The organism is Pseudomonas sp. So3.2b (genome assembly GCF_019464415.1).
GTDB classification, from domain to species: Bacteria; Pseudomonadota; Gammaproteobacteria; order Pseudomonadales; family Pseudomonadaceae; genus Aquipseudomonas; species Aquipseudomonas shahriarae.
This window is the reverse complement of sequence record NZ_CP080494.1, coordinates 1,167,501-1,224,268: the sequence shown is the minus strand read 5'-3', so window position 1 is coordinate 1,224,268 and position 56,768 is coordinate 1,167,501. Positions and strand designations below refer to the sequence as shown.

The following is a 56,768-nucleotide window of genomic DNA, read 5'->3' as shown; positions in this document are numbered from 1 at the left end:
CCCCTCGGGGGAGCGCTCGGATTACCAGACAATCTCCCTGGAGCGATGACGGTCATGCCATTACCCGACGCTGGTTCGCATGACCAGGAGTTTCTGCAGAACCTGGTGAGCGGCCGTGTCGCTTACCACTCGCTGCACCCGGGCATTGGCCTGTGCCGTTTGAATCCCGGCTCGCAACCCGGCCTGGCCTTGCAGATTGCGCCTGAGGCGTTGCAGGTCGGCCAGTTGGAACGGGTGCTGGAGCGGCGCTTTGAACACGCAACGGCGTTCGATGGGTGCTTTGTGTTCCTCGATGCCAAGGGCAGCCTGGTGATCTGGCATGCACTGCCCTCCTGCGGCCACTCGCCCGCTGACACCCTCAGCCGCATGCTTTCCCTGGCCCGGCTCGAAGCGCTGGATGTACACCGCGCGCCCTAGCGGCGCGCAAGCTCCGGCAACTCCAGGGTCTGGCGCTTGGCTTCATCATCCAGTTCACGCAAGGTGCGATAGATCAGCGCCACTGCCTGCAGGGTCTCCCGGGGAATCGGCGCGCCCAGCTTGCGCTCATACAGCATGCGCGCCAACCACACACACTGGATCACCGGCACATCGGCGGACTTGGCCCGTTCAATCAACTTACGGGCCAGGGCATCCGTGCCTTTGTCCACCAGCATCGGCAGCGGGGTTTTGCCGGGGCGGTAGTACAACGCCACGGCATAGTGCGTGGGGTTGACCACCAGCATGTCGGACTCTTCCAGCTTGGGTAACTTGATCTTGGGTTCTTCCTGGGCGAGCTGGTAAGCCAGGGAACGCCGCTGCCCCTTGACGTGGGGGTCGCCCTCCATGTCCTTGTACTCCTTGACCACCTCCACCTGGGTCATGCGCATGCGCTTGGCAAAGAAGTGCTTCTGCATGGCCAGGTCGATCAGCGCGAGCACCAGCAGCAGCCCCAGGCAGGCATGCAGCAAGTGGCGGAACAAGGTGATCAGCGCCACGATATAGCTTTGCAGATCGCTGGTGGCCAGGTTGATCAACACCTGCAAAGAGGGGGTGATAACCACATACAGAATCAGCGAGAGCAGCAATGCCTTGCCTAGCCCCATCAACAGGTTGATCACCGACTGGGCGGAAAACATCTGCTTGAGCTGGTTCAGCGGATTGAGGCGATTGAAATCCGGCTTCAGGCTTTCCGGGGCAAACAGGAAGCCGAACTGCATCCAACTGCTGATCAGTTTCGTCGCGATCGCCACCGCGCACATCAACAGACCAAACGAGAAAAAAACGACCAGGCCATCGAGCAACACTTCTTCCAGGGCGCGAACAAACGGTTGGTCCAAGCGCGAAAACGGCAACACCATCAACTGCTGGAAGCGCTGCATGCTGGTTTCGGCGGTGAGCAACGCGATCTCGCTGATCGCGGTGAGCACCAGCAACTTGGGCACGTCCTGGCTTTGTGCAACCTGGCCTTTCTTGCGTTGGTCCTTGAGCTTCTTGGGCGTTGCCGCGTGTTTTTTCTCGCCGGAATCGCTCATTGGTTCACGCCCCGGAACATCAGGCCAAGGGCATGCTTAAGGTCGCCCAGCAGCCCCATGCGCCCTACAATCAGATCTTGCAGCAATGGAAAATACAGCAGTAAAAAGGCCAGTCCCGCCAGGCTCTTTGCCGGCATTGCCAGGGTACTGACCTGCAACTGCGGGCTGTACAACCCGAGTAAGGCGAAACCGAACTCCAGTAACAGCAGCACCGCGATAAAAGGCGCAGCGTAAAGCATCATGTGTGTGAAGGTTTCGCCAAGCATCCCAACGAACACGCTGAAACCGTTGACGGCCACCACCGGCAGCCAATCCGTGGCGGGCCAGATCAGGTAGCTATCCCAGATAACCTGGGTCAATACGCCCAGCCCAAGGGTGGCAATCAACAGGAAAATCACCACCTGCTTGAATAAATGCCCCACGGGCGTGGCGTCCGGGCCGAGCGAGGGGTTCAGTTGCCCGCCCGCCAGGGCCCCACGCTGGTTATCCAGCAGCGCGCCTACCGACTCGAACATCCAGAATGGCATGGACAACAAGACACCCAGCAAAACCCCCAGGCCCACCTCCTTGAGCAATAGCCCACCGAGCATCAGCACCGAGTATTCGTTGCCCGCCAGCGCAGCATGGATCATCGGCGCCGGCATAAACGCCATGACCATCACAATGGTATGCCGGGGCATACCGCGTATATGTTGAAAACAGAAGGCCGGCACCAGGAACGCGCAAGGGTAGATGCGTGCCATGGCGATCACCAGGCTGGCCAGGAAGTCGAGATAAGGCAGCACCGGTCGTACCTCAGTTCAAGGCCGAACGGGCGATCATGTCGAACATCAGGTTGATCAGTTGGATCAACTCCACGCCAATCCAGCGCCCCGTCAGGATCAGGGTAATGCCAACCGCCACCAGCTTGATGCCAAAGGGCAGCGTCTGGTCCTGTATCTGCATCAGGGCCTGTACCAGAGATGTCATCACGCCGACGATCACTGCCACGATCAACGGAGGTGCCGATAGCACCACCACCAGCAACATGCCCTGTTTGAAGAGTAGGATCGGTTCCATAGGCCACTCAGAGATAAGAAAAGAACAAGCTGTCGAGCAGGCGCGACCACCCGGACACCAGCACGAACAACAACAACTTGAGGGGTAAGGAAATGGTCATGGGTGAGACCATCTGCATGCCCAGCGCCAGTAACAGGTTGGAAACAATCAGATCGATGACGATAAAGGGCACATAGATCAGGAAGCCGATCTCGAACCCTGCCTGCAACTGCGAAAGCACAAAAGCCGGGATCAGCAGCAACAGGTCATCGCGATGGGCGTTTTGCGCCATCTCCGGCGGCCACATGCGCGCGGTGTTTTCCACCAAATGGGTCAGGACGTCCGGGTCGGTGTTGCGGCTCATAAAGGTGCGCAGCGGCTTTATCGCCTCTAGCCCCGTTTCTTGCAGGCGCTGCACGCTGCTCATGTCCACGGGGAATTGCTTGGCATTCTGTGCCATTTCATATCCCACGGGCGCCATGACAAACAGGGTTGCCGCCAGCGCTATGCCGTTCAACGCCATGCTGGGCGGCACCTGCTGCACGCCAATCGCGTTGCGGGTGATCATCAGCACAATGACGATTTTCAGAAAGGCCGTGCAGACAATCAACAACATAGGCATCAACGACAATGCCGCGAGAAACAACGCCAGGACAATGGGGTCGATCCCCTGAAAAGTCATCGCGCGAAAATCACACGGGACAACTGCAAGCCGAGGCGTCCATCCACCTCCACCAACTGGCCCTGACCAATCGGTCGATCGCCGTAGTAAAGCCCTGCCATGCCCGGGGCGTAGCCCGCGATGCTCAACACCGCGCCGGGGGCCAGATTGCGCAGCTCCCCGAGGGTCAGGTTCAGGGTCCCACAGCGCACATTCAAGGCCATGCTCAACTCATCGAAAGGCTCATGGCCAAAAACATCTACCACGGGTTCATCAAGATCATGCTCGTCATACCCTGAGTAATGTTGTGCTGAAAGATCCTCGTCCACAGACGTCTCCTCGATAGATATAAGTGTCAGGCACACAGACCCCGATTCATCATCAAGGCGCCCATGCACGCGATGCCTTCCCATCCGCAACCGACCATTGCCGTGCACATCGAAAAAGGCCTGTTCCAGCATCACCACATCACCGACACGCAGGCTGCGAACCTGGGTCAGGGGTAGCTGCAAGCGCCCCAGCGTCACGGCAATCGCCAGTTGAAACGAGGCCGGTAATGGCTGGGCCGTCGGCTGCCATTGCCCCGCCTCGCACAGCGCCAACAGACTTTCAGGGGTCAGCAACAGATACCCCACCACCCTGGAGGGCCCCAGCGTCACCGTAAGCCGGCAACCGAAATTCAGTTTTCCAGGAGGCGTGCGAAGGCGCAGGTAACCGAACAGCGCTCGCACCTGAGGGCTCAAGTGGTGCTGGAACAGCTCCCAGAACCAGGAATCCGGATCATTGCCAGCCTCTGCCAGCGTCACCGGGCACTCCCCCAGCAGGCTGAACATCGGCCCCGGCTCGCTGAAGGCCAGCAGGCCGCAAGCACTGTCGAAATACAGGGGGGCAGCGCTTCTGGGCGCGCGCCCGGGTTCCAGCAGCAACTCTCCCTGCTGGTCCTGGACCGTAAACCCCATGCGCAAGCCGCGCCCCAAACGAAGCCTCGCCGCCACCGTGCCGCTTTTGACCGATGGAATGAGCAAGGTCGGCAGGATCATGCCGTCCCCACATGCACCAGATGCACATTGACCGGCTGGCCCAACCCTTCGGCCAAACGCTCCTCGCAGCACTGGCGCACGCCCCCCAGCCAACGGGCGGTCAGCTCCTGTTCTGCCGCCAACTCTATGCTCCAGGCCCCCTGTTCACGACGCACACTGGCATTGATCCGGCCCAGGCGCGGCAGATACAGCAACGCCTGCAGGGGCCACTGCACTCCCCCACGGATCTGGGGGAGCAACTGGCCGGTCATGGCTTCAATCATCAAGATATCGGCGGACGCCGCAGCACCCGTGGCCGATGGGCCGTAACCGGCGCTCTCGTCGGTGTCGCCAAGCAGATGAGTAAACAACTGCCCCAGCTCCCTGGCCAAGCCGCCCACCATCACCGGCTCCCTGTCGTCCCGAGGCTCACGCAGACGCGGGCGTTCGGGTTTGCTTGCTGGAACTTGCGTCATATTTCTTCCTGTATTGCTTCCTGAGCCAACAAAACGGACAACTCCTGAAGTTTCTCGACCTCTTTAAGGCATTGGCTCACCTGTTGCTGCGCACTGGCGACCTGCACCACCTGCTCCTCACGCCGGCCATGCAGCTCATGCAACTGCCCTTCTTCGCGCCGGGTTCCGGCGGACAAAGTGCGCTCCTGGGTCCCCCAGGACTTGAGCTGGGACAGCGAGAGCACCTGCCCCTGGTGCTTCTCCAACAGCTCTGCGGTTTTCTGGATTTCCTCCAGGCGGGTCTGCTCAAGGGCTTGCTGGGCCTGCTGGATTTGCGCCAACAAGGCCTGCTGGTGCCGCTTGGCCTCACGCAACGCGCGCTCGGCGCGGTCGGCGCGATGCCTGCGCAGACGCCGCAAGGTGTCGAGTTCAGAAAGGGACATGGGTGGTCAGGCTCATCAATTGATCGAGGGTCATCGGCATCGGTGCCGGCTCGCGCAAGTCCTGGCGCAGGAAGCCATCCACCGCCTGGCGGCTGTCCACGGCCAGGTCCGTCAGGGCATCGTTGCCGGGCTGGTATTCCCCCAGCTTGAGCATCAGCTCGATCTGTTGGTACGCCGATAACAAGCGACGCAGTGCCGTCCCGGCCTGGATATGCGCGGGCTCGGCGACGTTGCTCAAAATCCGTGACAGGCTGGCCAGCACATCCACCGCCGGGTAGTGGCCGCGCTCGGCCAATTTGCGCGACAAGACGATATGGCCATCGAGCAGCGAGCGCACTTCATCGGCCACCGGATCGCTCATGGAGTCCTGCTCGATCAGCACCGTATAGATCGCCGTGATCACCCCCTCGCGGGTCAGCCCTGCGCGCTCTACCAGACGCGGCAGCAAGCTGTACACCGACGGCGGCAGGCCGCCACGCCCCAGCGGTTCGCCGGCGGCCAGGCCGATTTCGCGCTGGGCCCGGGCAAAACGGGTCAGGGAGTCGATCAGCAACAGGACCCGCTTGCCCTTGCGTCGGTAGCCTTCGGCCAGTGCCGTGGCGGTGAAGGCAGCCCGGGCGCGCTCCATGCTTGAACGGTCGGACGTCGCACACACCAGCACCGCCTTGGCCCGCAGTTGCTCATCCAGTTCATGATCGAGAAACTCGCGCAACTCGCGGCCCCGCTCGCCAATCAGGCCGAACACAATCACATCACAGTCGACGTTTCGGGCGATCTCCGCGAGCAAGGTGGTCTTGCCACAGCCGGCCCCCGCAAACAGGCCAACGCGCTGGCCTTCACCCAGGGTCAGCAGGCCGTCGATCGAACGCACCCCGGTGGACAATGCGCGGTGGATCCGCGGCCGCTCGGTGGGCAACGGCGCCTCGCACAACACCAGGCTGGTATCGTGGGCGTGCGCCTCGACAAAGGCGCTGGCCCCCTCCCCCGTAATCGGGCGGCCAAAGCCGTCCAACACCTGGCCCAACAGGTCATCGCCGACCCGCACCCGATGCGCAACCCCCAACTGCTCGACACTGGCCCCCACGCGCACGCCTTCCAGGTTGCCCAGGGCACTGAGCACCGCATCCTGCTGATCGAAACCGATAATTTCGGCCAGCATGTAGTCGCCCGTGGACTTTTCCACCTGGCACAAATCGCCAATACGCGCGTCGGGCAAGCGGCATTGCAGCAACATGCCGTTGACCCGCTGAATACGCCCACGTACCGAGACCGGCGCAAAATTGGCCAGGGCCTGTGATCGGTCCTGCTGCCAGGCCTCCAGGCGTGCCTGCAGCTCGCCACTCACCAGCGCACCTCATAGCGCTGCACGCCGTCGAACACCACCTTGCTGTTATCAATCAGGACCAGCCGCAAGCCATCCACTTCATCCCCGACAAACAGCCGGCTGCCTTCATCCAGGACCACATGCCCATTGGGCCCGCCGACGATCTGCAGGATCTTGAAAGGGAACACGGCGCTGCGCTCTTTGACCCGGCTGATCACCGGCACGGAGGTCTCGAACTGCTCGCCAAAACGACTGAGCATGCGCGACACCACTCCCACCTCGTCCAGGGAAACGTCACCGTCCAGAGCCACCTGGCCATTGATCACCTGCAGGCGGATCCGATTACCCAGCTCACGCTCGTTGAGCATTTTCAGCAGTTGCTGGCGGACTTCGTAGGGTGAGTCCAGCTCGTTTTTTTGACTTTTCACCGGCATCAACGACGCCTGCGCCTCGTGGTCGCCCGTGGTGGCCAGGCCCACCGCCGTAATGATGACGGCAATCACCAGCACCAGGCTGAGCATGCGCTTCTGTTGCGGCCCGGAAATCGAGGACAACGTTAATGCCGGCACCGCCTGGCCGACCGGCCTGGGCGCAGGCGCATCGGCAGCAGGCATCGCTGCTTGCGGCCAAGGCTGGTCGGCCAGGGTGACACACAGGCGAACATTGCCAATCGTAAAAGGACTACCCAGTGCCAGGTCGGCAATCTGCGCCAGAAGCCGACCGTCGCCGGCCCGCACCAGCCCTTCTTCGGCCTGCACCGACCAGCGCTGCTCGATACAACGCAACAGCACATGCCGCTCGGCAATACCTTCGTCATACAGCGAAAGATCAGCATCCGGGTGGGCCCCAATCAGCCATTGCCCGCCAAACAGTGGCAGCGCAGCCCCCTGGTGCAGACCATCAAGCACGCGCAATTCAAACATCATCTAGCCTCATCACCGCTGGAACGACATTGGCCCGCGCAAGACTCACCAACGCCCTCATGCCACCTCCTCGCGCATCAGATCGTCCCGGGCCAGATCAAAACGCCCCAGCACCTTGACCTTGGATGAAGCACTCAGCTCGGCGAACGACAGGACCGGCACATGGTTGAACTCTTCCAACAGCAGGGTGCGCAAGGGGCTGCGCAAGTCCTGCGCCACCAGCAGCACGCTCTTGCTCTTGGGGCGCACGGCAAAGGCTTGCTTGAGCAGGCTGACCAGCGCCGCACTGCTTTCGTGATCCAGGGAAAAGAACACCCCCGTCTGGGTCTGGCGCAGGGCATCGCGCAATACGTTTTCGGTGTGGGGTGACAGCAGCCAGGCATGCAGGCCGTCGACTTCGCTGTATTGGTGGAGAATCTGCGACTTGAGGGCTATGCGCGCATAGTCAGCCAGGGCATCCGGCTCACGCTCATGCTGACCGTGTTCGATCAGCGCCTCGACAATCAGCCGCACCGCCCGTAGCGGTACGCCCTCACCGGCCAGGCGCTGCAACACCGATGAAAACCGCGACAGCGGCATGATCCGCTGCAGCTCCTGCACCAACTCCGGCTGGTTGAACTCCAGCCAACTGAGAATCGCTTTGCTCTCCTGAATCCCGAGAAACTGCGGGCCGCTGAGCAACATCGCCCGGGTCATCCGCTCCTGGAGCAAGCTGTACGCCGTCGAGCGCGCCAGGTGTTCGTCCGCCAGCACCGGGTCATCGGGGGGGAACCAGACCCAGTCCTGTTCATCACGCTCCACCAGGCCCCTGCTGCCGCTTTCAGGCTCGGCCGACAGTGCCGCCAGCTCCACGCCGACCCAGTGACCTAGGGTGGCCTTCAATATGGGCACTTCATGCACGCAGAAGCGAAACTCATCGTCGGCCAGCGTAGGCGCAAACTCGACTTCAAACGGCGGCAGCGTCAAGCCGATCTGGGTCACCAGGCTATTGCGGCTCTGGCGCACCCCGTGGATCACTTCAGTGACCAGCGGGCTATCCTGCAGGGCCGGCGGAAACTGCAACAGGTAAGGCCGCGACGGATCGAAACCACGCAAGTCCTCCACCCCGTTCTGCTCCGGCGGGAGGCTATCGGCGACCGGTTCCTGCGCCTGCTGCTCACGCTGACGCTGGCGCGTAAGGTAATAACCCAGGCTGCCGGTCATCAGCGAAATAAGGATAAACACCACCGTGGGCATCCCCGGCAGCGTCGCGAACGCGAGCATGCCCACCGAGGCGATCATCCAGCTCTTGGGCTCACTGGTCATTTGCCGGGCAATCTCGGCGCCCATATTGTTGCTGCCTTTGTTGCGACCGGACGGCGCCACACGGGTGATGATCATGCCGGCCGTCAGCGAGATCAGCAGGGCCGGGATCTGCGCGATCAAGCCGTCACCAATGGTCAGTACCGAGTACAACGCCATGGAGTCGCCGGCGCTCATGCCATGCTGGAACATGCCGGTGGCAAAACCGCCCAGCAAGTTGATCACCACAATGATCAGCCCGGCGATAGCGTCTCCCTTGACGAACTTCATCGCCCCGTCCATGGCCCCGAACAACTGGCTTTCACGGGACAGTTGCTCACGTTTGTCACGGGCCTGGTTGCCATCAATCAGGCCGGCACGCAGGTCACTGTCAATGGACATTTGCTTGCCGGGCATGGCATCGAGGCTGAAACGCGCGGCCACTTCCGCAACCCGTTCCGAGCCCTTGGTGATCACCAGGAAGTTCACCAGGGTCAGGATCATAAAGATCACCAACCCCACCGCCAGGTTGCCGCCCACCACAAAGTTGCCGAACGCCTCGACAATGTCACCGGCGTCCTGCTCCAGCAGGATCAGACGCGTGGTGGCAATCGACAACGCCAGGCGAAACATCGTGGTCAGCAGCAGGATCGACGGAAACGAGGAAAAGGCCAGCGGCCCCGGCAGGTACAACGCCAACACGATCAGCAGGCACGAAATACAGATATTGACCGCAATCAGGATATCCACCAGCCAGGTGGGCAACGGCACGATAAAGATAAACACAATGGCCATGACGACCACCGCGCCCAGCACCTCGGCACGCTGTGCAACCTTCAACAGCACCCCGTTGATTGCCCGCAACGCACTCATGCCTTGAGCCCTGGCCACGTGTGGGTATGTCGCGCGCCTCGCTCCTGCATGGCGTATTCAAGCAGCACCTGCTTGTAGCTGTTCACGGCCTCTTCGCGCCGTCTTGCATCGCACCACCAGGCCAGGGGCAAGGCTTTGAGCTCGGGAAAAAAGGCGCCGAGGGAACTCAACTGGTGAGACAGCTCACTCCCCCCCAGGTCCCTGGCCAGGTGCTTGATTTCGTGGGGCGTAAGACCGTTGGCCGCATACCCCAGCAAGCGCTGCAACAGACCCAGCGGATCCAGATGCAGTTCGGGGTACAACAGCAGGGAGCGCCCGATCAGCTCCTTGCAGCGCGCGAGCACGCCGCTCAGCCGGCTGCAATCGTTCAGGCCCAACAGCAAAGTGCGCAACTGGCCCCGATCGACCGACGAGGTCTGCGCGGCAATATCATCGGCCAGGGCCCGGCGGATCAGCTTCAGCCCCGTCTCGAAGTCACCTTCACCATACAGCCCCAGCAGCGACTGCATCAGGGTCGCCAGCGATTGGGTCGTGACCACGCTGGTGTAATACAGGCTGCGCACCGCCTGGCGCATCTGTGGGTCATCGCTGCCGGCCTGCAGCGCCATCGCCGTGTTCAGGCCCGCCTGGATCTGCGGCTGGTAGTGGTTCTCCAGATCAGTCAGGGAACTGCGTGCCAGGCTAGCCTCCGCAGTACGCCCCTCAGCATCCGCCTGGAGCGCCACGTGCTTGAGCACCACATAGGCCCGCGCCGGGTCGTTGCCGGTGATCTGCATGATTTTGCCGACGCCGGCGCGGAGCAGCAATTGCCCCCTGACATTACGGGCAATGGTCGCCATTTTCGCCTGGGCCGGGTGACCCAGTTGCTCATAGAGCTGGACCAACTGCTCGGCCGGAGGCGTACGCAAGCCCAGTTGACGCTCGCTCAGGGACGTGGCGTTGCGTGCGACCTCCTGGCTGAACATCTCACTGAAATCGTCAGCGATGGGGGCGTTTATCTGCGACGACGGCCCACTCTCGAACCGTGCAGATGCCGGTTGATTCAACTGCGGGTGATTTTGCACATCAAGGTTGGGATCGACTTTCATGGGAGTGCCAGGACAAGAGATTCGTATCCTTGTGTGGCTACAGCACCCGATACAGTTCCATCTTCGCCGTCATTTCCCAGGGCAATGAAAATACCTGCACAAACTCATGATGCTTTGTGCAAGGCCTTGCATGAAAAACACCTAAAACAAGATATTTCCTTATATTTATCAACCAGATAGAGACTTTCCGCGCTTGGCACAAGCGGTGCTAACAGGGTTCTCGTCGAAACCATTTCGACTGCTTCTACCCTGAGGAAAAATCATGGATATCCCTATCAGTGTTTTAGTTAATTTACCCCGTGACCCTAGCCAATCCATCCAAGATCTGTCCGACGACCACCACAAGCGCCTGCGCCGGTTCATTCATAAACGCGTACTGAACCCAGAGGATGCGGACGACATCCTGCAACTGACGTATCTGGAGGCCTGGCGCAACCGCCATCACTTCAGCGCGCAGGCGTCACTGAGCACCTGGATGTGCGGGATCGCGCTGAACTTGATCCGCAATCACTTCCGCCGCCTCTATGCCAAGCCGGTGCATTGCGAGTTCGACGAAGCGCTCTCCCATGGGCAGAACGAAGAACAGGATCTGGCGCGCCAATTTGAGATCAGCCGCCGCCTGGAAAATACTCTGAGTGCCATCCAGCACCTGCCCCTGGAAATGCGCAATACCTTGTATGCCTCATTGGAAACCGACGGCAGCTACCAGGACACCGCCGACGCCCTGGCGATCCCGATTGGTACCGTCCGCTCCCGACTGTCCCGGGCGCGGGAACAGCTCAAACGCGCGACAAAGTCTCACCCCTACCAGTAGGAAAGGTGTTGCCCAGGGATAGGGCAAACCTTACGGCTTTACGCTTTTTTCGTGCGAGGCAACAGAATCGCCAGCACCCCGAGCAAAGGCAGGAACGAGCACAACGTGTACACGTACTCGATGCCATGAATATCCGCCAGATACCCCAGCAACGCCGCGCCAATTCCGCCAAACCCAAACATCAGGCCAAAGAACACCCCGGCGATCATCCCTACGTTGCCCGGTACCAATTCCTGCGCGTACACCACAATCGCCGAGAACGCCGAGGCCAGGATAAAACCGATCACCACACTGAGCACGCTGGTCCAGAACAGGTCGACATGGGGCAACAGCAAGGTGAACGGCGCCACACCGAGGATCGAGAACCAGATCACCGCCTTACGGCCGATCTTGTCGCCAATCGGCCCGCCAAAGAACGTACCCGCCGCCACCGCGCCGAGGAACAGGAACAGATGCAACTGGGAACTGGCCACCGACAGGTCGAACTTCTCGATCAGGTAAAAGGTGAAGTAACTGGTGAAGCTGGCCATGTAGAAGTACTTGGAGAACACCAACAGCCCCAGCACCACCAGCGCGCCGAGCACACGGTTTTTCGACAGGCCATGGGTGGCGGCCTGGCCTTGCTTGAGCTTGAACAGGTTCAAATGGTTGCGGTACCAGCGGCTGATCGCATACAGCACGCCCAGGGCAAACACCGCGAACAAGCCGAACCAGGCGACATTGCCCTGGCCGAACGGAATGATGATCGCCGCCGCCAGCAACGGGCCAAACGCCGAACCCACGTTACCGCCCACCTGGAAGGTCGACTGCGCCAGGCCATAACGCCCACCCGAGGCCAGGCGCGCCACGCGGGACGCCTCCGGGTGGAAGGTCGAGGAGCCAATACCGATCAACGCCGCCGCCAGCAGAATCAGCGGGAAACTGCCGACCTGGGACATCATCAAAATCCCCACCAGCGTACAGATCATCCCGCAGGGCAACAGGAACGGCTTGGGATGACGGTCGGTGTAATACCCCACCCATGGCTGCAGCAGCGAGGCCGTGAGCAGGAACGTCAGGGTAATCAGGCCGACCTGGGTAAAGGTCAGGCCATAGCTTTGCTTGAGCATCGGGTAGATCGACGGCAACACCGCCTGAATCAAGTCATTGATCAAGTGCGCCAGCGCCACGGCGCCGATGATACGCATGACCAACGGGCTGGATTGCGCCGCGGCCGGCGCCGTAGCCACTGAAGGCTGGGAATTGGTAAGGGCCATGAGAAACGTTTCCGTACAGCAGATGGATGCACAGGTGCAGGTGTGACAATGTGCCACTTAATGGGGCAGGAAGGCTATCCCGTTAGCAGGCTAACGAGTAGGTGAATCGTTGCAGCGAACACCAGCCAGGCGCCGAACGCGCCACAAATCAAATGTGTGCGGGCTTGTGTGGGAGCCGGGCTTGCCCGCGATGCAGGCAACTCGGTGTATCAGATGCCATCGCAGGCAAGCCCCACACTCAGATGTTCGCGGCCTGGTGAAGTGCACAAATCCCCAGCCACTGGTCGCCTCACCCGGTGTTTTTCCTTAAACAGTTGATAGCGTAGATAAATTTTCAAAAAAAGCGCTTGACGCATTCCCGTTCTACGCGAATAATGCGCGCCACTTGGCTACATAGCTCAGTTGGTTAGAGCATAGCATTCATAATGCTGGGGTCCGGGGTTCAAGTCCCTGTGTAGCCACCAAGTACCGATCCATAGATGTCTACAGCAGTCTATGAATCACCTCAAGAAGCCCGCCTCGTGCGGGCTTTCTTGTTTCTGGCTGTCTACCTCTACCCCATCCTTCCCCTCTGTGTAGGCCCAAACGCATGCTTCAATAGCACATGGCGGAGGCTCGGGCGCAGACCATCATCGATGAAGGCATCCCATCAGAAAAGACGCTTCGCGAACTGCTTATTCTTTGCTGGCACTCGTCCCGGGTAGCGGACTCATTCTTTCTATCTCACGCCAACTGCACCCGTTTTCTCGTCCAACTGGCGCAGATCGCAATTGACGAGAAAGACTATCAAGGCGACGCACCGCCCGCTGCTGCTTACTACCTTGAGAAGCTGCCACCTCCAGTGTTGAAGGGCGTCGCGGATATCCTGCTACGTGGTTTTCCCGTCGAGGAGTGCGGCCACAACAATTCACTCGCTGTCGCAATTGCACTCTCCGGGATCGAAGGTGGCAGGGCAAAAGTTCAGGGCGCATACGAGAATGATTTCCTCAACACCGACAGCTACGAAAAGGTCATGGCAATCTATGCCGAGCACTCGCAGCCCTGACCCTACGCTCAAGTTCGCTCAGTAAAGCGTAAGCTGGAGATGCGAATGGCCGAGGCTCATGCCAGGGTCGCTCAGGAGCTTGATACTGCGCGACGCGTCGGGACCACAGAAGTGTGGCGATGCGCCCTCAAAAGGGAGAGCCCAATGCAGCGGGCAATTGTTGATCAATGGGTTATCCAGTGATGCCCCGGATGAAGCTTCAGCAAATGCCGCCTCAGCCACGCCACCTCCTCATCGGGCAGCGTCGGCAAGGTCTTGTGAAAATCCTCCTCATCCTTTGGCCGCACGTGCAGGGCTTTGAACAAGAGGATCGCCGCAGGCCTTAAATATGGAATGCCTTCACTGCTCAGATACAACATTTCGGTACGGGGAAACCGGATAGACCCATCCCGTTTGTATACCCATACTTCAGGGCTTCCTGATTCAATCATCATGTCCACCCGCCAGGCTTGAGCAACAGGGTCGAAACACCACACCTGCTGAATGTCTAATCCTGGGCTTTGACCCACGGGGAGAAAAGTGAGCACTCCGGCCTTCGCGGTGTACATATCAAGGTCGCCAAGCGCGTGCCGGAACTCCAGAAAATCGTCTCGCAACAGGGTGAACTCTATATCGTCATGCTCCCTCGTTTTTTCGCCGTGCCATAGGTCAAGCGCCCACCCGCCGACAACGCACCAGGGGAGCGAGACGGTCTTCAGGCGAACAGCCAACTCAGCGGGCGTCCATGAACGCCATAGTTCTTGATCCGGCGCCAGAGCCTTGTCCGTCATAACCTGATCTCCGATCGTTCTGAAAATTACTGGCATGCCTAGCGCATTGGGCCACTCACGCATCACATCAATGAAAACCGCTTTCGATAATCACTTGGCCCAACGCCGAGACGCCGCATAAATGCCCTTCTGAACCCGTCCGCATTGGCATAACCGACTGTATCGGCCAAGCGTTTAAGTGAAACATCGGCATCTTCAATCAGCCGTCTGGCCGCATCAATGCGGGCCAATTCGACAAATTCGGCCGGGGTCGAACCGGCTTCAGCCTTGAAGGTACGGGCGAAGTTTCGCTCACTCATACCGGCGCGGGCGGCCAAGGCAGGGACGCTCAAGTCGGCCTTCAGGTGCTCTACCACATATTCCTGCACGTCCCGGATCACGCTGCGTTCGGCGGTTTGCGCTGCCAGTTGCGCGCTGAACTGCGATTGCCCGCCAGGCCGCTTGAAGAACATCACCATCTCACGGGCCACGCTGAGCGCCAATTCTCTGCCGTAATCTTCTTCGACCAGCGCCAACGCCAGGTCCATGCCCGCCGTAACACCCGCCGACGTGTAGATGTTGCCGTCCTTGATAAAGATGCTATCCGGATCGACGTGGGTGTGCGGATACTCCTTGGCAAGTCTTGCGCTGGAATTCCAATGGGTGGTGACACGGCGCCCGTCGAGCAGACCTGCGGCGGCCAGCAAAAAAGCACCGCTACAGACTGAGCCGATACGACGGACGGATTTGGCTTGCCGGCGTAGCCAATCTTGCAACGCAGGGTCATGCGCGATTTCGTTGATATGTGGGCTGCCGGCCACGAGCAAGGTGTCGACCTTGCCCTTATATGTTTCGAAGGTTTCATCAATGCCAAGCTTCAAACCACTTGAGGTTTTGATCAGGCCCTTGCTGGTACCGATGACTTCGACCCGATAGGCACGCGGGTTCCCCAGTTGCTTGGCGGCTTCAGCAAAGATATCGGCGGGCCCGGCGACATCCAGCAGTTGCACACGAGGGAATGCCAGGAGGGTGATACGCATGATGTCTGTCCTTGTCGAATAATTGGCTGAATTCATCGCCTGATGACTATTTCAGCCAATGGTTATTTGGCTGAAAATAGCCACAACAGCAAATTCAGTCAATCAAGAGACTAGCATGAACACTGCATACACCCCCGCCGTCGATACCGCTCGAGCGGTAATCGTCAGCAAAACTTCGATCAAAAACTTGCCTATCAATTTATTCGGCTCAGTGATGGGTTTGGCCGGCCTGGCCCTGGCTTGGCGCTTGAGTGGACAGTATTACGGCGTCGGCGGCAGCTTGGGTGAGGCCATTGGCGCGCTGGCCGGCCTGGTATTCGTGCTGTTGACCCTGGGTTACCTGACCAAATGGGTGAAACATCCAGCAGCAGTCAAGGCCGAGTTCAACCACCCGATTGCCAGCAACTTTTTTGGCACCGTCACCATTGCACTGCTGTTGCTTTCGGCAGTCGCGGGGGCCCACAACGAATGGCTCGGACAGGCTCTCTGGATACTAGGCAGCGCACTGACGGTGCTGCTCGCAGGCTTCGTGGTTTACCGTCTGTTGTCGGGCAATCAGGACCCGTTGAATGCCGTACCTGCCTGGCTGATTCCAGGCGTTGCCACCCTTGATATCGCGGTAACCGGTGCGCATATGCCGATGGCCTGGGCGACTGAGTTCAACCTGTTTGCCCTCGCCGTGGGTGCGGTGCTGGCGCTGGTATTCTTCACCCGAATCTTTTCGCGGCTGGTGCATGAGGCCGCTCCGGCCAAAGGCATGGTGCCTTCGCTGATGATCCTGATTGCCCCCTTTGAAGTAGGTTTTCTGGCCTACACCAACGTGTTCGGCGAGATCGACCGGTTTGCCAGCGTGTTGTTCTACTTCGGCCTGTTCCTGTTCGTGGTGCTGAGCTTCAAAGTGTTCCGTCGGGATGTGCCTTTTGCCCCTTCATGGTGGGCAATCAGCTTCCCCATCGCAGCGCTGAGCAACGCAGCGTTGAAATATGCACATGCCCAGGACAGCACCGTGTTGGTGGTCATCGCCGCTGTGATCCTGCTGTTCCTCACTGTGGCACTGAGCGTGCTGCTGGTGAAAACCCTGACCAGCCTGCTCAGCGGAAAACTGTTGGCCAACTGACCGTTTACCTCCCTTTGGCGAGCCTTAACCGGCTCGCTTTTTTGCCTTTGCGCATCGTCATGCCGGCTCTGAGTGCTAACTCACCTAGCGTACACCGCCAAAGACAATGGCTCCCATCAACCATGCTACTCCCCAAGCGCCAAACCGCGCCGTTGCCAGCCTTGATCGCGAGCAAACCGAACAATGGCCAGGCAAGGGTTATGTGAACCGCAGATTTGCGCCATCAGGCGGGCTCGCCCGCAACGGCTCTATCGCTACCTTTATCACCAAATGATCCGAGGTGAACGTTGAAAGGTAACAAGGCAGCTCCCCTTGTTGATCCCCTGACGACCCATCGGTTGGTACTGCGCACGCCCCATGCATCTCATGCGGCAACAATGCACACTTATTTGCTGGAAAATCGTACCTATCTCCAACCGTGGGAACCGCTGCGAGATGGTGGATTTTTCAACCTTGATGCCGTGACTCAACGGCTGCAGTTGATGGAGCACAAAGCCGCCAGAGGCGAGGCCTTGCACGTGCTGATGCGCGATAGCGATGAGCATCGAGGGTAGGAAGCTGCACCGGATCATGGCCAATGACCGACCGGAGAACCTGCGCAGCGCGCGTCTGTTAACGCACTTAGGATTCGAAACCGAAGGCAAGGCACGCGCCTACCTTCAGATCAATGGCGCCTGATCAATCCTAAAATGGACTGAGCCATCAGCAAGCCCGCGAGCAGCTGTTGCTCGCGGGGCATGGCTACACCTCAAAAGTAAGTCGTAGCCCCGGCAAAAAACGCCCGGCCCGGCACATAGAACGTCGTCGAACCATCCCGCGCATCTTCATCCAGCAAGTTCTGCACGCCGCCATTGAGCGTCAACCACTTGGTCACGGCCAGGTTCGCCGTCAGGTCATAGGTGGTGTAGGACTTGACGAAGTCGTTACCCACACCCCGCTGCTTGCCGACATGCTGCGCCGACAGTTCGGTGTTGAGTGTGTCGGTGGCTTGCCAGTTGATTGCACTGAAAGCCGACAACTTGGGCGCGCTGATCAGGTCTTCGCCGGTGGACAGGTTTTTGCTCTCCAGCATGTAGGTGGCGTTGGTGCGCCAGTCCAGGGAATCGGTCAGTGGTACGCGAACCGAGCCTTCCCAGCCGCGGGTGCGCGCTTCTTCGACGTTTTCCAGCATGGTCCACCAGCGACCCTGGAACTGGCCCAGTGGCGCGTATTCGATCTTGTCTTCGAAGTCGGTGTGGAAGTAGGTCAGGCTGGCCTCCCAACCGTCACGGTCGAAGGACACGCCTATTTCCTTGTTGACGCTGGTCTCTGGCGACAGGTTCGGGTTACCGGCCATCCAGCAACTGCCGCTCACATAACCCAGGGGTTTCAAGGAGCCGCAACCGCGACCGCCGGATTCAGTGGCGGCGCCGGCGCTGCCCTCTTTCAGGCTTGGCGCACGGAAGCCCTTGGACACCCCGCCGCGCACGGTCCAGTCCGGGTGCGGATGGTAGACCAAGTACGCCCGCGGGCTGTTGTGGTTGCCATAGTCTTGACTGTGGTCGAAACGGTTGCCCAGGGTCAGGGCCAGGTTGTCGAGCAGGTACAACTCATCTTCGATAAACGCGGCCGAGTAGTCACCCTTGAGCGACGAACCGGAAACCGCAGCGCCCTGGTAGTCCACAGGCACCGTGCCCAGGGTATCGCTGTTGGTCAGTTCTTCACGCTTCCACTGCCCGCCCACGGTCATGCGCTGGCTGAGCAACAACTCAAACGGAATGTTCAGGCTCCCTTCGGCGATTTTCTCTTCGGCGCTGGATTTGCCCCAGTCGATGTCGTTCTTGAATTTGTTCAGGTACAGGTCGACCTTCGAGGTGCCGAAACTCCAGTCCCCGCTGTGGGACACAGAGTAGCTGTCGCGAATCAACCGCCCAGGACCGAAGCCAGCGCCGAGGGTTTCGCCCCAATCGCCAAAGGTCTTTTTGCTCGACCAGGAGCGCTCGACGCCATGCACAGCCTCGAACGACAGACTTTGCTCGTCATTGATTTTCCAGTCGAGCAAGGCGTTGACGCTGTGGTCCTTGGCGCCGCCAGCGCCGTCGCCGTACATGAACTCGCCATCCTTATCCAGGCGCGCCGTGACCTCATCGGCGGCCCGCCGGGTCAGGTTGGCGCCCAGGCGCAGGCCCACGGACTCGGTCAACGGCCCGGACAGGTTGAGGCTGGTCTGGGTGGTCTGGCCACGGTCGGAATCTTCGGGAATCGTGGTGTTGACGTTGGCCGAACCGCTCCAGGTGCTCGAGACCTTGCGCGTGATGATGTTGATCACCCCGCCCATGGCATCCGAGCCGTACAGCGACGACATGGGGCCGCGCACGATCTCGATGCGCTCAATCATGTTCGGGGTGATCCAGTTCAGGTCCTGGCGCGCCAGGTCGCGGCGATAGCTCAAGTCTCCGGAACCGCCGAGGCGTTTGCCGTCCACCAGGATCAAGGTGTACTTGTCGTCCAGGCCACGCAGTTTGATTTTTGATTGCTCGCCCACCGGGCCGAAGCCACCGGTGACCCCGGGTACACGCCGCAGCAGGGTATTGAGGTCGTACACCGGCTGGCGCTCGATTTCTTCGCGGGTAATCACGCTGACGCTGGCCGGTGCGTCGCGCAGGTCCGTGGCGCCGCCGGTGGCGGTGACGAATGAGGTATCGAGTTCGGTGACGGCGTGTTTATCGACCTCGCCAATCTCTTCTGCCTGCAACACGGGGGCGGCGATCAGCACGCCGGCGGTGAGGAAAAGAGAGCTGAAAAGGCAGGGAGGGGTTTTCATTGCAAACAGTCCTTGTTGGGCCAATATGCACCATGGCGGAGCATTAAAGGCCAAGGATCGTAATGCAAATCCTTATCATTTAGAAAGACGTTTTTGAAAAATCTCGCAACAACCCCATGCGGTTGAAACAAGTTTGTTGTCTGCGCCACGCCTGGTCATAGGCCAAGATGGCCGAGAACGCCGAAGCCGGAGGGGGGATTTTGACGCTCCTGTCTCCCGCTGTTAGTGTCCGCCCTCCTCCCCGCAGATATCTGCCTGGTGCGTTTTACCCGCCAAGCATCACCCCAGGGACAACAGATCATTCTCAAAATGAACGGAGTTCAGCGCGTGCTTTTCAACCTACGCTTGCAGCGCCTTACCAGCCTCTCGGTGATCATCGCCGCCCTCAGCCTCGGTGCCTGCAACAGCACCAGCACCCCCGACCTGCCGCCCGCCCCGGAGCTGGGTTCGGGTTATCGCACGGACATGACGGTACGCCACGCCGAACGCCATATGGCGGCGGCGGCCAACCCGCTGGCGGCCGAAGCCGGGCGCAAGATCCTGCGCCAGGGAGGCTCGGCGATTGACGCGGCCATCGCCATGCAAGCGGTGCTGACACTGGTGGAGCCGCAGTCCTCGGGGATCGGTGGTGGCGCCTTTATCATGCTGTGGGATGGCAAGCAGGTACGGGCCTATGACGGCCGTGAAACGGCCCCGGCCGGCGCCACGGCCGATATGTTGTTGAAGGCCGACGGCACACCGATGGCGTTTGCCCAGGCGCAGATCGGTGGTCGTTCGGTCGCCACCCCCGGTGTGCTGCGCGCGCTGAAGATGGCCCACGAACACAGCGGCCGTCTGCCCTGGGCGCAGTTGTTTGCGCCGGCGATCCAGCTGTCCGAGCAAGGCTTTGCGATTTCCCCGCGCCTGCACAGCCTGATCGCCGCCGACCGCTACATCAGCCAGTCACCGGACATGGCGGCGTACTTCCTCAACGCCGACGGCAGCCCGAAAGCCACCGGCACCCTGTTGAAAAACCCGGCGCTGGCCAATGTGTTCAAGCGCATCGCCAAGGAAGGACCCGACGCGCTGTACCACGGCCCGATCGCCGAGGAGATTGCACGCAAGGTCCAGGGTCATCAGAACACGGGGCGCCTTGCACTGAACGATCTCAAGCGCTACCGCGCCAAGGAGCGCGCGCCGCTGTGTACCGACTACAAGCGCTGGCAAGTGTGCGGCATGCCACCGCCCTCTTCAGGCGGGGTGGCCATTGCGCAGATCCTCGGCACCTTGCAGGCCCTCGAAGCCCGCGACCCACGCTGGGCCCTGGCGCCGCTCAAGCCGGTAAAGAGCGCGACAGTCGCCGGCCTGGAACCGGTGCCCGAAGCGGTGCATCTGATTGCCGAAGCTGATCGCCTGGCTTACGCCGACCGTGGGCAATACGTCGCCGATACGGACTTCGTCCCGGTGCCGGTCGCGGGCCTGGTCGCCCCCGGCTACCTGGCCAGCCGCGCAGGATTGATCGGCGAACGCAGCATGGGCGTGGCCAAGCCCGGCCAACCGATGGGCGTTCAAGTGGCCTACGCGCCGGATCGCTCGCCGCTGCGCATTTCCACCTCGCAAGTGGTGGCCGTGGATGACCTGGGTGGCGCAGTGTCGATGACCACCACCATCGAAGCCGCGTTCGGTTCCCACGTCATGGTTCAGGGCTTCCTGCTGAACAATCAGATGACTGATTTTTCCTTTATCCCCGAGGAAAACGGCCAGCCGGTGGCCAACCGCATCGAGCCGGGCAAACGCCCCCGGTCGTCCATGGCGCCAACCCTGGTCTTCGACCGCCAAAGTGGCGAGCTGCTGGCCACGGTCGGCTCCCCCGGCGGATCGCAGATCATCGAATACGTGAGTAAATCCCTGGTGGGCATGCTCGACTGGAACCTCGACCCGCAAGCCGCCATCAGCCTGCCCAACTTCGGCAGCCGCAACGGCGCGACCGAGCTGGAGCAAGGGCTGTTCAGCGAGCCGTTGAAGGCGGCGCTCAAGGAGCGAGGGCATACCTTGAGCGAGATCGAGATGACCAGCGGCACCCAGGCCATCGTGCGAGTACGCGATGCCCAGGGTAAGGCGACCTGGAGTGGGGGCGCGGATCCGCGTCGTGAAGGGGAAGCGTTGGGGGATTGACCCAGGGTTGTATCGCCTTTACGGGCCTCATCGCCGGCAAGCCGGCTCCTACAGAGTTAACGGCAGAATACGCCATACCCTGTAGAAGCCGGCTTGCCGGCGATGGCGGTTGAAGCTTAGCGACTGATCTTCAGCCCCTTGCGCATCCCATGCCGCTCCAGCGCCAGTTCGATCAGGCGGCTGACCAGTTCGCTGTAGCTCATCCCCGCCGCCTGCCACAGCTTGGGATACATGCTGATGCGCGTGAACCCTGGCAGTGAGTTGACCTCATTGATCAGTACTTCACCGTCCTCGCAAAGAAACACATCGACCCGCGCCAGCCCGGCGCAGCCCAGCACTTCAAAGGCCTCGACGGCCAGGGCACGAATGCGTTCGCTGGCTTCGACGCTGATGTCCGCCGGCACCAGCACTTGGGCGGCCTGGTCGTCGATGTACTTGCTGTCGTAGGAATAGAAGCCGTCACGCACCACGATCTCACCACAACCGCTGGCGATGGGACGCTCGTTGCCCAGCACCGCGCATTCGATTTCGCGGCCTTTGACGGCAGACTCCACCAACACTTTTTCATCGAAACCCAGGGCCAGTTCAATCGCCGCCAGGTACTCGGCTTCGTCAGCCACCTTGCTCACGCCCACCGAGGAGCCTTGGTTGGCCGGTTTGACGAACAGGGGCAACCCCAGCTTTTGCCGAGCCTGGTCGAAGGTTGTGCGTGCCGCGTTGCCACGGTTAAGGGTGATAAAGGGCGCCACGGCGATACCGGCATCACGCAACAGGCGCTTGCTGATGTCCTTGTCCATGCACACCGCCGACCCCAGCACGTCGGAACCCACAAACGGCAGGTCCGCCATGCGCAGCAAGCCTTGCAGGCAACCGTCTTCGCCGAGGGTGCCGTGGACGATGGGGAAGATCACATCGACATGTTCCAGTAAACCCTGGCCCGAGGTTTCCACCAGTTGCTGGCTGGCCTTGCCCGGCACCACCGCCAGTTCGCGGTTGGACTGGTTGAGGGCGATCAGCGCCGGGTTTTCCTGGTTGAGCAGGAAGTTCGAGGTGTCGTTGAGGTGCCAGTGGCCGGCCTTGTCGATGCCGATCAGTACCGGCTCGAAGCGCGTGCGGTCGAGGGCGTCGACGATGTTGCGTGCCGACTGCAAGGACACTTCATGCTCGGCCGAACGTCCACCAAAAATAATACCTACCCGCAACTTGCTCATAACCTGCCTCACATTTGAAATGTAGGGTTTATTACCACGAGCGGTCAGCAGCCTGCCACCGTTGAAGCCGCGCACAATCGTTCAAGACCCTGGCAGACAGCCGCCCCAGACTCAGTTAACGTAACTCCATCCGACATATTTCGAAAACATCCCATGGGCAAACCCACTGCAAATATCGATTGGCTGCACCGGGCGCCTCATGCCAGCGGCCTGGAGCGGATCGAGGCATATTTCTCCGGGTTCGGCTTCGACCCTCATCGCCACGATACGTACGCCATCGGCCATACCCTGTTCGGTGTGCAGAGCTTTCATTATCGCGGCGGCCAGACCCACAGCCTGCCGGGCACGACCATGGTGATCCACCCCGACGAAGTCCACGATGGCTGGGCCGGCAGCGACGAGGGCTTCAAGTACCGGATGATTTATGTGGAGCCGGCGCAGATCCAGCAGGTTCTCGGCGGCAAGCCGTTGCCGTTTATCCACAACGGGCTGTCCAACGACCCATGGCTACACCGGGCCTGCCAGGCCTTTGTGCAGCAGCTCGACTGCCCGCTGGACCCGCTGCAGGAGCAGGACGCGTTGTTCGACCTGGCCCACGCCCTGAACAACGCGTCGGGCATCAGCGTCAGCCGCAAGACGTTTGATTACCAGGCCGCCGAGCGGGCCCGGGAATTTATCCACAGCGCCCTGGGGCGCAGCATCACCCTGGATGAAATGGCCGCGCACTGCGGGCGGGATCGTTGGGCCTTGTCGCGGGACTTTCGCCTGTTGTTCGGCACCAGCCCCTATCGTTACCTGACCATGCGCCGCCTGGATCTGGTGCGCAACCTGCTGGGCCAGGGCCAGTCACTGGTGGATGCGGCGCTGATCGCCGGGTTCACCGACCAGAGCCACATGACCCGGCAGTTTCGCAGTACCTTTGGCATACCGCCTTCGCGGTGGGTGAAGATGCTAGGCCGATAAGCCAATAGAAACGGTAGGACCAAGCTCGCTCCTACAGAAAATCCAAGCCGCCTGCAGAACAGGTCCGGACCGCAATGACCCCAGCCTCATTGCCACCAGCGCCCCGAGTGTGAGAAGAAAGGATGCGCTACCACCACCGCGAGGTTTTCCACGGATGAACCTGACATTGACGCCCCCCCAGTGGGATGACGTGAACGAGCTGCTGGCGTTCGAGCTGGCCAATCGGGCCTTTTTCGAAAGTTGGATCAATGCCCGGCCCGAGGCTTACTACAACGTGGAAGGGGTACAGCGCGCCATCGAGAGTGCGCTGCTGGAGGCCAGTGAAGACCGCGCCTATCAGTACCTGATCCGCGAAAACGGCGTGCTGGTGGGGCGGATCAACTTTACCCAGGTGCGCCGCCGCTACTATCACTCAGCGTCCCTGGGCTATCGCATGGGGGCCGAGTTCACGGGGCGCGGCCTGGCCCGGCAAGCTGTGGCACTGGGCCTGCAAAAAGCCTTTGGCGAGCACGCCCTCAAGCGCATCGAGGCCACTGTGCGCCCGGAGAACCCGGGTTCGTTGCGGGTGTTGCAGCGCAGCGGTTTTACCCAGTATGGGCATTCACGCAAGGCGTTCCTGCTCGACGGGCAGTGGTTCGACCTATTGCTGTTCGAGGTCCATGCCCCCTGACAAACACAGCTCCTGCCTTTGAGCCGGCCTGCGGCCTAGCTGGATAACTGATTGGCAAACTGGCCAACCGCACTCACTACTTTCTGCGCGCCGTCCTGGATCTCGACGATCACCGTACCGGCCTCGGCCGCCAGGGACAGCCCCTGCTCGGCCTGCAGCCGGCCATCGGTCATCAGCGCCACGGCATCGCGGGCCATGTCCTGGTTCTGGCGCACCACGCCGACGATTTCTTCAGTGGCTTTGCTGGTACGCGAGGCCAACTGCCGCACTTCATCGGCCACCACCGCAAACCCGCGCCCCTGCTCGCCGGCACGGGCCGCTTCGATGGCGGCGTTGAGCGCCAGCAGGTTGGTTTGCTCGGCAATCCCGCTGATGGTCTTGACGATACTGCCAATCACCTGGGACTGAGCATTCAGGGCCTCGATCCCCTCACCCGCCTGTTCCATGTGTTTGGCCAGGTCGCGCATCACCTCCACCGCCTGGGTGACCACGGCGGTACCGCGCTGGGCGCTGCTGTCGGTTTGCAGCGAGGTGCTGTAGGCAATGTTGGCAGCCTCGGCCACCGCGCGTTCCTGATTGATCTGGTCGGTGATCACCGTGGCGAACTTGACCACTTTGTACAGCCGGTTATTGGCATCCAGTACCGGGTTATAGGACGCTTCCAGCCAGACCTCGCGACCATGGGCGTCGACACGCTTGAAGCGCCCGGCCACAAACTCACCGCTGTTCAAACGCTTCCAGAACGCCTGGTACTCGGCGCTGTTGTAATCCTGCGGTTCACAGAACATACGGTGCGGCTTGCCCAGGATCTGCGCCAGGCTGTAACCCATGCCCTGCAGGAAACGCTCGTTGGCAGCCAGCACGTTGCCATTGAGGTCAAACTCGATCACCGCCGTGGAGCGCACCAGGGCGGTGATCAGGTTTTCGTGCTCGCGGGAGGCTTCGATGGTGCGGGTCAGGTCGCTGGAGTACACCGAAAACCGCTTGATGCGCCCATCCGAGCTCCGCACCGGCTGCACGATGGAACGCAACCACGCCTCCTTGCCGTTGCCGCGCAACAGGCGCACGGTGCCGGCATAGTGTTCGCCACGGCTCAGGGCGTTGTTGAAGCGCTGCTGGAATTCATCGCGTTTCACATGCTCGGGCACAAACCCGTGAATGGCATGGCCCAGCAGGTCGCTGGATTTGTAGAGCATTTCGTCGAGGAAGTTCTGGTTGACCGACTCGATCCGGCCCTCGGGGTCCAGGCTCAGGGCCAGCATCTCGCTCTCCAGGCTTTCCTGGACCTGCTGCAGGCTGGACAGTTCTTCGCGAAGAGCGGACAGCTCCTGCTTCAAGCGGGTATTGAACATAGGAACACCAGAGGGCAGAGATGAGTGGTTTATCTAACCATCGGCGCTTCTGGCGTTTTCTGAAGAGGGCTTGAGTGTTCGACTCAACTATTTTTTCAGTCCCTCAACAGCCGTTGTGACGGGGCCGCCTCAGGACCTGGGACTCCAAGGTAACCAACGCCGCGTTTCAGGGGGCTCGCGTGCGGATTGCCAATCCGTCATCCCGTGTGGAGCTGGCAAAATTGTAATGCGCATGCCACCTCGGCGTTATCCGCTGTTTGCAACTATGAGCCGGGCTCCCCTTATCAGGGACAGCTCTCCAATAAGAACGCCCCAGGCGACTAAAAAGCTCATAGCTGCCAACACCGAGGAGCGATACATGCGTACTAACCGCACACTTTCCCTTTCCATCATTGCGGCACTGGCCAGCGCTGCACCGCTGGCGGGCATGGCCGCAGGAGATAAACCCGAGGGTTTTATCGAAGGCAGTACGTTGAACGTGCTGGCACGCAACTTTTACTTCAACCGCGATGACCGCAAAGGCCAGTCCAGCCCGACCGGCAACGGCTACTCAGAGGCGTGGGCCCAGGGCCTGATCGGCAAGTTCGAGTCCGGGTTCACCCAAGGCACTGTAGGGTTTGGCCTGGATGCCTTTGCGATGTATGGCTTGAAGCTCGACTCCGGCACCGGGCGCAGCGGCGGCCGGGGTTCCTTCGACATGTTGCCGGTGGACAGCGACAATCGCCCTGAAGACGACTACAGCAAACTCGGCGGTGCCGTAAAAATGCGCCTGTTGGATACGGTGGTCAAAGTCGGCGATGTCTTTCCACAAACCCCGGTGGTGCATTACGGCGACTCACGCCTGCTGCCGGAAAGCTTTCGCGGCGTGACCCTGGAAAACACCAGCCTGGAAGGCTTGACCCTGCAGGGCGGACGCTTGCACGCCATGAGCCAGCCGAACAGCAGCAGTATGCGTGACGGCTTCGCGACGTTTTATGCCGGCAACCTCAACTCGCCCTGGGTCGGTTACTTCGGTGGCGACTATCAGTTGAACCCGCACCTGAGCCTCAGCCTCTACAGCAGCCGCTTGAAAGACGCCTGGGACCAGTACTATTAACCTGGCAAATAAATAGGGCATATTAGATAATCTGTCTCCATGAAAATAGATGCCCGCAAACTCAGCCCCCAAGAACAACGTGAAAAGCGCTCCACGGCCCTACGCATGCGTGAGCAGGGTTACACCTACAAGGCTATTGGCGAAGCGGTTGGTGTTCACCCCCGCACTATTGCTCACTGGGCGCAGGTCGCAGAACATAAAGGCGAAAAGGCTGCCATTGCCGGCGGCCAGCGTGGTGTGCGCCAGGGTGATCGCCGCAGTTTGAGCTCCAGCCAGGAAGTGCTGATTCGCACCTTGATGACCGATAAGATGCCCGACCAACTCAAGCTCGGCTTTGCGCTCTGGACGCGTGATGCGGTGCGAGAACTGATCCGCCAGCGCTGTGGTTTTCTCATGCCGGTTCGAACGGTTGGTGAATATCTCAAGCGTTGGGGCTACACCCCGCAGCGCCCACTGCATCGGGCTTATCAGCAGAAACCTGAAGTGGTTCAGCACTGGCTGGATAATGAATATCCACGCATCGCACAGCGGGCCAAGGCTGAGAATGGTGAGATTCAGTGGGGCGACGAAACCGGTATGCGCAGTGACAGCCATGCTGGCCGCAGCTACGCCCCTATTGGCGAAACGCCGGTGCGCCTGGTCAGCGGCAGTCGTTTTTCCACCAACATGATTTCCACCGTGACCAATCGGGGCAAACTGCGCTTCATGCTGTATCGGGAAACGCTGACAGCCCCAGTGCTGATTCGCTTCCTGAGCCGCCTGATTCGCGATGCTCAGGGCCGCAAGGTGTTCCTGATTCTCGACAACCTGCGCGTACACCACAGCAAAAAGGTGAGCGCCTGGGTTGGCGACCGCAAAGAGCAAATCGAACTGTTCTTCTTGCCGGCCTACGCCCCGGAGTTGAACCCTGACGAGTATTTGAATTGTGATTTGAAACATCAGGTCCGCACGGGCTTGCCGGCGCGTAATCAGGACGAACTGGAAAGGCGTGTTCGCTCGGTCATGAGACGATTGCAATTACGCCCTCAAAGAATCCGTTCTTATTTCCGGCATCCACGTATCGCCTACGCAGCATGATTTGGTGTATTTGATTGCCGGGTTAATACTTCGGCACCGCCGCCAGCTATCCGCTGACGGAAGAAGTCTCGCTGTTTGGCGGTTTCAACTACTACAACACCCAGGACGAGGGTAAAAAACTGCTGGGCGAACTCAACAACAACATCTGGAGTGCCAAGCTCGGGGTCAAGGTCGGCGCCCATCGCCTGGCCCTGTCGCACCAGCGCAACAACGGCAACAATGACTTCGACTACCTGCGCCAGTCGGACTCGATCTTCCTCGACAACTCGATCCAGTACAGCGATTTCAACTCGCCGAAGGAGCGCTCGTGGGCGCTGCGCTACGACCTGGATATGCAGCCCTTCGGCATTCCCGGCCTGTCGTTCATGACCCGTTATGGCAAAGGCACCGGCGCCGATTACAGCAACGCCAACGCGGTATATATGCGCCGTGATGCCGCGGGCGACCCGCTGACTGACCAGCGCCGCTGGGAGCGCGACATCGAGGCCAAATATGTATTTCAGGGCGGCAGTTTGAAAGACCTGTCCCTGCGCATTCGCCAGGCCACGGTGCGCTCCAGTGCCTTTGAATCAGACCTGGAAGAGTTCCGGCTGATCATGGAGTACCCGCTGGCCATCCTCTGATAGGCCCCAACGGCAAGTGCTTACATTCACTTGCCGTTGACTAGCACTTCTTCACAATTGGCAGTCTGTCAGAACTGTAATATGCGCCTCACGTTCTCGTTAAGTTGCACTTCATATACTGCCCGCATCGACCGGCCGAGTAGCTTTGGGCAACTAACGGCACGGGTCTTTTGCGGAGAAGGTTGATGAAGGTACTGCATAGTTTATTCACCGGTTTGCTCATTGCGGCCTCCACCGCAGCGCTGGCCGACGATGGCGGCGAGCGCTCCCGCCAGTTGCTGGCTGAGTTTCGCCAGCAACAGCAACAGATCCATGGCACCCAAGTGCTAGCCCAGCAAACACCCGCGCCCTCGACCTGAGCGGCGCACTCCGAGCACATTCATCTCTTGAAGCTTTTTTTGTGGAGCTCCTTTGGAAGGAGATGAATTTTTAGCGCCCTCACGGGCGCTTTTTTTTGCCTGCCCAGTGGAGTCAAAGCCCCGCCCCCAGCGACCAATCGTCGCACCTGTGCCCAAACAGCAGGATTGCGCGGGATGCGCCTTGACCCTGAAGTAGCTTCAAGGCTCAGAATTTTCCTACTTTTGGGACTACAGCCCTTATCTCGCGTAGCTCCCGTCGCCTTTCCGCTTACCAGTATGAGGTCAATCTGCATGCGTATCCTTGTGGTTGAGGACGAGCCAAAAACTGCCGACTACTTGCATCAAGGCTTGAGTGAAAGTGGTTATGTCGTCGATTGTGCCGCCAGCGGCATCGACGGCCTGCACCTGGCCGAGCAACACCGCTACGAACTGGTGATCCTTGACGTCAACCTGCCCGGCAAGGACGGCTGGCAGGTGCTGGAACAACTGCGCCGCAACAACACCTTGCGGGTGATGATGCTCACCGCCCGTGGCCGGCTGGCCGACAAGATCAAGGGCCTGGACATGGGCGCCGATGATTACCTGGTCAAACCCTTCGAGTTTCCCGAGTTGCTGGCCAGGGTGCGTTCATTGCTGCGACGCAGCGAGCCGATTGCGCTGCCGGAAGTATTCCGCGTCTCGGACCTGGAGCTGGACCCACGTCGCCACCGAGCGTACCGGGGCACGCGGCGCATCGACCTGACCACCAAGGAGTTCACGCTGTTGCAGGTTTTGATGCGCCAGAGCGGCGAGGTCCTGACGCGCACGCAGATCATTTCCCTGGTGTGGGACATGAACTTCGACTGCGACACCAACGTGGTGGAGGTGTCGATCAGCCGGCTACGGGCCAAGATCGACGACCAGAGCGAGGTCAAGTTGATCCATACCATTCGTGGCGTGGGCTATGTGTTGGAAGCACGCCAATGAGACCTGGCAGTTTATCCATGCGCCTGGGGCTCACCGTCAGCCTGATGGGCGCCGGCCTGGTGCTGTTGCTGGCGACCCTGGCGTACCTGGCCCTCACCCACGAGCTGGAAAACCTCGCGCGCAAGGGCCTGGAAAGCAAGATGGAGCAGATCCAGCACAGCCTGCTGCAGGATCTCAACACCCGCGACATCAGGGCCCGGCCCCATTCGCTGCTGGACCTGGTGATGGGCCACGACAATTTCTACCTGACCATCATCGGCCCGTCGCCCGCCAATACGGTGCTGCTGAGCGTCGGCGCCAAACCCCAGGAACCCTTGCTGCTCGACTTTGCCGCCAGGCCGACCCTGGGCTTTTTCAACTGGACCGATGGGCGCGGCAACCAGATCCTCAGCGCGTCGAGCCTGATGCCCCTGCACACCGGGGAGAAGGTGCGGGTGCTGCTGTCCCTGGACCGCTCCGACGACCAGGCGCTGCTCAGTGCCTATCTGCAATCCACGGTTATCGCCCTGCCGCTGTTGCTGATCCTGATCGGCATGGGCGCCTGGTGGCTGGTGCAGCGCGGGCTGGCACCGTTGCAGCAATTCAGCCGCGTCGCCGGCAAAGTCACCACCCAGGACCTGAGCCATCGCCTGGCCGTCGAGAATCTGCCCCGGGAACTCAGCGAACTGGCGCGGGGCATCAATGTGATGCTCGACCGGCTGGATGCCGGTGTGCAGCAGTTGTCGCAATTCTCCGACGACCTGGCCCACGAACTGCGTGCGCCCCTGACCAACCTGATGGGCAAGGCCCAGGTGACACTGTCCCGCGCCCGGGCGCCCGACGAGTACAAATCGGCGCTGGAGTCCAGCACCGAAGAGCTGGACCGCTTGGCGCGGATCGTCGCCGACATGCTGTTTCTCGCCCAGGTCAGCCATCCGGCGGCGCGGGTGTCGTTTACCACGGTGAACCTGCGGGATGAAGCGCTGCGGGTCATGGACCTGTTTGCCTTGAGCGCCGAAGACAAAGGGTTGCGCCTGAACCTGGCCGGCGACGCCTGGGTCCTGGGGGATCGGCTGATGATCCAGCGGGCCATTTCCAACCTGCTGTCCAATGCGATCCGCCACAGCCCGCACGGCTCTGGCATTGCATTGCAGATCGACAGCCACGACCAGCGCGTCTCACTCACCGTGAGCAACCCTGGCGCAGGCATTGAAGCGCAACACCTGCCCCACCTGTTCGAACGTTTCTACCGCGCCGACAACAGCCGCGCCCGCAGCGAGGGCGGCACCGGGCTGGGCCTGGCGATTGTGCGTTCGATCATCAGCCTGCACCAGGGCCAGGCCGAGGCCACCAGCGTGCTGGGTGGCGTGACCTCGTTCCGACTGATATTCCCCGTCCTGTCTGCCGCCCCAAAAGCCCCGTAGCAACCCTCTTAGTGGTCCGGCCCCCTGCTGAACATGCTTGCCATGGCCAGTTGGGGGGTTGTTGTGGTGAGGGAGCTTGCCCCACTCCCCCAAGGTCACTGGGGCTCCTGCTCCTCATCGCGACGATGGGCCCAGTGGTAGAGCGCAGGCAGTACCAGCAACGTCAGCAGCGTCGAAGAAATAATCCCGCCAATCACCACCGTCGCCAGTGGCCGTTGCACTTCGGCGCCGGTGCCGGTGGCCAGGGCCATGGGGATAAACCCGAGGGACGCGACCAGCGCGGTCATCAACACCGGGCGCAAACGGGTCAGTGCCCCCTCGTTGATCGCCACCGTCAGCGAACGCCCTTCCTCGCGCAGGTTGCGGATAAACGCGATCATCACCAGGCCATTGAGCACTGCCACCCCCGACAGCGCGATAAACCCCACCCCGGCGGAAATCGACAACGGAATATCGCGCAACCACAGCGCCATGATCCCACCGGTCAGGGCGAAGGGAATCCCGGTGAACACCAGCAACCCATCCTTGAGGTTGTTGAACATCATGAACAACAAGCCGAACACCAGCAGCAATGCCACCGGCACCACCACCTGCAGGCGCTCTGACGCCTCCTTGAGTTGCTCGAACTGGCCGCCCCAGGTGGTCCAGTAGCCGGCGGGGATTTTCACCTGTGTCGCCAACGCGTTTTCCGCCTCGGCAACAAAGGAGCCGATATCCCGCCCCCGCACGTTGGCGCTGACGATCACCAGGCGCTTGCCGTTTTCGCGGCTGATCTGGTTCGGGCCCAGCACCAGGTCCAGGCTGGCCACTTGCGACAAGGCGATAAAGCCCAATTGCCCCGTGGTATTGCCGGCCAGCGCCGGGATCGGGATCAACAGCCGCGACAAGCCCTCGATATCGGTACGCAGGGTTTCCGACAAGCGCACGACCATGTCAAAGCGTCGGTCGCCTTCGTACATCGTGCCGGCCTGGCGCCCACCCACGGCCACCGCGATGGTGTCTTGCACATCGCCCACGTTCAGGCCAAAGCGCGCGGCCTTGTCGCGGTCGATGTTGATGGTCAGCACCGGCAGGCCGGAGGTCTGTTCCACTTTCACTTCCGAGGCACCATCGAGCTTCTGCAAGGTTTCGGCAATCTCCCCGGCAGTCTTGTTCAGCACCGCCATATCATCGCCAAACACCTTCACCGCCACATCGCTGCGCACCCCGGAAATCAACTCGTTGAACCGCAGCTGGATCGGTTGCGACAACTCGTACTGGCTGCCCGGCACAATCGCACTGGCGCGCTGGATATCGGCGATCAGGGCTTCGCGGGATTTTTTCGGATCCGGCCACTGGTCCTTGGGTTTGAGCATCAGATAGGCGTCGGAAATATTCGGCGGCATCGGGTCGGAGGCAATTTCTGCGGTGCCGGTACGGGCAAATACCCGCTGGATTTCCGGCACCTGTTCCATCAAGGTTTTTTCCAGTTGCTGTTGCATCTGCACCGACTGCGTGAGGCTGGTGCCCGGCACGCGCAAGGCTTGCTGGGCGAAGTCACCTTCGCTGAGGCTGGGGATAAACTCGCTGCCCATGCGGCTGGCCACGGCGCCGGAGAGCACGATGGTCAACAGTGCCAGGCCAAACGCCCACGTACGGTGCGCCATCACCCAATCCAGCACCGGCGCATAACCCCGGCGCGCGTTGCGCATCACCCAGTTTTCGTCTTCCTTGACCTTGCCGGTGACGAACAGCGCAATCGCCGCGGGGACAAACGTCACCGACAGAATCATCGCGCCCAGCAAGGCCATGACCACGGTGAACGCCATGGGGTGGAACATTTTCCCGGCCACGCCCGTCAAGGCGAAGATCGGCAGGTACACCACCATGATGATCAATTGCCCAAAGATCAGCGCACGGCGCGCTTCCTTGGCGGCGGCGAACACTTCGTGCAGGCGTTCGCTGCGGGTCAGCAGGCGGCCGTGGCGTTGCTGCGCATGGGCCAGGCGGCGGATCGCATTCTCGACGATCACCACCGCACCATCGACGATAATCCCGAAGTCCAGCGCGCCCAGGCTCATCAGATTGGCGCTGACCTTGTTGGTGAACATCCCGGTAAACGTGAACAGCATGGCCAGCGGAATCACCATCGCGGTGATCAACGCCGCGCGGATATTGCCGAGGAACAAGAACAGAACCACGATCACCAGCAGCGCACCTTCGAAGAGGTTTTTCTTCACGGTGGCGATGGCTTTTTCCACCAGGTTGGTGCGGTCGTAAACCGTGACCGCGACCACGCCTTCGGGCAGTGAACGGTTGATCTCTTCGAGCTTTTTCGCCACGGCCTGGGACACGGTGCGGCTGTTTTCGCCGATCAACATAAAGACCGTGCCGAGCACCACTTCACGGCCATTTTCGGTGGCCGCACCGGTACGCAGCTCACGGCCGATATCGACCTGGGCCACATTGCGCACGCGGATCGGCGTGCCGTCCACGGTGTTGATCACGATATTGGCGATGTCGTCGATGGACGCCACCTGCCCCGGCGCGCGAATCAGCAACTGCTCGCCGCTGCGCTCGATATACCCGGCGCCAACGTTGGTGTTGTTGCGCTCCAGCGCCGTCACCAGATCACTCAAGGTCAGGTTGTAGGCCGCCAGGCGCTTGGGGTCCGGGGCGATCTGGTATTCCTTGGCAAAGCCGCCGATGGTATTGATCTCGGCCACGCCGGGCACGTTGCGCAACTGTGGCTTGATGATCCAGTCCTGGATCACCCGCAGGTCCGTCGGGGTGTAGGCCGAGCCGTCTTCCTTGCGCGCGCCGTCTTCAGCCTCCACGGTCCACAGGAATATTTCCCCGAGCCCCGTGGAAATCGGCCCCATCGCCGTTTCAATGCCGTCCGGCAGTTGCTCGCGGGCCACTTGCAGCCGCTCATTCACCAGTTGCCGGGCGAAGAACAGATCAGTTCCGTCCTTGAAGATCACCGTGACCTGGGACAGCCCCGAGCGCGACAGTGAACGAGTCTGCTGCAAGCCCGGCAGGCCGGCCATGGCGGTTTCGATGGGAAAGGTGATGCGCTGCTCGGTTTCCAGCGGCGAAAAACCGGCCGCCGCCGAGTTGATCTGCACCTGGACGTTGGTGATGTCCGGCACCGCGTCGATCGGCAGTTTCTGGTAGCTGGCGATGCCGACACCGGCCATCAGCAACACGGCCAGCAGCACGATGATGCGCTGCTCGATGGCAAATTGAATCAGACGTTCAAACATGGGCAATCACTCGCAGGATCAATGGGCGTGCTCGGCCGAAGCCTTGCCCAGCTCGGACTTGAGGACGAAGCTGCCAACGGCCGCCACCTGGGCGCCGGCCTCCAGGCCCTGGCGCACTTCGACGAAGCCGTTTTCACTGACCCCCAGCTCGACGTGGCGGGTGGCGAAGCCTTCGGCGGTGCGCACAAACAGCGACGGTTTGTCTTCCACGGTCTGGATCGCCTCCACCGGCACGGTGACCGGCGCCGAGTAGGTATCCGTGGCCACCTGCACCGCCACGAACAACCCGGGGCGCCACGAGTCGTCGGGGTTGGGTACGTTGACCCGGACCATTGCGGTGCGGGTCTGCTCGCCCAGCAAGTTGCCGACATAGGCCACGGTGCCCATCACATCGGTGCCCATTTCCGTGGAGCTGACCTTCACCGGCCGGCCCACCTGGACCTTGTTCAAGTCCTTGGGAAACACCCCAAACGTGACCCACACCTGGGACAGGTCCGACAGGGTGAAGGCAGCGCTGGTCTCACTCACCACTTCGCCGACACCCAGGTGTTTTTCCACCACCACCCCGGCAAACGGCGCACGCAACTCATAGCGATTGCCGCCGACCAGAACCGCGCTGCCGCTCAAGGCATTCATCTTTTGCCGCGCATTGTTCAGGGCGATCTCGGCTTCTTGCAGGGTCTGGCGGGCCAGCAGGTAATCCTGTTCGGCAGAGATTTTGTCCTGCCATAACTGGCGCTCACGCTGGAAGGTGGTGCGGGCCAGCTCGACCCGGCGTTCGCTGGCGGCCAACTCACTGCGCTGATCGGAAATCTGCTGGCTGGCGATCACCGCCAATAGCTCGCCCTGCTTGACCTTCTGACCAAGGTTGACCCTGACCGACTCCACCACACCCGCTGCACGGGGCACGATATGCGAGGTGCGGTCTTCATCGAATCGCACCTCGCCCGGCAACGACAGCACGCTGCTGATTTGCCGGGGTTGGGCCTTGGCCAGTTGAATGCCGGCGGCCTGGATCTGCTGCTCATTGAGCACCAGCACACCCTCTTCCTCTTCTTCCTCCGGTGCTTCGACGTGCGCTACCGGTGCCTGAGGCGCCACACTGGTGGCCGGCCAAAACACTATCGCCCCGAGGGCGACGGCCACTGCAACGGCCAAAGCCAGGCCTTGTAGTTTGTTCATGGGGAACTCCTGAAAGATCAAATGCGGGCAAGGTCGCCGTAAATCCGTTCGATGCGCACCCAGGCATCGGTGGCCTGGGCGAGTGCGGCGAGGTATTGGGTGCGGGCGGCGATCAAGGTGCGCTGGGCGTCGAGTACCTCGAGGAAGTTGAACTTGCCCATCTCAAAACCACGGGTGGCGCTGTCCACCGCGCTTTGGGCAGAGGGCAGGATCACTTGGTTGAAAGCGCGCACTTCACTGTTGGCCGTCGCCCACAGGTCCAGGGCCTGGCGGGTTTCGGTGCGCAGGCGCAGCTCGGTGGCGTTGCGCAAATCCCGGGCCTGGTCGGCACGACGGCTGGCGGCCAGTACATTGCCCTGGTTGCGATTGAACAGCGGGATCGGCATCGATACGCCCACCAGATTCACCCGCTCACGGACGCTGGCGTCGTACTGGCTGCCGATGGACACGTCGAGGTCGGGAATCCGCTGGGCCTTTTCCAGGCCCAGGCCGGCTTCCCGTTGCTGGATTTGCAGCTCCGCCAGGCGCAGCTCGGCAGTGCTCTCCAGGCGCGCCAACAGTTGGGTGGCCGAAGGCAACGCCGGGGTGCTCAGGGCCCCTGACTCGACACGCTCAAAGCCGATGTTGGCGCTGCCGGTGATGGCGGCCAGGCGGCGATAGGCATCACTCACACCAAGCTCGGCGCGGCTGCGCTCCAGACGGATTTCCGAGAGCTGTACCTGGGCGCGGGTGGCTTCGACCGGCGACGCCTTGCCCGCCGTGACCCGGCCATTGGCAATCACCAGGCCGCGCTCGGCCAGCGCCATCGAACGCTGGGCCAGCTCCAGGCGCTCCTGGGCCCGCAGCGCACCATAAAAGCCCTCGATGACCTCGGCCCGCAGCAGGTTGCGCCGCTGTTCCAGTTCCTGGGCGGCCGCATCTTGTGCACGCGAGGCCACGTCGATGCGTGCCCCGCGCTTGCCGCCCAACTCCAGGGTCTGGCTCAGCTTGACGGTGGTGGTGCGCGTGCTGCGGCGGGTGTCTTCGGCATCCCAGGAGGCCACCGGGTTGGGGATCAGCCCGGCCTGTTGCCGCCCACCCTGGGCAATCTCGATTTCCCACTGGGCTGCGGCCAGGTCCGGGTTGCCGGCAAACGCACTTTGCAGGGCCGATTCAAGGGTCAGGGTCTGGGCGCTTGCCACTTGGGACAGCGCCAAGACCCCCACTACAGAGCACACAATTGTTCTTAAAAACGTTGGCATAACAAGCGTTCCACACCCATGAGTTGGCGGACAAATCCAAGCAGGGGCAATGTAGCTTTCGCTCCTTATCAGAGGGGTGGCCGGAACATTACAAATCCGTTAGCAAAGGCTCTGTTCCGGGCTTTTGCTTTAATCTGCGCGCAACTATGCAGATCCTTTCTCCTGCCCCGAGGCACGCTCTACATGCGAATCCTGGTTATCGAAGATGAACTGAAAACGGCGGAGTACTTGCTTCAGGGACTGAGCGAAAGTGGCTATGTGGTCGACTGCGCGGCCAGCGGCGCCGACGGTGTGCACCTGGCGCGGCAATACGCCTATGACCTGGTGATCCTGGATGTGAACCTACCGCTGATGGACGGCTGGGAGGTGTTGCAACGCATCCGCCAGAGCAGCAACACACGCATCATGATGCTCACCGCCCAAGGGCGCCTGGCCGACAAAATCAAAGGCCTGGAACTGGGCGCCGACGACTATCTGGTCAAGCCTTTCGAGTTTCCCGAACTGCTGGCCCGGGTCCGCAGCCTGATGCGCCGCAGCATCGAGAGCGCAGTGCCGGACGTGCTGCGGGTGGCCGACCTGGAACTGGACCAGGGTCGCCACCGGGCCTTTCGCGGCAACCAGCGGATCGACCTGACCACCAAGGAGTTTGCCTTGCTGCACCTGCTGATGCGCCAGAGCGGCGTGGTGCTGTCACGCACGCAAATCATCTCGTTTGTGTGGGACATGAACTTCGATTGCGACACCAATGTGGTCGAGGTCTCGATCCGCCGCCTGCGCGCAAAGATCGACGACCCGTTCGAGCGCAAGTTGATCCATACCTTGCGCGGGGTGGGCTACGTGCTGGAAGAGCGCGAATAGCGGTCAGTGCGTGAGGGGTTCCTGATGAAAGCCCGCGCCTTCGATCTGAATGGTGACGTGGGAAATATCGAATTGCTCATGCAGCAATTCCGTCACCTGGGCGAGGACCTGTTGCTCGCTGCCCTGCGCCGGGTCCACCACCAGATGGGTGCTCAGCACGTTCTTGCCGCTGGTCAGGGCCCAGATGTGCAAGTCATGCACCTCCCTGACCCCTGGCACCGCGTGAATGGCCTGCTCTACCGCGTCGATATCAATGCCGTCCGGCACACCTTGCAGCAGCACGTTCATGCTGGCCTTGAGCAGTGTCCAGGTTCGCGGCACCACCCAAAAACCAATCGCGGCGGCCACCACCGAGTCGACCCAGCCCCAACCAGTGAGCATGATCAGCACGGCGGCAATGATCACCCCGATAGAACCGAGCATATCGCTCCAGACCTCCAGGTAGGCGCCCTTGACGTTCAGGCTCTCGCCACTGGCCGCGCTGAGCAGGCGCATGGAAATCAGGTTGACGATCAGGCCGAGCACGGCAATCACCAGCATGCCGGTGGACTGGATTTCGGCCGGTGCCTGCAGGCGCAGGTAAGCCTCATAGAGGATGTAGAACGCCACCCCGAACAGCAGCAATGCGTTGAACGCGGCGGCGAGGATTTCGAAGCGCGCATAGCCAAAGGTGCGCTTGCGGTCCGCAGCGCGCTTGGCCACCTGGATGGCCACCAGGGAAATGGCCAGGGCCAGGGTGTCGGTCATCATATGGGCGGCGTCGGACAACAGCGCCAGGCTGCCGGTGACAAAGGCGCCGATCACTTCGGCAATCATGAAACTGCCAGTCAGGCCCAGGGCCATCCATAACTTGCGTTCATGACCGGCGCGTACGGTGGCGTGGCTGTGTCCTGCGCTCATGGCATGTCCTCGTGGGGGGATGTGCGCTGATCATAGAGCGATAAGGGGAAACCTTTGGTATGGATTTCACAATTGTCATAACGCTGCCAGCGGGGTGTTAACCACATAGGGGAGTTGGCTTGCCTGCGATAGCAGTACACCCTGACCCACCGCCATCGCGGGCAAGCCCTAATGCCAGTCAGTTAAGCGCAGATCCCCTGTGGGAGCGGGCTTGCTCGCGAAAGCAGTGGGTCAGTCAACATCAATGTTGGCTGGGCCGACGCCTTCGCGGCGATGCGGCGATCCGACAAGCCCGCTCCCACATTTGATCTTCACTGCCTTGAGCATTGCGTTCGCTTAACTGATCGGCATTCGGGCAAGCCCGTTCCCACAGGGGGAATGCGGCGGCTTTAAAAAACCGGGCGCCGGCTAAACCGCAATGCGCTGGCCACGCCCACCGCGCCCATCACCACACAGTAGAAAACGCAGATCCACGGGCTGGTGGGCATCAAGGCGATCAGCATCAACGGCGTGGTACTCGCCCACAGCGCGTAGGCAATGTTGTAGGTAAAGGAAATCCCCGACACGCGCACCGGTGCCGGAAACAGGCTGACCATCACCGAGGGCACCGCACCCACCACCCCGCAACTCAACCCCGCAATTGCGTAGGCCGCGCCCAGCCACACGCCGCCGGCAATCAGGCTGGCATATAGCACGGCAATGCCCACCGGCAACAGCAGGCTGTAGACCAGCACCGCGCGCCAGGCGCCGATGCGATCCACCAACAGGCCGGCCAGCACACAACCGATGTTCAGGAAAACGATGCCCAATGCACTCAGGGCGAAGGTGTGGCTGGGGCTCATGCCGAAGGTTTTCTGCATCATGGTCGGCGTGATCACCACCAGCACCACCACCGCTGAGGTGAGCACACAGGTCAGCAACATGGCCGGCAGCAATGCCTGGCGGTGGTCACGCAACACCGTGCGCAGCGGTAGTTCGGCGTCGGCCTGGCGGCGCGCCTGCATGGCCAGGAACACCGGGGTTTCTCTCAGCCAACGCCGAAGCCACACGCCGATCACGCCAAACACACCGCCCAGCAGGAACGGAAAGCGCCAGGCGTAATCGAGGATCTGTTCAGGGGTGAACATCTGCGCCAGCAATGTCGCGGTCAAGGCCCCCAGCAGGTAACCGAAGGTCAGCCCGGCCTGCAGGAACCCCAAGGCATACCCGCGATGGCCGGCGGGCGCGTGCTCGGCGACAAACACCCAGGCGCTGGGCACTTCACCGCCCACTGCCGCGCCCTGCAGGACGCGCAGCGCCAGCAAAATCAGGGGGGCGAAATAGCCGATTTGCGCGTAGGTCGGCATGATCCCGATCAGCAGGCACGGCAAGGCCATCATCAGGATACTCAGGCTGAACACGCGCTTGCGCCCCAGGTGATCGGCAAAGTGCGCCATCAGGATCCCGCCCAGTGGGCGCGCCAGATAGCCGGTGACAAAAATCCCGAAGCTCTGCAGCAGGCGCAGCCATTCGGGCATTTCCGGGGGGAAGAACAGTTGGCTCAGGGTCAGGGCGAAAAATACGAAAATGATGAAGTCGTAGATTTCCAGGGCACCGCCCAGGGCAGCCAGCCCCAGGGTTTTGTAGTCGGAGCGGGAAAAACGCTGCGCCTGTGGATAAGCGGTGGCAGTCATGAAGAGGCTCGGCAGACAAACAAAATGGCGTGCAGGTTATGAGCTGAACCGGATCCTGGCAATCGCCGCCGATATATTCGTTTTACTCATTGATCCATGAAAATAACAACATTCCCAAATAAATAGCCGTGGGCCAAGATGCAGCGATACCTTGCCAACACCCCGACGCTTGCATAATAACTACAAGAGGTACTCCCACATGGCCGACCCTATCGAAGATAGCCGTTATGCCCGCTTTGCCCTGCGCTGCTCCAATTTTGCCGAACGCTGGTTTCCCGACTCCTGGGTGTTTGCCGCCCTGGCGGTGATCATTGTCACCGTGGCGGTTCTGGGCATGGGCGCTGCGCCCACCGACGCTGCCAAGGCCTTTGGTGATGGTTTCTGGAGCCTGATCCCGTTCACCATGCAGATGGCCTTTGTGGTGATTGGCGGCTATGTGGTGGCCAGTTCGCCGCCCGCCGTAAAGCTGATTGATCGCCTGGCACGCATCCCGAAAAACGGCCGCTCGGCCGTGGCGTGGGTGGCGCTGATCTCGATGGTCGCGTCGCTGCTCAACTGGGGCCTGTCCCTGGTGTTCGGCGGGTTGCTGGTGCGGGCCCTGGCCCGGCGCACGGATTTGCGCATGGACTATCGCGCCGCTGGCGCGGCGGCTTACCTGGGCCTGGGCGCCGTGTGGGCGCTGGGGTTGTCGTCATCGGCCGCGCAATTGCAGGCCAACCCGGCCAGCTTGCCGCCGTCGATCCTGGCGATCACCGGGACCATCCCCTTCACCGACACGATCTTTTTGTGGCAATCGGGGGTGCTGTTGCTGGCACTGATCGTGGTGTCGCTGATCATCGCCTACGTCACCGCACCGGGGCCCAACTCGGCCCGTGATGCCAAGGCCTGTGGCGTGGACCCGGCGTTCAACCTGCCCAAGCTACAACCGCCAACCCGCCCGGGGGAATGGCTGGAGCACAGCCCGCTGCTGACCATCCTCCTGGCACTGCTGGCCGCCGGCTGGCTGTTCCACGAGTTTTCGACCAAGCCTGCGATCAGCGCGATCTCGGGGCTCAACACCTATAACTTCCTGTTCCTGATGGTCGGCGCCCTGCTGCACTGGCGCCCGCGCAGTTTCCTCGACGCAGTGGCGCGCGCGGTGCCCACCACCACCGGGGTGTTGATCCAGTTCCCGCTGTACGGCTCCATCGCGGCGTTGATTACCGTGGTCAAGGGCGGCGACGGCCAGACCCTGGCCCACCATATCTCGATCCTCTTCACTTCCATCGCCTCCCACGACACCTACGCGCTGCTGATGGGCGTGTACTCGGCGGTACTGGGGTTCTTTATTCCGTCGGGCGGTGGCAAGTGGATCATCGAGGCGCCCTATGTGATGCAGGTGGCCAATGACCTGCAATACCACCTGGGCTGGGCCGTGCAGATCTACAACGCCGCCGAGGCCCTGCCGAACCTGATCAACCCGTTCTATATGCTGCCATTGCTGGGGGTACTGGGGCTGAAGGCGCGGGACTTGATCGGCTTCTCGTTTGTGCAGCTGCTGGTGCACACGCCGCTGGTGTTGTTCCTGCTGTGGGCGCTGGGGACGACGTTGAAGTACATGCCGCCGGTAATGCCTTAATCATTGGACGCCGCACCCGTCGTTGTGACGGGTGCATCCAGGTCGACATTGAGCGCCGTTGTTCCCTCTGAATATTTCAGGAAGGGAACCACGCGTTAATGACGGGCCACCTAACAGTGTCTTTTAGTAGCACCAGACACTCTTCAACTTAACTAAGAGACCACAACTAATTATTTAGAGTTACAACTGGAGTCATACCGATGAATATCGCACCTACCGCTACTACGCCCACACCTCAAAACAGCGCTGAGGCTGGCAATACCCAAGATGTCAACCCACAGCAAAATCCCGCGTTGAAAAAATTCAGACAATTCAAACCGGCGTTCGGCCAGCCGGCGGGAAGAATAGTATTTGCAGAGTCAAACCCTAACAAAAACCTTTTCAAGCCTGTTGCAGCGTTTAAAGGCTGATTCCTTTATAGAGGCTGTGATCCCCCTCAAGCCCTGGAGCTTCACAGCCTGCATTGAATACTTACAAGTAACGCGACGACCTCAAGCCTAGTTGCACATTCATGGACAACCACAGCAACGCGCAGCACTTCACGTTATAGCGAGGCGGCCAGGCCCTGCAAAAAAACCGCATTTTCCGAGGCATTTTCCCGGTCAGCCGCTACTGTGTGAAGGTGGGCATTCATCCCGCGCAGACGGGCATTAGCTGACAAGGAAACATGCATGTTTAAACTGACCAGGCTGTCCTTCACCTTTGTCGCACTTGCTGTGAGCACGGTCGTACAAGCCGACGTCGAACTTGATCTGGGCACGGCACAACGGGTCACGCAATTGTTCGCCTACCCCAACAATTGCAGCGTGATCTGCTTTCGGCCGCTGACCCTGGAACAGACCGTCGAACACTATCTGACCCAGAGCCTGCAGCGCGATGGCTACAGCCGGGCCAGGGTCAGCGTGAAGACCGAGCAGGGTCAGGTCCGCGCGCGCTTTACCGGGGTTCCCGATGGCTATGGGCAGCCCTTGACCGCGTTGCTGAACACCGCCGACCTGGCTTACGAGGGCGCCAGCCGGCTCAACCGCGATGGCAAGTGGCAATTTAGCTGGTACCTGTTCCTGCCGATGGGCATGGCCCTGGAAAACCGCAAGAGCATCGAGTTGATGCACTTTCCGCCGGATTACTCCCTGACCCACTACCAGGACTATCTGGAATCAGCCACCACCGACCGATGGGCCACGCTACTGAGCGCCAACGGTATACCGGCGACCCAGACCCCGGAATACCAGACCATCATTGATATCGCGCCCATTGCCGCCCCCTCCACGGCGGGCAAGGATCTGGAGGGCGTCTACAGCTACTTCAGCGAGTATCAGACCCGGGTTGTCCGGGAACTGAGCCTGCACCCCACTGGCCCGTTGCCCATGGTCGCCTTCGGTGCGCCCGTGCGCAGTTGGATCCAGCAACACTACGGGCAAACCCTCGGGGTACTGGGCCTGACGCAAATCAGCCCGGTCGAAGACAGTAAAGTTGCAGTGCTGGGGGCCAATCACCCCAGTTACATCTGGTACGCCGCCAACCCGGACAGCTACGACGGCGACGAACAGAAAGCCGACGAGGCCGGCTTGAAAGTCATGGGCCAGGACTTGAGCGCGGCCTGCTGGCAAGCCGGGATGGGGCAAAAACCTGCCAGCGACCCCAATGTGTTGCTCAAGGGCTGCATGAACACCTGGCAGGTGACGCGCAAGGAGCAGACCTGCGAATTGTTCTACACCTCGGTGCGCGAATTGTCCGCCGAGCAGGCCAAGGAAAAATGCACCAGCGCCTCGATCAAGCCCCAGCTCAAGCGCCTGAAAAGCCCTCTGCCAGAAGCGTCTGTCGCGGCGCCGGCGCTGTAGGCTCCTGCCCTTATCGCCAGTGTCTTACGCAAAAAAGCCGATACCCACTGTCAGATTTGACAGTAGATATCGGCTTTTTTTTGCGCAAACCTTGAGCGGTGCCCATTTGCTGCAAGACTGGCAGTCATAGCAACACCAGGAGGTCGATGCAGCCCGACAAGGAATGCTATGAAAACCCAGATCATGGAAGAGGCGCCTGCTGCGGCCAGTGACTGTCTGTACCCCTTCGCAACACTGTTGGCGAAAAAAGGTTACCCCTCGCGTCAAAACTTTGAGGTGGTACACACCCGCAATGGGCGCGGAACCGGGATCAAGGCCAAGGTGGCCTTCGACAGCCGTGTGCGAATCGCCAAAATTTCCGGGCACGCCCTGGGTGAACGGCGCTTGCACACGCTGCAGGTGTCTTCACGCATCCACTTGTACGACCCGTGGTTCAGCGGCCTGCTCCTGCATTCGTGCGATCCGAATGTGTTCCTCGACATCAGCGAGCTGGAGCTATGGTCGATCCAGGCCATCCGCCCTGGCACGCTGCTGACCATGGATTACGCCACCACCGAGGATGTGCTGTACCGGCAGTTCCCGTGCCGTTGCGGCGCGGGGAACTGCCGGGGCTGGATCACCGGCATGAAAGAGCCGCTTAACCAGCAAGGCCAACTGTTTATGGAACAGTGGCGCCAGCGCAAACGCTCTTAAAGGGCCTCCACCGGACGCAGGCGGTACTGCGGCGGCAGTTGCTCGAAGCCGGTGATGGTGGCGTTGAGGCTTTTCCAGCGGCCGTCCTTGATCCCGTAGATGCACCCGTGGATCGACAGGCTCTGCCCGCGATGCCAGGCGTTCTGCACGATGCTGGTGTGACCGACATTGGCGACTTGCTGGATGACATTGAGTTCACACAGGCGATCGACACGTTCTTCTTCGGTAGGCAACTGGGCCAGTACTTCGCGGTTCTCGTAGTACAGGTCGCGGATCGACCGCAACCAACCGTCGATCAGGCCGAACTGGCGGTCCTGCATCGAGGCGCGCACGCCGCCGCAGCCATAGTGGCCAGTGACCAGGATATGTTTGACCTTGAGCACATCCACAGCGTACTGGATCACCGACAGGCAGTTGAGGTCGGTGTGCAGCACCACATTGGCCACGTTACGGTGCACAAACAGGTCGCCGGGTAACATGCCGACGATCTCGTTGGCCGGCACCCGGGCGTCCGAACAGCCGATCCACAGGTATTCCGGGGTCTGCTGGCGGGCGAGCTTGGCGAAGAATTCGGGATCTTCCTGTTTGATCGCATCCGCCCAGCGTTCGTTGTTATCAAGCAGGTCTTGTAGTTCGTTCATCAGGGAAAGCCTCAGGAATGATGCGCAGCTTTGACAGACGACCGCCCGTCCGGGTCACGCCGTCTATAAAGATAGCCGGTCGGTAATGACTTGAATCTTGGGGCGCCCTGCCTGTCCACACACTATAAGCCCCACAGTATGAGGATTGACCATGACTGAATCACGACGTCCGTACGGCGCTACGCAGCCCGAACCGATTGATGACAACGAAGATCGCATGGGCTCGATGCGGGAGCTGGATTTTGACGAGGAGACGCCGACGGCGGAAATCGGCGATGAGATCCCCCGTGCTGAGCGCGAGCAGCTGATGCCCGACGAACGGGTACGCGAGGCTGGGATGACTGGGGCGTCGACGGCGGATCATGAGTCCACGGATGATGATATGAGCCCCGAAACGCTGATTCAGGAAGACGGCGCGCGCGATGCCCTGGAAGAAGGTGAGGACGAACCGGCCGATTGGGACCTGAGCATCGTCGATGAAGATGAGATTGGCGGCGGTAATGGGTTGGATGAGGCAGAGCTGGCGGACATTGATCCGGTCGACGGTAACCGCTGATACAGCGCCAGACTTATGGTGAAGCATGGCGGTGTGGGAGCTGGCAAGCCTGCTCCCACACAAGACTGCTCCCACCCGGGATCGTGTGTGTTAGTCGACCAGGGTGCAGGCCATGACAACTGCGTCTTCGCGGCCACCGACGGCCGGGTAGTAGTCGCGACGACGGCCAATTTCATTGAACCCGTAGCGCTCATACAGGCGGAAAGCCCCGGTATTGCTGTCGCGCACTTCCAGGAAGCACTCCCGTGCATGGGCGGCATACGCCCGCGACATCAGATGCTCCAGCAGGGCCAGGCCCAGGCCACGCCCTTGGTTTTCCGGCTTGACGGTGATGTTCAGCAAATGCGCTTCATCGAGGATGATCTGCACCACGCCGTGGCCCACTTGTTGCTCGCCTTCGAACATCAACCAGATCTGGTACTTGCCCAGCCCATCGAGAAAGATGCCCCGGGTCCAGGGGTGGCTGAACGCCGCGTATTCGATTTTCAGCACGGCGTCGAGGTCAGCCTCGGTCATCGGGCGGAAGGATAAAGCCTCACTCATCGGTTGTTTTCCAGCGCGCCATCAGCCGGCGCATGGCTTGCCAGACATCAGCCTTACGCTGTGGCTCTTCCATTAATAATTCCAGGCCCGGCAAGGCCCAGACCGAGCCCAGGCCTTCGACCTGCAGTTCGCGGTACCAGGCCTCGGCGTCGGCTTCGCCGGCAAACCGCACGGCCGGCAGGCCGATCAGCCACAGGCACACGCAGGGTTCGTCTTCCAGGCGGGCCGAGACAAAACCTTGCACAAAATCACGCGCGGCGTCCGGGCCCTGGTCCATATTGCCGCGCACCAGCAGCGGCCAGCGCACGGGCTCGCCGACGATCTGCGGGCTGTCGGGCAGGCCGGCGGCGCGCAGCATGTCCTTGAGCAGCAGGTAGGCCGGGTCACGCGTCTGGAAGCGCTCGCCGGTCGGCAACTCGACCAGCAACAGGCAACGCCCGGCCCGCAGCAACTGCAGGGCAAAACGCGGTGGCGGCACGACCGGGGCCTTGGCCACCGGGGCCGGGGCATCGTCGGCCACGGCAGCGGGCTTGGGCGCGGTCGAGGGGCGTGGTACTTCGATCTTGACCCGCTCCGACGGCCGCACAGGCACCTCGGCCACGGGTTTGACCAGCGCAACCGGCGCCGCCGCTTCCTCACCCGAGGCGTCGAACGGCTCGAAGGCTTCCAGCGCCTGCAGCAGTTCGGGCCGCGACGGCGCGGCAAAGGGCAATTCGGTGCGCGGCAGCCAGTTGACCACCTGCATGGCAGTCAAGTAAGCGCGACGTCGGGACTCGATAAGCAAGGCTCGGCCACTTGTGGATAACTAAAGAGCGCAGATTCTACCGCCCTTCGACGATGATCGCCCACCGTTGATGACTTTCTCTGCATTGCTGACCGCCCATCGCGAACGCGCCCTGACCGGCTGTGGATAAATCCCGCGCCTGATGCAGTACAATCGCTGCTTTTAATTCGCCAACCAGCCGGCCATTCCGATGATCGAACCCAAGCGCGTCTTGCGCGCCCTCGCCGAACACTGGGCCCTGCTTGAGCCACTGTGCGAACACTTCGACCAAGGCACCCTGAGCCTTGGCGAGTTGCGCGCGCAACTGGCCGCCCAACAACTGGACAGCACGCCACAGGACATCACCAACCTGCTGGACGTGTGGATTCGCCTGGATATCCTGGTGCCTGTCGCCAAGAGCCCGAACCGTTTCGAGCTCAACGCGCAGATCCATGACTTCCTGGCCTATCTTCGCAAGGAGCACCGGCTAGGCCTGTGCCTGGAAATCGAAGCCTACCTGCGCCACCTCGAGCGCCTGGCCGGTTATATCCAGGACGCCTTCGACATCCGCGACGGCCACGACCTGGCCCGCCAACTGCGGCTGCTGGACATGCGCGTGCGCGACGTGCTGAAAAAACTCGCCAATGACGAACAGGCCCTCGCTGCCGTGGCCGACCGGGCCAAGACCAGCGACCGGCAGATCCCGTTGCGCCAGCGTTATGCCGAGGTCCTGGCGACCTGGGACGAGTACGTCGAGCCGATGATCCAACTGGTGAACGCCGACGGTGCCTTCGAGCAAGGCGTGCGCAAGGTAGAGAACGTGCTGTTGCGCATGCTCACCGAGCAGCAACGCCTGGGCCACCTGGTGGACGACGACATGTTGCTGCGCACCCACGCGCGCATCCTCGAAATGCAGACCAGCGCCCAGTTGACCTTGCGCCATGCCCGGGAACTGCTGCTGCCGCTGCGCGAAGAAGCGCGCCGGCACAACGCCGTGACCCGTGGCGCAGCGCTGGCCCTGTCGGCGATCCGGCGCAAGGGCCTGGACGCGGTGCCGCAAGCGGCGATGCCGATGTTTACCCGGCCACAGAGCACCTTCCTCGGCAGCGCCAGCCAAGTGGAAGCCTATGTGTATGCACTGGCGAATTTCGAACCCAAGCCGGCGCGCTTCCCCAAGGCCCACAAATCCCACAAGGGCGAAGCCCAGCGTGCGCCGCGCACGGTCAAGGAGATGCTCGAGCGCTGCGAAGACGCACTGCCGATGCCCGACCTGATGACCTGGCTGCTGGAACAGGAACCAGACGGGGCCACCGACGAGTTGCTGTACTGGTTCTCGCGTTTGTCGCGGGAGAAGCGTTTCAAGCGCGAGCGCCTGGAACGCCGGGATTACCATACTCACGAGCACCAGGTCAGCCTGCGCTCATTCGCCCTGCTCCCGGCCAGCACCGACTTAGCCGAGAATTCTGCGAGCACACCTTATGCATCTTGATCTATCCGAACTGTCCCAGCTGGCGCCGATCTTTCGCGAGCTGTTCAAGGGTTACCACGTCAGCCGCCGCGACCCGGAGCTGTACGCGCAACTGTCGAACTTCCAGGACCAGTACCGCACGCTGTTCAAGGCCCTGGGCTTTGAGTTGGTGTGCGATACCCGGGGTTTCTACTACTTCGTACCCGACTCGGCCATCGCCAGCGCGCAGGTGAACAAGACTGCGCAACGCCTGGCGCTGTTCACTTTCATCATTGTCGAGCACCTGGCCGATCAGGGCCGCGACCCGATTGCCGTGCTCGACGGCGGCAGCCTGGGCCGCGATGAACTGCCCTCCTTGCTGGAGAAGTACCGCGACCTGTTTATCCAGGCCGAAGTGCAGACCCAGGAAGAACTGGAAGAAAAAATCATGCGCCGCATGACCCAGCTCGGGTTTGCCAGTGAAAACAACGGCGTCTATCGCTTCCTGCCGCCGATGCACCGCTTCCTTGATGTGTGCCTGTCGGTCCAGGCCGACCGCGACCTGGCAGCCAGCGTGCACAGCGTGCTGCCGTTGCCAGCGCCGGTGATCATCGACGAAGACAACGATGAAAAACTGCTGCAGACCGATGACCCGCTGGACTTGAGCGAATTTGAAAGCGAAGAAGATGCCCTCGCCCGCGCCATTGCCGAAGAACAGGAGACCGATGCATGAGCAAGGAACGCTACGGCATTCGCCGCTTCGCCCTATTGAATACCGCCGGCTACAGCCTGGGCCTGTTCCCGCTGGAAGAGCCGCTGTCGGTGTATGGCGCGAACAACCTCGGTAAGTCGGCGTCGATCAACGCCTTGCAGTTCCCGATCCTGGCGCGCATGTCGGACATGAGCTTCGGCAAGTACACCCTGGAACAGTCGCGGCGCTTCTACTTCGCCACCGACACCAGCTACATCCTCGTCGAAGTCTCGCTGCCCCACGGCCCGCACGTGATTGGCGTGGTCGGCCGCGGCCCGGGCGGTGGTTTCGGCCACCAGTTCTTTGCCTACGCCGGCAAGCTGGACCTGGCCCACTACCAGAAGAACGACACCTGCCTGCGCCAGAAAGAGCTGTTCACCAACCTTGAGCGCGAGGGCCTGAAGGCTTACGAGCTCAAGCCCGATGAGTTGCGGCGCTTGCTGGTCGGCGGCCATACCTCGATCCCGCTGGACCTGACCCTGATTCCGCTGCGCTCCACCAGCGAGCAGAGCCTGAAGACCTTCCGTGCGCTGTTTATCAACCTGCTGCACATGCGCGAAATCACCGCGGCCAAGCTCAAGCAGCTGTTCCTCGATGCCTTCGAACACAGCCTGCGCTCCGGCAGCGTGGATTACATCGCCGCGTGCGAAGAAGCGTTCCGCGATGTACGACGCATGGAGCAGGACTACAACTCCCTGGTGGCCGCCGGCCCTCTGGTGGAGGCGCTGTCCAACGGCGTGAAGCAGCGGGAAATCCTGCGCGGCAAGTTGCATCGCCTGTCGCCATTGCTCGACTCACTGCTGGGCACCTGGTCGGACTACGCCAATGCACGCAAGGAAGAGCTGACGATCCAGGCCGAACACTACCGCAACGAGCAGGATGCGCTGCAGAACGATCAGCGCGGCGGCACCCAGGAGCTGATGCGCCTGGAGCGGGAAATCAGCGGCATTCAACGCTGGCTGGGCGAGTTGTCGGTGCTCAAGCATCGCTTTGCCCTGGTGGATGACGTCAAGGTCCTGGAGCAGCAACTGCTGGCGGCCAAGGATGCCCACGACGAACTGGCCGGCGCCCTGGCGCAATCGCGACAGTTCAGTGCCGAGGACCTGGACGAACGCCTGCGCGACCTGGAAAAACGCCTGAAGTCGGTCAAGCAGCAACTCGATCACGCCGACAACAACAGCTACGCCAAACTGCGGGAAGAATTCTCACAGCAGGACGTCGAGCGTCTGATGCGTCTGTTCAACAGTTCGTTGTTCAGCCTGCCGCTGGGCGAGCATGGCATCACCCTGGATGAAGACGGCCAGTGGGTCAAATCCCTGGAGCTGATCCTCGATGGCTTCACCGGCGAGCGCTTTGAAGTGCCGGGGCTGTCCATCGACATCTCGCACATCGAGCCACCGGCCTTGCAGGCCCTGGCGGACCGCGCGGCGTTGCGCGACCAGAAGGAGCGCCTGGAAAAAGAACTCAAGCAACTCAAGACCCAGCAGGCCGTGGCCTCGGACCGCGCGGCGAGCAAGAGCCAGACCGAAGCGCTGTACCAGCAGGTACTCGATGCGCAGAAAGCCCTGGAAGACTTCCGCCGCGCCCAGACCCTGAGTGCCGAGGAAGGCGAGAAACTGGAAAACCTGGCGCAGATGGAAGCGGCCCAGGATGAACTGAAGCGCTCCAGTGATGCGTTCACCGAACGCGTCCAGCAATTGTCGGCCAAGCTGCAACTGGTCGGCCGGCAGATCGGTGATATGGAAGCCAAGCAGCGCACCCTCGATGACGCCTTGCGCCGTCGCCAGCTGCTGCCGGCCGACTTGCCGTTCGGCACGCCGTTCATGGACCCGATCGACGATTCCATGGACAACCTGCTGCCGCTGCTCAACGACTATCAGGACAGCTGGCAGGGCTTGCAGCGCGCTGACGGGCAGATCGACGCGCTGTACGCCCAGGTGCGCCTCAAGGGCGTGGCCAAGTTCGACAGTGAAGACGATATGGAGCGTCGCCTGCACCTGTTGATCAATGCGTATGCGCACCGTACCGACGAAGCCCTGACCCTGGGCAAGGCACGCCGTGCAGCGGTGACGGATATCGCGCGGACCCTGCGCAATATCCGCAGCGACTACGACAGCCTTGAGCACCAGTTGGCCCTGTTCAACCGCGAGATCAACAAGCGCCAGGTATCCAACCTGCAAAGCTTCCGTATTGTGTTGGCGCCGAACAAGGAAGCGCTCAAGCATATCGACCAGATCATTCACAGTGCCGGTCAGTATGAGGAAGGCGAAACCCTCTCGGTGTTCGATCTCAGCCAAAGTGCCGAGCAGGACAACAAGAACGAAGAGGCCAAGGAATACCTGGCACGCCTGGTCGCTGCCAACCATAACCAGCTGGGGCTCAAGGACCTGTTCGAACTGGCGTTCGAGATCACCAAGGTCAATGGCCAGCCGATCATTCACACCGACATTGATGGCGCCGCGTCCAACGGCACCACCATGACCATCAAGGCGCTGACCAACATGTACTTGTTGCTGCACTTGATGGACCGCGACCAGGCCGGTCGCGTGCGCCTGCCGTACTACCTCGACGAAGCGGCGGATATCGACGAGAAGAACCAGGCAGCACTGCTGGAGACCAGCCTGCAGCTGGGCTTTGTGCCGATCCTGGCCAGTGTGAAGCCGCAGGTCTCCGCCCAGGTGGCGATCGACCTCGAAGGCGGCAGCGGGCCGAACGGGATCTACATTGATGAGGCGGACTGGAAGTACATTCGCCGGCATGATGCGGTGAAGGCGACGGTGAATGTGCAGGCGGATGAGCCGGAGTTGGATGAGGTCTGATCCGCGCTGTTGAAATACAAAAAGGCCGCGATCCTATGGATCGCGGCCTTTTTTGTGGGCGGGTTATGCGGTGTTGGTGGGGGCGCTATTTACCCAGGGGGATCTTCGGCGCCCAGATCAGCCACTCGTCTTCGAACTTGTCGAATAACGGGAAAGTCTGCTCGGGCAGCGCCGGGTTGCCCATGCGCTCGCCATCCGGCGTGGCAAAGGCGATACCGCCCTGGACCAGGGTTTCCAGGGACTCGGTGCGCACTGTCGCGCCCTTGAACAGGCCAAAGTCCAGGCCAAAGCCGCTGCTGTTCCAGAAACGGCTGCCGCCGCGAACCAGCGGAGCGTATTTGGGCTCGATCAGCACATGGATCAGCACACGGTCAGCGGTCTTGCCCAACTCGTAGCCGGTGACCTTGCCGACTGTGACTTCCCGGTAGGTGACTGGCACGCCGACTTTCAACGAGCCACGGCGGGCGGCGCTGAGTACCAGGCTCAAGCCGGCTTCTTGCACGTTGCTCTCTGGCGGTTGGGCCAGGGCCACGAAGTTCTTTTGCGCACCGGTGCTTTTCACCGCCGGCAGCACTTCGATGTATTGGCCGGTGACCAGGGTTTCCAGGTTGGCGGTCTTCATCAGGCCCAACTCGGGCTTGACCACCCAGAACTGGCTGCCGGTACGGGCGATCCGCTCAGGGACTTCGGTGATGCGCGCAGTGAGCATCACCGACTGCATGTCCGGGCTCAGGTCAACGCTTTCAATCTTGCCCACGTCCAGGCCTTTGAAGCGAATCGGCGTATCGGTGCGCAGGCCATCGGCGCGGTCAACCTTGATCGTGATCAGGGTGCCACGCTGGGTGGAGGCTTCGCGATCGGCAAACAGGCGGAAACGCGGGATGCGATTTCTCAGCGGTACGTTCGGCTCTGGGGTCTCAAAGGCGATCCCCCCGGCCATCAGGCTTTGCAGGGATTCGCTTTTGACCTGGATGCCGCCGGTGAGCCCGCCGGTCAGGGTCACGCCACTGGCGTTCCAGAAGCGCGTCGAACCGTTGACCAGGCCTTCATATTCCTTCTCGATATGCACGCCGATCACCAGTTGCTTGCGCTTGCGCGAAAACTGGTAGCTCTGCACCGAACCGACCTTGACCTGTTTGTAGAGGATCGGGCTGCCAACTTCCAGGGAGCCGAGGCTTTCTGTGAGCAGGACCAGGTGCAAGCCAGGGGAGCGCAGGTCCAGCGGTGGCGCCTTGGCCCGGGCCACAAACTCGCGCTGGGGGTTTGCGCCTTTGTCACCAGGGCGGATGGCAATGTAATTGCCCTTGACCAAGGCTTCCAGGCCGGTGATGCCCGCCAGGGAGATGGATGGCTTGACCACCCAGAACTGGGTGCCCTCCACCAGGTAATCTTCGGCCAATGGGTCGAGGGTCAAGTCGGCGCTGGCGCTGGACAGGTCAGAGTCCACCTTCAGGGCCTTGAGGCTGCCGACCTGGATGCCTTTGTACATCACCGGCGTACGACCGGCTTGCAAGCCCTCGAAGTCACTGAGCTTGACCTTGATGCGGATCCCTGCGGCGGCGGCATCGAAGTCTTCGTACAGGCGGAATGGCAGGCTCGGGTCGGTGGGCGGGCTGTCCTTACGGTTCTCTGGCGTAGCGAAGGCAATCCCCCCGGCGACGATGCTGGCCAGGGACTCGCTGCGCACTTTGACCCCGGAGAGGTTGGCGTCGATGCTGATGCCGCTGGCATTCCAGAAACGCGTATGTTTGCGCACCAGGCTGGCGTAGGTCGGCTCGATATAGACCTTGATCTCGACCGTGTTCTGATCAGCCGACAGCAGGTAGCTTTTGACCTGGCCGACCTGGATCTGTTTGTAGAACACCGGGCTGCCACGGTCCAGCGAGCCGAGCCGCTCGGCCTTGACCGTCAGGTGCAGGCCGGGCTTGGCGTCGGATAATGGGGGCTCTTCGGAGAGCGCCTTGAATTTACGCGTGGGCTCACCGTCGCCGGGGCTGGCGGCGATGTAATTGCCCGAGACCAGGGTTTCCAGGCCAGTAATCCCCGCCAGGCTGACGCTGGGCTTGACCAGCCAGAAGCGCGTATTGGCCTTGAGGTATTGCTCGACATCCTTGTTCATCTCAATAGTCGCAATCACCCCACGATTGCTGCCCTCGTCATCCAATGCCAGGGTCTTGACCTTGCCCACGGGCATGCCTTTGTAGACCACTTCGGTCTTGTTGACCTGGATGCCTTCACCGCTTTCAAAGCGCACCTGGATCTCGATGCCCGTCTGGGTATAGGCGCGCCATCCGAGCCAGCCGCCGATCACCAGGGCGATCAACGGCAGTACCCAAATGGCCGACCAGTTCGAAGCGGGGCGGGTTTTAGCCTTTGGCAAATCAGTCATGGTCGTCGTCCGACTCCGTGTTATCCCAAATCAGTCGGGGATCGAAAGTTACTGCGGCAAGCATCGTCAAGATCACCACACTGGCGAACGCCACGGCACCGAGATTGGCCTCGATACTGGCTAGTCGCCCAAAGTTAACGACCGCCACCAGAATGGCGATCACGAAGATATCCAGCATGGACCAGCGACCGATAAACTCGATAAAGCGGTACATGATAATGCGTTGTCGGGCGGAAAGCGGCTGGTGACGTTGCACCGAGAACAGCAGCAGTGCGATGCCTACCAGCTTGAAGGTCGGCACCAGGATACTGGCAATAAACACCACGGCGGCAATTGGGAACATGCCGTGCTGAACCAGTTCGATCACGCCGGACATGATGGTGCTTGGAGCGCCCTGCCCCAGTGAGTTAACCGTCATGATTGGCAACAGGTTAGCCGGGATGTACAGAATTGCCGCAGTAATCAGCAACGCCCAGGTGCGCATCAGGCTGTTCGGCCGGCGCGCATGGACCAGGGCACCACAACGGGTGCAGGTTTGCTCGTCGGTGTCCGGGTCCTGCCTGTTCAGTTCGTGGCATTCGGTACAGATCAGAATGCCAGCATCAATCGCCCGCATGTTCGTCCTCCCCGGACAACGCTTGCCAGATCTGATGGGGTGACATCACCACCTCCAGCAGTACCTGGACCATCAACAGGCTGATAAAACAGGCCAGTCCCAGGCCCACGCTAAGGGCAGCCATATCGGCCAGTTTTACAATCGCCACCAGCACGCCCATCAGGTAGACCTCCAGCATCCCCCAATCGCGCATATGGTGATAAATACGGTATAGCAACAGGCCATAACTGCGGCCTATGTTCCAGCGGATACTGAGCAGCACCGCAAGCTGGCAGAGCAGCTTGAGCAACGGAATGCCCATGCTGCACAGGAACACCACCACCGCCACGCCTTGCATGCCGGTATTGAACAGGGCAACTACACCGCTCCAGACCGTGTCCTGCGAAGACTGCCCGAGTAGATTGAGCTGCATGATGGGTAGAAAGTTCGCCGGGATGTACAGCAATAGCGCTGCGATCACCAAGGCAAGGCTGCGCTCTACGACATTGAAGCGGTGGGCGTACATCTCATAACCACAGCGTGGACACAGGGCCTTTTCACCGTGCGCAAGCTCTGGCTTGCGCATCAGCAAGTCGCACTCGTGGCAGGCAACCAGGTCCTCCAGCGGTAGGTCGGACACCTGGGTGGTATCAACCGGGTCGGACATATAGGACTCTAAGACAAAATGATCAGGTGTGTATTCTAGTGTTCTGGTTCAGAAATAACTGTGCAAATTTGTCGGGATCAAGCGATGGCGATAGGCCAGAACCTTTTCGACCGCCCAAAACAAAACCCCAACTGCTTTCGCAATTGGGGTCTCGGAATTTAATCTTGACGATGACCTACTCTCACATGGGGAAACCCCACACTACCATCGGCGATGCATCGTTTCACTACTGAGTTCGGGATGGGATCAGGTGGTTCCAATGCTCTATGGTCGTCAAGAAATTCGGGTACTGAGTCGTGACCAGATGGCCTCGCTTCAGCAAATTGGGTATGTGACAGCTTTCGGTGTTTTGTGAGATTCGAACTTTCGGTTCATTTCGTCTTCACACACCGCAATCTGATGCTTTTGCTTGTTTCCAAGTCAAGAGTAGTCAAATTGCTTGGGTGTTATATGGTCAAGCCTCACGGGCAATTAGTATTGGTTAGCTCAACGCCTCACAGCGCTTACACACCCAACCTATCAACGTCGTAGTCTTCGACGGCCCTTCAGGGAACTCAAGGTTCCAGTGAGATCTCATCTTGAGGCTAGTTTCCCGCTTAGATGCTTTCAGCGGTTATCTATTCCGAACATAGCTACCCGGCAATGCCACTGGCGTGACAACCGGAACACCAGAGGTTCGTCCACTCCGGTCCTCTCGTACTAGGAGCAGCCCCTCTCAAATCTCAAACGTCCACGGCAGATAGGGACCGAACTGTCTCACGACGTTCTAAACCCAGCTCGCGTACCACTTTAAATGGCGAACAGCCATACCCTTGGGACCGGCTTCAGCCCCAGGATGTGATGAGCCGACATCGAGGTGCCAAACACCGCCGTCGATATGAACTCTTGGGCGGTATCAGCCTGTTATCCCCGGAGTACCTTTTATCCGTTGAGCGATGGCCCTTCCATACAGAACCACCGGATCACTAAGACCTACTTTCGTACCTGCTCGACGTGTCTGTCTCGCAGTCAAGCGCGCTTTTGCCTTTATAC

49 protein-coding genes, 1 tRNA gene, 2 rRNA genes and 4 pseudogenes (2 of these 56 cut by a window edge) are annotated in these 56,768 nt (G+C 60.9%); 25 read left to right on the top strand and 31 right to left on the bottom strand.

The features are described 5' to 3' along the window. A protein-coding gene (gene hrpT / locus K1X80_RS05310) for an HrpT family type III secretion system protein (protein ID WP_057958289.1) crosses the window boundary here: on the top strand, window positions 1-49 show its end. Its footprint begins 155 nt before the window's first position; the window shows 49 of its 204 coding nt (coding positions 156-204); the start codon falls outside the window, past its left edge; its stop codon occupies window positions 47-49. After that, complete coding sequence (locus K1X80_RS05305; protein ID WP_057958288.1) at window positions 46-417, top strand: hypothetical protein; 372 nt, start codon at window positions 46-48, stop codon at window positions 415-417. The genes hrpT and K1X80_RS05305 overlap by 4 nt, the downstream gene beginning before the upstream one ends. Here the strand turns inward: K1X80_RS05305 and sctU are convergent. Genes sctU through sctW form a run of 11 tightly spaced genes read right to left on the bottom strand, consistent with a single transcriptional unit; the run spans window position 414 to window position 10,616 of the window. Then, on the bottom strand, window positions 414-1,511 hold the full coding sequence (gene sctU, locus K1X80_RS05300; RefSeq protein WP_169990137.1) for a type III secretion system export apparatus subunit SctU: 1,098 nt from the start codon (window positions 1,509-1,511) through the stop codon (window positions 414-416). The two genes, K1X80_RS05305 and sctU, sit on opposite strands and share 4 nt — an antisense overlap. Continuing rightward, window positions 1,508-2,296 (bottom strand): type III secretion system export apparatus subunit SctT, encoded by a 789-nt coding sequence (sctT, locus tag K1X80_RS05295; protein ID WP_220172701.1) that lies wholly within the window; start codon window positions 2,294-2,296, stop codon window positions 1,508-1,510. Before sctT ends, sctU begins: the two co-directional genes overlap by 4 nt. A gap of 10 nt (window positions 2,297-2,306) precedes the next feature. Then, window positions 2,307-2,570 carry a type III secretion system export apparatus subunit SctS gene (sctS, locus tag K1X80_RS05290; protein WP_057958285.1) on the bottom strand — a complete coding sequence of 88 codons (264 nt, stop codon included), beginning with the start codon at window positions 2,568-2,570 and terminating at the stop codon, window positions 2,307-2,309. A gap of 7 nt (window positions 2,571-2,577) precedes the next feature. Continuing rightward, window positions 2,578-3,231, bottom strand: coding sequence for a type III secretion system export apparatus subunit SctR (gene sctR, locus K1X80_RS05285; protein WP_057958284.1), 654 nt, complete (start codon window positions 3,229-3,231; stop codon window positions 2,578-2,580). Further along, window positions 3,228-4,250 (bottom strand): FliM/FliN family flagellar motor switch protein, encoded by a 1,023-nt coding sequence (locus K1X80_RS05280; protein ID WP_057958283.1) that lies wholly within the window; start codon window positions 4,248-4,250, stop codon window positions 3,228-3,230. Before K1X80_RS05280 ends, sctR begins: the two co-directional genes overlap by 4 nt. Then, window positions 4,247-4,705 carry a type III secretion system HrpP C-terminal domain-containing protein gene (locus K1X80_RS05275; protein WP_057958282.1) on the bottom strand — a complete coding sequence of 153 codons (459 nt, stop codon included), beginning with the start codon at window positions 4,703-4,705 and terminating at the stop codon, window positions 4,247-4,249. The genes K1X80_RS05280 and K1X80_RS05275 overlap by 4 nt, the downstream gene beginning before the upstream one ends. Further along, window positions 4,702-5,127 carry a type III secretion system stalk subunit SctO gene (gene sctO / locus K1X80_RS05270; protein WP_057958281.1) on the bottom strand — a complete coding sequence of 142 codons (426 nt, stop codon included), beginning with the start codon at window positions 5,125-5,127 and terminating at the stop codon, window positions 4,702-4,704. Before sctO ends, K1X80_RS05275 begins: the two co-directional genes overlap by 4 nt. Beyond that, window positions 5,114-6,472, bottom strand: coding sequence for a FliI/YscN family ATPase (locus K1X80_RS05265; protein ID WP_057958280.1), 1,359 nt, complete (start codon window positions 6,470-6,472; stop codon window positions 5,114-5,116). Before K1X80_RS05265 ends, sctO begins: the two co-directional genes overlap by 14 nt. Continuing rightward, window positions 6,469-7,374, bottom strand: coding sequence for an FHA domain-containing protein (locus K1X80_RS05260; protein ID WP_081044177.1), 906 nt, complete (start codon window positions 7,372-7,374; stop codon window positions 6,469-6,471). The genes K1X80_RS05265 and K1X80_RS05260 overlap by 4 nt, the downstream gene beginning before the upstream one ends. Before the next feature lie 57 nt (window positions 7,375-7,431). After that, window positions 7,432-9,528, bottom strand: a complete 2,097-nt coding sequence (gene sctV / locus K1X80_RS05255; protein ID WP_057958278.1) for a type III secretion system export apparatus subunit SctV — start codon at window positions 9,526-9,528, stop codon at window positions 7,432-7,434. Beyond that, window positions 9,525-10,616, bottom strand: a complete 1,092-nt coding sequence (gene sctW, locus K1X80_RS05250) for a type III secretion system gatekeeper subunit SctW (protein WP_057958277.1) — start codon at window positions 10,614-10,616, stop codon at window positions 9,525-9,527. Before sctW ends, sctV begins: the two co-directional genes overlap by 4 nt. Window positions 10,617-10,878: 262 nt before the next feature. Here sctW and K1X80_RS05245 point away from each other — a divergent pair, with 262 nt between their 5' ends. Then, on the top strand, window positions 10,879-11,430 hold the full coding sequence (locus K1X80_RS05245; protein ID WP_057437724.1) for an RNA polymerase sigma factor: 552 nt from the start codon (window positions 10,879-10,881) through the stop codon (window positions 11,428-11,430). Window positions 11,431-11,468: 38 nt separating this feature from the next. Here K1X80_RS05245 and K1X80_RS05240 read toward each other — a convergent pair whose 3' ends face one another. After that, entirely contained in the window at window positions 11,469-12,686 is a 1,218-nt protein-coding gene (locus K1X80_RS05240; RefSeq protein WP_220172700.1) for an MFS transporter, read from the bottom strand. Window positions 12,687-13,073: 387 nt separating this feature from the next. On the opposite strand from K1X80_RS05240, the gene K1X80_RS05235 reads away from it, so the two are divergent. Then, a tRNA-Met gene (locus tag K1X80_RS05235) sits at window positions 13,074-13,150 on the top strand. A 140-nt stretch (window positions 13,151-13,290) separates the two neighbouring features. Beyond that, the gene (locus K1X80_RS05230) at window positions 13,291-13,731 is read left to right on the top strand and encodes a hypothetical protein (protein WP_220172699.1); all 441 of its coding nucleotides are present in this window, start codon (window positions 13,291-13,293) and stop codon (window positions 13,729-13,731) included. 164 nt (window positions 13,732-13,895) lie between these two features. Here K1X80_RS05230 and K1X80_RS05225 read toward each other — a convergent pair whose 3' ends face one another. Beyond that, window positions 13,896-14,501 carry a nucleotidyltransferase domain-containing protein gene (locus K1X80_RS05225; protein WP_186625429.1) on the bottom strand — a complete coding sequence of 202 codons (606 nt, stop codon included), beginning with the start codon at window positions 14,499-14,501 and terminating at the stop codon, window positions 13,896-13,898. A gap of 62 nt (window positions 14,502-14,563) precedes the next feature. Further along, window positions 14,564-15,520: a GlxA family transcriptional regulator gene (locus tag K1X80_RS05220; RefSeq protein WP_057958274.1), complete on the bottom strand. Its 957-nt coding sequence runs from the start codon at window positions 15,518-15,520 to the stop codon at window positions 14,564-14,566. Window positions 15,521-15,635: 115 nt separating this feature from the next. Here K1X80_RS05220 and K1X80_RS05215 point away from each other — a divergent pair, with 115 nt between their 5' ends. Continuing rightward, window positions 15,636-16,637 carry an SLAC1 anion channel family protein gene (locus tag K1X80_RS05215; protein WP_220172698.1) on the top strand — a complete coding sequence of 334 codons (1,002 nt, stop codon included), beginning with the start codon at window positions 15,636-15,638 and terminating at the stop codon, window positions 16,635-16,637. Window positions 16,638-16,924: 287 nt separating this feature from the next. Then, window positions 16,925-17,191 (top strand): hypothetical protein, encoded by a 267-nt coding sequence (locus K1X80_RS28060; protein ID WP_233096848.1) that lies wholly within the window; start codon window positions 16,925-16,927, stop codon window positions 17,189-17,191. A 194-nt stretch (window positions 17,192-17,385) separates the two neighbouring features. On the opposite strand, the gene K1X80_RS05205 is transcribed toward K1X80_RS28060, so the two are convergent. Beyond that, complete coding sequence (locus K1X80_RS05205) at window positions 17,386-19,440, bottom strand: TonB-dependent receptor domain-containing protein (protein ID WP_057442027.1); 2,055 nt, start codon at window positions 19,438-19,440, stop codon at window positions 17,386-17,388. 309 nt (window positions 19,441-19,749) lie between these two features. Here K1X80_RS05205 and ggt point away from each other — a divergent pair, with 309 nt between their 5' ends. Next, a complete protein-coding gene (gene ggt / locus K1X80_RS05200; RefSeq protein ID WP_057958272.1) occupies window positions 19,750-21,594 on the top strand; it encodes a gamma-glutamyltransferase in 1,845 nt (614 codons plus the stop codon). A 116-nt stretch (window positions 21,595-21,710) separates the two neighbouring features. Here ggt and ddlA read toward each other — a convergent pair whose 3' ends face one another. After that, window positions 21,711-22,805 (bottom strand): D-alanine--D-alanine ligase, encoded by a 1,095-nt coding sequence (gene ddlA, locus K1X80_RS05195; protein WP_057442032.1) that lies wholly within the window; start codon window positions 22,803-22,805, stop codon window positions 21,711-21,713. Between the two features lie 153 nt (window positions 22,806-22,958). Here ddlA and K1X80_RS05190 point away from each other — a divergent pair, with 153 nt between their 5' ends. Both K1X80_RS05190 and K1X80_RS05185 read left to right on the top strand, forming a co-directional pair. Further along, on the top strand, window positions 22,959-23,768 hold the full coding sequence (locus K1X80_RS05190) for an AraC family transcriptional regulator (RefSeq protein WP_057442033.1): 810 nt from the start codon (window positions 22,959-22,961) through the stop codon (window positions 23,766-23,768). 154 nt (window positions 23,769-23,922) lie between these two features. Beyond that, window positions 23,923-24,438, top strand: coding sequence for a GNAT family N-acetyltransferase (locus K1X80_RS05185; RefSeq protein WP_057442037.1), 516 nt, complete (start codon window positions 23,923-23,925; stop codon window positions 24,436-24,438). A gap of 35 nt (window positions 24,439-24,473) precedes the next feature. Here the strand turns inward: K1X80_RS05185 and K1X80_RS28485 are convergent. Next, window positions 24,474-24,905 (bottom strand): annotated as a pseudogene (locus tag K1X80_RS28485) (methyl-accepting chemotaxis protein); the annotation flags it as partial. A 108-nt stretch (window positions 24,906-25,013) separates the two neighbouring features. Next, window positions 25,014-25,700: pseudogene (locus tag K1X80_RS28480) on the bottom strand (PAS domain-containing protein); the annotation flags it as partial. 448 nt (window positions 25,701-26,148) lie between these two features. On the opposite strand from K1X80_RS28480, the pseudogene K1X80_RS05175 reads away from it, so the two are divergent. The 6 genes and pseudogenes from K1X80_RS05175 to K1X80_RS05150 all read left to right on the top strand — a co-directional run. Continuing rightward, window positions 26,149-26,883 (top strand): annotated as a pseudogene (locus K1X80_RS05175) (OprD family outer membrane porin); the annotation flags it as partial. 42 nt (window positions 26,884-26,925) lie between these two features. Further along, window positions 26,926-27,963: an IS630-like element ISPa47 family transposase gene (locus K1X80_RS05170; RefSeq protein WP_013982509.1), complete on the top strand. Its 1,038-nt coding sequence runs from the start codon at window positions 26,926-26,928 to the stop codon at window positions 27,961-27,963. Window positions 27,964-27,989: 26 nt separating this feature from the next. Then, window positions 27,990-28,586, top strand: a pseudogene (locus tag K1X80_RS05165) (OprD family outer membrane porin); the annotation flags it as partial. 185 nt (window positions 28,587-28,771) lie between these two features. Further along, window positions 28,772-28,945 (top strand): hypothetical protein, encoded by a 174-nt coding sequence (locus K1X80_RS05160; RefSeq protein ID WP_169990520.1) that lies wholly within the window; start codon window positions 28,772-28,774, stop codon window positions 28,943-28,945. 291 nt (window positions 28,946-29,236) lie between these two features. Further along, on the top strand, window positions 29,237-29,911 hold the full coding sequence (locus tag K1X80_RS05155) for a heavy metal response regulator transcription factor (RefSeq protein WP_057958269.1): 675 nt from the start codon (window positions 29,237-29,239) through the stop codon (window positions 29,909-29,911). After that, a complete protein-coding gene (locus tag K1X80_RS05150; protein WP_200660717.1) occupies window positions 29,908-31,314 on the top strand; it encodes a heavy metal sensor histidine kinase in 1,407 nt (468 codons plus the stop codon). Before K1X80_RS05155 ends, K1X80_RS05150 begins: the two co-directional genes overlap by 4 nt. A 95-nt stretch (window positions 31,315-31,409) precedes the next feature. On the opposite strand, the gene K1X80_RS05145 is transcribed toward K1X80_RS05150, so the two are convergent. From K1X80_RS05145 to K1X80_RS05135, 3 genes are read right to left on the bottom strand one after another with little or no spacing between them, the layout of a single operon-like run. Then, window positions 31,410-34,559 carry a CusA/CzcA family heavy metal efflux RND transporter gene (locus tag K1X80_RS05145; RefSeq protein ID WP_220172697.1) on the bottom strand — a complete coding sequence of 1,050 codons (3,150 nt, stop codon included), beginning with the start codon at window positions 34,557-34,559 and terminating at the stop codon, window positions 31,410-31,412. 18 nt (window positions 34,560-34,577) lie between these two features. Continuing rightward, window positions 34,578-35,741, bottom strand: coding sequence for an efflux RND transporter periplasmic adaptor subunit (locus K1X80_RS05140; protein ID WP_120731596.1), 1,164 nt, complete (start codon window positions 35,739-35,741; stop codon window positions 34,578-34,580). 17 nt (window positions 35,742-35,758) lie between these two features. Then, window positions 35,759-36,982 carry a TolC family protein gene (locus K1X80_RS05135; protein WP_220172696.1) on the bottom strand — a complete coding sequence of 408 codons (1,224 nt, stop codon included), beginning with the start codon at window positions 36,980-36,982 and terminating at the stop codon, window positions 35,759-35,761. 183 nt (window positions 36,983-37,165) lie between these two features. On the opposite strand from K1X80_RS05135, the gene K1X80_RS05130 reads away from it, so the two are divergent. Further along, window positions 37,166-37,840, top strand: coding sequence for a heavy metal response regulator transcription factor (locus K1X80_RS05130; protein WP_057958264.1), 675 nt, complete (start codon window positions 37,166-37,168; stop codon window positions 37,838-37,840). A 3-nt stretch (window positions 37,841-37,843) separates the two neighbouring features. On the opposite strand, the gene K1X80_RS05125 is transcribed toward K1X80_RS05130, so the two are convergent. Continuing rightward, window positions 37,844-38,740, bottom strand: a complete 897-nt coding sequence (locus tag K1X80_RS05125; protein WP_170044883.1) for a cation diffusion facilitator family transporter — start codon at window positions 38,738-38,740, stop codon at window positions 37,844-37,846. Window positions 38,741-39,129: 389 nt separating this feature from the next. Then, window positions 39,130-40,413, bottom strand: a complete 1,284-nt coding sequence (locus tag K1X80_RS05120; protein WP_220172695.1) for an MFS transporter — start codon at window positions 40,411-40,413, stop codon at window positions 39,130-39,132. A gap of 199 nt (window positions 40,414-40,612) precedes the next feature. On the opposite strand from K1X80_RS05120, the gene K1X80_RS05115 reads away from it, so the two are divergent. From K1X80_RS05115 to K1X80_RS05100, 4 genes are all read left to right on the top strand, one after another. Continuing rightward, window positions 40,613-42,031, top strand: a complete 1,419-nt coding sequence (locus K1X80_RS05115; protein ID WP_057442063.1) for a short-chain fatty acid transporter — start codon at window positions 40,613-40,615, stop codon at window positions 42,029-42,031. A gap of 200 nt (window positions 42,032-42,231) precedes the next feature. Next, entirely contained in the window at window positions 42,232-42,441 is a 210-nt protein-coding gene (locus tag K1X80_RS05110) for a hypothetical protein (protein WP_128593259.1), read from the top strand. 261 nt (window positions 42,442-42,702) lie between these two features. Next, a complete protein-coding gene (locus K1X80_RS05105; protein ID WP_198792299.1) occupies window positions 42,703-43,872 on the top strand; it encodes a hypothetical protein in 1,170 nt (389 codons plus the stop codon). Between the two features lie 168 nt (window positions 43,873-44,040). Beyond that, window positions 44,041-44,565 carry an SET domain-containing protein-lysine N-methyltransferase gene (locus K1X80_RS05100; protein WP_115127400.1) on the top strand — a complete coding sequence of 175 codons (525 nt, stop codon included), beginning with the start codon at window positions 44,041-44,043 and terminating at the stop codon, window positions 44,563-44,565. Here K1X80_RS05100 and can read toward each other — a convergent pair. After that, window positions 44,562-45,206: a carbonate dehydratase gene (can, locus tag K1X80_RS05095; RefSeq protein WP_057442066.1), complete on the bottom strand. Its 645-nt coding sequence runs from the start codon at window positions 45,204-45,206 to the stop codon at window positions 44,562-44,564. The genes K1X80_RS05100 and can overlap by 4 nt on opposite strands. A 151-nt stretch (window positions 45,207-45,357) precedes the next feature. On the opposite strand from can, the gene K1X80_RS05090 reads away from it, so the two are divergent. Beyond that, complete coding sequence (locus tag K1X80_RS05090) at window positions 45,358-45,762, top strand: hypothetical protein (RefSeq protein ID WP_057442067.1); 405 nt, start codon at window positions 45,358-45,360, stop codon at window positions 45,760-45,762. Between the two features lie 90 nt (window positions 45,763-45,852). On the opposite strand, the gene rimI is transcribed toward K1X80_RS05090, so the two are convergent. Both rimI and K1X80_RS05080 read right to left on the bottom strand, forming a co-directional pair. Further along, window positions 45,853-46,305 (bottom strand): ribosomal protein S18-alanine N-acetyltransferase, encoded by a 453-nt coding sequence (rimI, locus tag K1X80_RS05085; RefSeq protein WP_057442068.1) that lies wholly within the window; start codon window positions 46,303-46,305, stop codon window positions 45,853-45,855. After that, the gene (locus tag K1X80_RS05080) at window positions 46,298-47,050 is read right to left on the bottom strand and encodes a hypothetical protein (protein WP_057442069.1); all 753 of its coding nucleotides are present in this window, start codon (window positions 47,048-47,050) and stop codon (window positions 46,298-46,300) included. Before K1X80_RS05080 ends, rimI begins: the two co-directional genes overlap by 8 nt. A 229-nt stretch (window positions 47,051-47,279) precedes the next feature. Here K1X80_RS05080 and mksB point away from each other — a divergent pair, with 229 nt between their 5' ends. Genes mksB through mksF form a run of 3 tightly spaced genes read left to right on the top strand, consistent with a single transcriptional unit; the run spans window position 47,280 to window position 52,085 of the window. Continuing rightward, window positions 47,280-48,557 carry an Mks condensin complex protein MksB gene (mksB, locus tag K1X80_RS05075; protein ID WP_220172694.1) on the top strand — a complete coding sequence of 426 codons (1,278 nt, stop codon included), beginning with the start codon at window positions 47,280-47,282 and terminating at the stop codon, window positions 48,555-48,557. Further along, the gene (gene mksE, locus K1X80_RS05070) at window positions 48,547-49,248 is read left to right on the top strand and encodes an Mks condensin complex protein MksE (protein WP_220172693.1); all 702 of its coding nucleotides are present in this window, start codon (window positions 48,547-48,549) and stop codon (window positions 49,246-49,248) included. Before mksB ends, mksE begins: the two co-directional genes overlap by 11 nt. Next, entirely contained in the window at window positions 49,245-52,085 is a 2,841-nt protein-coding gene (gene mksF, locus K1X80_RS05065; RefSeq protein WP_120731588.1) for an Mks condensin complex protein MksF, read from the top strand. Before mksE ends, mksF begins: the two co-directional genes overlap by 4 nt. 85 nt (window positions 52,086-52,170) lie before the next feature. Here the strand turns inward: mksF and K1X80_RS05060 are convergent, their stop codons facing one another. From K1X80_RS05060 to K1X80_RS05040, 5 genes are all read right to left on the bottom strand, one after another. Continuing rightward, window positions 52,171-54,474, bottom strand: coding sequence for a PqiB family protein (locus tag K1X80_RS05060; RefSeq protein WP_120731586.1), 2,304 nt, complete (start codon window positions 54,472-54,474; stop codon window positions 52,171-52,173). Next, window positions 54,467-55,090, bottom strand: a complete 624-nt coding sequence (locus K1X80_RS05055) for a paraquat-inducible protein A (RefSeq protein ID WP_057442078.1) — start codon at window positions 55,088-55,090, stop codon at window positions 54,467-54,469. The genes K1X80_RS05060 and K1X80_RS05055 overlap by 8 nt, the downstream gene beginning before the upstream one ends. Next, window positions 55,077-55,736, bottom strand: coding sequence for a paraquat-inducible protein A (locus K1X80_RS05050; protein WP_170060243.1), 660 nt, complete (start codon window positions 55,734-55,736; stop codon window positions 55,077-55,079). Before K1X80_RS05050 ends, K1X80_RS05055 begins: the two co-directional genes overlap by 14 nt. Before the next feature lie 162 nt (window positions 55,737-55,898). Continuing rightward, window positions 55,899-56,014: ribosomal RNA gene (gene rrf / locus K1X80_RS05045) — 5S ribosomal RNA — on the bottom strand. 172 nt (window positions 56,015-56,186) lie between these two features. Beyond that, window positions 56,187-56,768 (bottom strand): 23S ribosomal RNA (locus K1X80_RS05040); it runs 2,312 nt beyond the window's last position.

Excerpts from the sequence above, each read along its gene's own strand:
- K1X80_RS05305 (WP_057958288.1), top strand. The coding sequence starts at position 46 with ATGACGGTCATGCCATTACCCGACGCTGGTTCGCATGACCAGGAGTTT.
- sctU (WP_169990137.1), bottom strand. The coding sequence starts at position 1,511 with ATGAGCGATTCCGGCGAGAAAAAACACGCGGCAACGCCCAAGAAGCTC.
- sctS (WP_057958285.1), bottom strand. The coding sequence starts at position 2,570 with ATGGAACCGATCCTACTCTTCAAACAGGGCATGTTGCTGGTGGTGGTG.
- sctR (WP_057958284.1), bottom strand. The coding sequence starts at position 3,231 with ATGACTTTTCAGGGGATCGACCCCATTGTCCTGGCGTTGTTTCTCGCG.
- K1X80_RS05280 (WP_057958283.1), bottom strand. The coding sequence starts at position 4,250 with ATGATCCTGCCGACCTTGCTCATTCCATCGGTCAAAAGCGGCACGGTG.
- K1X80_RS05275 (WP_057958282.1), bottom strand. The coding sequence starts at position 4,705 with ATGACGCAAGTTCCAGCAAGCAAACCCGAACGCCCGCGTCTGCGTGAG.
- sctO (WP_057958281.1), bottom strand. The coding sequence starts at position 5,127 with ATGTCCCTTTCTGAACTCGACACCTTGCGGCGTCTGCGCAGGCATCGC.
- K1X80_RS05260 (WP_081044177.1), bottom strand. The coding sequence starts at position 7,374 with ATGTTTGAATTGCGCGTGCTTGATGGTCTGCACCAGGGGGCTGCGCTG.
- sctV (WP_057958278.1), bottom strand. The coding sequence starts at position 9,528 with ATGAGTGCGTTGCGGGCAATCAACGGGGTGCTGTTGAAGGTTGCACAG.
- sctW (WP_057958277.1), bottom strand. The coding sequence starts at position 10,616 with ATGAAAGTCGATCCCAACCTTGATGTGCAAAATCACCCGCAGTTGAAT.
- K1X80_RS05245 (WP_057437724.1), top strand. The coding sequence starts at position 10,879 with ATGGATATCCCTATCAGTGTTTTAGTTAATTTACCCCGTGACCCTAGC.
- K1X80_RS05240 (WP_220172700.1), bottom strand. The coding sequence starts at position 12,686 with ATGGCCCTTACCAATTCCCAGCCTTCAGTGGCTACGGCGCCGGCCGCG.
- K1X80_RS05230 (WP_220172699.1), top strand. The coding sequence starts at position 13,291 with ATGGCGGAGGCTCGGGCGCAGACCATCATCGATGAAGGCATCCCATCA.
- K1X80_RS05225 (WP_186625429.1), bottom strand. The coding sequence starts at position 14,501 with ATGACGGACAAGGCTCTGGCGCCGGATCAAGAACTATGGCGTTCATGG.
- K1X80_RS05220 (WP_057958274.1), bottom strand. The coding sequence starts at position 15,520 with ATGCGTATCACCCTCCTGGCATTCCCTCGTGTGCAACTGCTGGATGTC.
- K1X80_RS05215 (WP_220172698.1), top strand. The coding sequence starts at position 15,636 with ATGAACACTGCATACACCCCCGCCGTCGATACCGCTCGAGCGGTAATC.
- K1X80_RS05205 (WP_057442027.1), bottom strand. The coding sequence starts at position 19,440 with ATGAAAACCCCTCCCTGCCTTTTCAGCTCTCTTTTCCTCACCGCCGGC.
- ggt (WP_057958272.1), top strand. The coding sequence starts at position 19,750 with ATGAACGGAGTTCAGCGCGTGCTTTTCAACCTACGCTTGCAGCGCCTT.
- ddlA (WP_057442032.1), bottom strand. The coding sequence starts at position 22,805 with ATGAGCAAGTTGCGGGTAGGTATTATTTTTGGTGGACGTTCGGCCGAG.
- K1X80_RS05190 (WP_057442033.1), top strand. The coding sequence starts at position 22,959 with ATGGGCAAACCCACTGCAAATATCGATTGGCTGCACCGGGCGCCTCAT.
- K1X80_RS05185 (WP_057442037.1), top strand. The coding sequence starts at position 23,923 with ATGAACCTGACATTGACGCCCCCCCAGTGGGATGACGTGAACGAGCTG.
- K1X80_RS05170 (WP_013982509.1), top strand. The coding sequence starts at position 26,926 with ATGAAAATAGATGCCCGCAAACTCAGCCCCCAAGAACAACGTGAAAAG.
- K1X80_RS05160 (WP_169990520.1), top strand. The coding sequence starts at position 28,772 with ATGAAGGTACTGCATAGTTTATTCACCGGTTTGCTCATTGCGGCCTCC.
- K1X80_RS05155 (WP_057958269.1), top strand. The coding sequence starts at position 29,237 with ATGCGTATCCTTGTGGTTGAGGACGAGCCAAAAACTGCCGACTACTTG.
- K1X80_RS05150 (WP_200660717.1), top strand. The coding sequence starts at position 29,908 with ATGAGACCTGGCAGTTTATCCATGCGCCTGGGGCTCACCGTCAGCCTG.
- K1X80_RS05145 (WP_220172697.1), bottom strand. The coding sequence starts at position 34,559 with ATGTTTGAACGTCTGATTCAATTTGCCATCGAGCAGCGCATCATCGTG.
- K1X80_RS05140 (WP_120731596.1), bottom strand. The coding sequence starts at position 35,741 with ATGAACAAACTACAAGGCCTGGCTTTGGCCGTTGCAGTGGCCGTCGCC.
- K1X80_RS05135 (WP_220172696.1), bottom strand. The coding sequence starts at position 36,982 with ATGCCAACGTTTTTAAGAACAATTGTGTGCTCTGTAGTGGGGGTCTTG.
- K1X80_RS05130 (WP_057958264.1), top strand. The coding sequence starts at position 37,166 with ATGCGAATCCTGGTTATCGAAGATGAACTGAAAACGGCGGAGTACTTG.
- K1X80_RS05125 (WP_170044883.1), bottom strand. The coding sequence starts at position 38,740 with ATGAGCGCAGGACACAGCCACGCCACCGTACGCGCCGGTCATGAACGC.
- K1X80_RS05120 (WP_220172695.1), bottom strand. The coding sequence starts at position 40,413 with ATGACTGCCACCGCTTATCCACAGGCGCAGCGTTTTTCCCGCTCCGAC.
- K1X80_RS05115 (WP_057442063.1), top strand. The coding sequence starts at position 40,613 with ATGGCCGACCCTATCGAAGATAGCCGTTATGCCCGCTTTGCCCTGCGC.
- K1X80_RS05110 (WP_128593259.1), top strand. The coding sequence starts at position 42,232 with ATGAATATCGCACCTACCGCTACTACGCCCACACCTCAAAACAGCGCT.
- K1X80_RS05105 (WP_198792299.1), top strand. The coding sequence starts at position 42,703 with ATGTTTAAACTGACCAGGCTGTCCTTCACCTTTGTCGCACTTGCTGTG.
- K1X80_RS05100 (WP_115127400.1), top strand. The coding sequence starts at position 44,041 with ATGAAAACCCAGATCATGGAAGAGGCGCCTGCTGCGGCCAGTGACTGT.
- can (WP_057442066.1), bottom strand. The coding sequence starts at position 45,206 with ATGAACGAACTACAAGACCTGCTTGATAACAACGAACGCTGGGCGGAT.
- K1X80_RS05090 (WP_057442067.1), top strand. The coding sequence starts at position 45,358 with ATGACTGAATCACGACGTCCGTACGGCGCTACGCAGCCCGAACCGATT.
- rimI (WP_057442068.1), bottom strand. The coding sequence starts at position 46,305 with ATGAGTGAGGCTTTATCCTTCCGCCCGATGACCGAGGCTGACCTCGAC.
- K1X80_RS05080 (WP_057442069.1), bottom strand. The coding sequence starts at position 47,050 with ATGCAGGTGGTCAACTGGCTGCCGCGCACCGAATTGCCCTTTGCCGCG.
- mksB (WP_220172694.1), top strand. The coding sequence starts at position 47,280 with ATGATCGAACCCAAGCGCGTCTTGCGCGCCCTCGCCGAACACTGGGCC.
- mksE (WP_220172693.1), top strand. The coding sequence starts at position 48,547 with ATGCATCTTGATCTATCCGAACTGTCCCAGCTGGCGCCGATCTTTCGC.
- mksF (WP_120731588.1), top strand. The coding sequence starts at position 49,245 with ATGAGCAAGGAACGCTACGGCATTCGCCGCTTCGCCCTATTGAATACC.
- K1X80_RS05060 (WP_120731586.1), bottom strand. The coding sequence starts at position 54,474 with ATGACTGATTTGCCAAAGGCTAAAACCCGCCCCGCTTCGAACTGGTCG.
- K1X80_RS05055 (WP_057442078.1), bottom strand. The coding sequence starts at position 55,090 with ATGCGGGCGATTGATGCTGGCATTCTGATCTGTACCGAATGCCACGAA.
- K1X80_RS05050 (WP_170060243.1), bottom strand. The coding sequence starts at position 55,736 with ATGTCCGACCCGGTTGATACCACCCAGGTGTCCGACCTACCGCTGGAG.